The following is a 45,624-nucleotide window of genomic DNA, read 5'->3' on the forward strand; positions in this document are numbered from 1 at the left end:
GCCCGCACCGGAAGCGCCTGCTTTCGCGCCGCCTGCACCGGTCGCGCCTGCTGCTTTCGCGCCGCCCGTGCCTGTTGCCTTTGCGCCGCCGGGACCGGCCCCGCTCGCTGCTTATGCGCCGCCGGTGCCGGCCGCGCCTGTCGTGGCCGCGCCGCTTGTGCCGGTTGCGGCTGCGCCGACTGGGCTGGTTGCGGCCGATCCCGGCGTGGCTGGGCCAGCTGGGGCGTCCGGGGCGGGGCTGGCGGCTGCGGCTGGGGTGGTGGGGGAGGTTGCGGCTGCGGGGTGGGCGCTGCAGCGGATCGGGGATGTCGAGGACCCGTGGGGTACACGATGATGAGTCCGAGGGAGTGATGACGATGGATAAAACGGAGCGCTCGGATGGTGGCTCGGTGCGGATCGTGCTCGCCGAGGGGGAGCAGCGGCCGTGGCGGCTGTGGGCCCGGATCGGTGTCCTCGTCTTGACCGTGGTCCTGGCCTCGGCCGGGGTGCTGGTTGTCGGAAAGCTGTTGCTGCCCGGTCCGAAGGTCAAGGCCCCTCCGTCCACATTGGACGCCCGTGCCAACGTGGCCGGGTCCGCGGCGCCGGCGGTCCGGGTCGTGCCGGGGCAGGCCCGGCTGGTGCTGCTGGGCCCGCTGCCGCTGGTGCAGGGCGGCAACGCGCTGGCTGCCGGTGCCGAGGTTGCCGTGCCGCTGCCGACCCTGCCGCGGGGCAGTAGCGCCGTCCTGCTGGAGGTGACGCTCTCCGATGCGGCAGGGCCCGGAACGGTGACGGTCAAGTCCGGTGCGGGCCAGGTCGTGGCGCTGCGGCTCGGGCGGGTGAAGGCGCAGATGAGTTCGACGGTCGTGGCGCGCGTGGCAGCGGACGGGGTGCTGCGAGTGCGCACGGAGGGCGGCGGGAAACTCGTGGTGAATCTGGTCGGTGCCTTCGAACCGGTGGAGAAGTCGACCTCGGGCCGGGTGGTTCCGGTGCCGGCCACCCAGGTCGTCAAGTTGGTGCCGCACACCGATGGCAAATTCGCCACTGTGGACCTTTCGGCCGTCCCGGCTCTACGCGGCGGCGGATATGCGGCCGTGCTGCTCCAGTTCGCCGCGGATGTGGGAGTCAACGGCGGGTTCGTCGAGACGGGCCTGTCGGTCGACCGGCTCGACCAGAAGATCCTGTGGAACCCCACCACGGCCCAGGATCGGATCAGGGGCGGTTTTCTCGTGGTACCAGTCACCGCTGGCGGTAGCGTGCAGATCCACTACGAAGCCGGCAACGTGCTTACCGCCGACCTGGTCGGCTACGTCACCGACGGCACGGCGCCCGATTCGGACACCGGATTGGTTGTGCCGTCGCCGCCCTCGTCGGTCGCCGAGGTCCGCGTCGAGTCGGGCCAGGAGGCGCTGGTGACATTGGCGGCCGATGGTGTGCCGGCCGACCGGATGGCGGGCGCGTTCGTCGGCATCACCGCGACCGGCGACGCGCTCGGTGCGGTCACCGTGCACGCGCCGGACGCCGCGGCACCGGCGAACCCCACCCTGGTCGCTGCGGTCGGTGCTGCGCGCCAAAGCGTGACCCTGGTCGCGACGGCCAAGGGTGCCCTGCGGGTGGGCTCAGCGGCGGGCGCTTCGGTCGGTTTGTCACCCCTGGCCGTCGTCTTGGGCGGCTAGACAGGTGAGCGGTGGTCTTGGGTGGCTAGACAGGTGAGCGGTGGTCTTGGGTGGCCAGACAGATGAGCCATGGTCTTGGGCGGTGGCGGCGCAGCCGCCGGGGTGACCACGCACGGACATTCGTTGCCGCGCGGGAGCTTGCGGACAGCGACCACAACGGGCCGGCGAAATGAAAAGCTAGACAGATGAGCCGTGGTCTTGGGCGGCTTGGCCGAGGCGATGCTGGTATTTGGCGGCGAATCGGTGCATCGCAGGATCCAAACCGGACAGTGGCAGCGCTTGGATCTGGCCGGTGGTGAGCCAATGCACCGCGCTGAACTCGTTGCGGTCGAAGCCGGTGATCGAGTCACGGTCTGCCCGCACCACGTGCCAGAGGCTGACATCGGTGTGGATGCCGCCCAGGCCGTGCGGATCGCGGGTGCGGGTCACCGTCACGAACAGCGGACGCGGCCCGAACGCCGCAGCGGCGACGGCGTCGATGCCGAGCTCTTCCGGGCACTCCCGCCGCACCGTGTCCCACGGCAGTTCCCCGGCTTCGCAATGCCCTCCGGGCGGCAGCAGCAGCCCCGACTTGAGGTGATCGGCCAGCAGCATCGCGCCGGTCGAATCGGTGACGGCGAAGTAGGCCACCAGATGCATCGGTGGGACATCGGGTTTGGCCGTGCGGTGCAGCTGCGCGCCCGAGTCGATCCAGTCCAGAGCGAGCTGGCGGTCGTGTTCTTCGGAGGCGTCGTGCGGCGCGATGCCGCGGACCAGATCGGCGATGGCCTTCCTTACGGTCGCTGTCACGCAAGTCAGTAGACCGGACGGGTAAGACATAGTGGCCGGATGAGATTGAGCATCTGTATCGACACGGGCCGTCCCTGGCCAACATGGCGGCGTCGCTGGATCGGGTCAGCGGCGGGCGGGTGGTTCTGGGCCTGGGTGCCGGCTGGCAGTCCAACGAGCACCTCGCCTACGGCATCGAGCTTCCACCGGCCGGGGAGCGGCTGGACCGGTTCGATGAGGCGTGCAGCGTCATCACGAGGTGATGCCGCACCTGCGCTAGAACATCCGGTTCGTCCATGTTGGACATCGTCTCGCGCTCGGTCGGTTCGGGAAGCGACATCGGTGAATCCTATGACGGTCAGGGCTATGCTGTGCCCGTGATAGAGATCGACCATGCGTTGACGCCCGTGGGGCTGCTAAAAGGGATCGACCGGCTATGGGAGCTGTCGGCTCAGAAGATCGACGCGATCGAGAAGACCTGCCCGCCGGGTGCCGCTTCGCCGGTCTTCACGGTCGGCGGCCTATATACAGCGCGCGGCTGGACCGAGTGGACCCAGGGCTTCCAGTACGGGTCCGCGCTGCTGCAGTTCGACGCGACCGGTGAGCGGCGCTTCCTCGAGCTCGGCCGGCAGTCGACGGTGGCGGTGATGGCCAGCCATGTCAGCCATATCGGGGTACACGACCACGGCTTCAACAACGTGTCGACGTATGGAAACCTATGGCGGCTGACCCGGGAGGGCCGCGTCCAGGACGGCCAGCTTCCGTTCTACGAGCTGGCGTTGAAGATCTCTGGCGCTGTCCAGGCCGCGCGCTGGCGCACCACCGCGGACGGAACGGGCTACATCTACTCGTTCAACGGGCCGCAGTCGCTGTTCGTCGACACCATCCGCTCCTGCCGGGCGCTGGCCATCGGGCATCTGCTGGGACACGTGCTGATGGGGGAACGCGATGAGCGGATCAGTCTGCTGGGCCGGCTGATCGAGCACACCCGCAACACCGCCCGCTGGAACGTCTACTACGGCGAGGGGCGCGATTCCTACGATGTGCGAGGCCGCACCGCACACGAGTCGATCTTCAACGTCAACGACGGCTCGTACCGCTGCCCGAGCACGCAACAGGGCTACTCGCCGTTCAGCACCTGGACGCGCGGTCTGGCCTGGGCGATGGTCGGTTACGCCGAACAGCTGGAGTTCGTGGCCACGCTGCCCGATGAGGCGCTGACGCCCTACGGCGGCCGGGCGGAGATCACCGCGATGCTCCTGAAGGCGGCCACCGCCACCTGCGACTTCTATCTGGAAAACACCGCAGCCGACGGGATCCCCTACTGGGACACCGGTGCACCGGGCCTGGTCCGGCTCGGCGACGACTACCTGAGCCGTCCGGCCGATCCATACAACGCCCACGAGCCGGTCGACTCGTCCGCCGCCGCGATCGGTGCGCAAGGGCTGCTGCGGCTGGGGCGCTACTTGATCGCCGAGGGCCGGCCCGAGCAGGGGCAGCGCTATTGGCAGGCCGGGCTGACCGTGGCGAACACGCTGTTCGCCGAGCCCTATCTGAGTACCGACGCGCAGCACCAAGGCCTGATCCTGCATTCGGTCTACCACCGCCCCAACGGCTGGGACCACATCCCGGCCGGGCAGCGGGTGCCCAACGGCGAATCCAGCATGTGGGGCGACTACCACGCCCGCGAGCTGGCCCTCTACCTGCAACGAATCGCCCGAGACCAACCCCTCTACACCTTCTTCGGCCCCGCGCCCGCCGGAGGCTCGGAAAGCGCAATCCAAGACAACAACCCAGGCGGGGGTGTGGCATGAGTGGCGGGCGGAGGGTGGCGATCGTCACCGGTGGATCGCGCGGTATCGGGCGGGGCATCGTGGTCGCGCTCGCCGGCGCGGGCTATGACGTCGTGGTGAACTATGCGAGCAACGCTGATGCGGCAAAAGCGGTGTGCGACAACGTCGTCGAGCTCGGCGGCCGCGGCCTGGCCGTGCAGGCCGACATCTCGCTGACCGAAGACCGGCAGCACCTGGTCGAGGAGACGCTGGGCGCCTTCGGCCGGATCGACCTGTTGGTCAACAACGCCGGCGTCGCCCCCAACGTGCGGGCCGACATCCTCGATGCCGGTGAGGAGTCCTTCGACCGGCTCATCGGGATCAACCTCAAGGGACCGTACTTTTTGACCCAGCTGGTGGCCCGGTCGATGATCGATCAGATCGCCGCCGGCCGGATCGCTGACCCGAAAATCATCGTGATTTCCTCGATAAGCGCCTACACCGCAAGCACCAACCGCGGCGACTACTGCGTCTCCAAGGCCGGGCTCGCCATGCTGGTCAAGCTGTTCACGGCCCGCCTGGCCGAGCATGGCATCAACGTCTATGAAGTACGCCCCGGCGTTATCGAGACCGACATGACCGGCCCGGTCAAACAGAAATACGACGACCTGATCCTCAACCAGGGGCTCACCCCTATCCGCCGCTGGGGCCAGCCGTCGGACGTGGCCAAGGCGGTGGTCGCGGTGGCCACCGATCTGCTCCCCTTCAGCACGGGACAGGTTATCGATGTGGACGGCGGCTTCCACCTGCGCACACTCTAGGTGCGCAGGGGGCTCGGCGGTTCTGCAACAAACCTGCAAACGCCAGCCCTTGAGGAGAGGAAAACGCTTTCCTTAGGCTGAGGGTTCGCGATGTTTCGATCCTTGGCCGGGTCAAGGGTGACACGGAACACGAAACCGTATGCGGTGCAAGGCAACAGGGCAATGCCTTCGCCGTGCTCACCTTTGGAGAAGCTGATGAGAGTCAAACCGCTCATCGCCGCCGCCGCTGCCCTGGCAGCGGCGACCGTAGGCCTGCTGACGGCCGGCTCGGCGAGCGCCGCGCCCACCCGCTTCGAGGCGGAGAACTCGCCGGCGGTCTGCACCGGCACCATCGACACCAACTGGGCCGGGTTCTCCGGGACAGGATTCTGCAACGCCACCAACGCGGTCGGCGCCTTCGCCCAGTTCACGGTGAACGCCGCCGCGGCGGGGACGGCGACGCTGGGGTTCCGGTTCGCCAACGGCACCACCACGGCCCGGCCGGCCAGCCTGATCGTCAACGGCAGCACCGTCCAAACGCCTTCGTTCGCGGGTACAGGGGCCTGGAACACCTGGGCCACCTTGACCCTGACCGCCTCGGTGAACGCGGGCAGCAACACCATCCGCCTCAACCCGACGACCGCCAACGGCTTGGCCAACATCGACTTCCTTGACTTCGAGGTGACGAGCACGCCGCCGTCTTCGCCGCCGCCTTCCTCCCCGCCGCCGGGCAACTCGCTTTTCGCGGCGCCCAACGGCCGTGACGCCGGGACCGGTACCCAGGCCGACCCGACGACGATCACCGCGGCGATCACGCGCATCGGCGCCGGTGGCACTATCTTCCTGCGTGGCGGCACCTACAACCTGTCGCAGACGGTGACGATCGCGCCGGGCAACAACGGCACCTCGAGTGCCCGCAAGACCCTTTCCGCCTTCCAGAGCGAGCGGCCGATCCTTAACTTCTCGGCGCAGGCCGAGGCCACGACGAATCGCGGGCTCGCCCTCAACGGCAACTTCTGGCGCATTTTCGGCATCGTTGTCGAGCGGGCCGGTGACAACGGCATCTTCGTCGGCGGCAGCAACAACATCATCGAGCGGACGGTGACCCGCTTCAACCGTGACAGCGGGCTGCAGATCTCCCGGATCTCCGAGAGCACCCCGCAAAGCCAATGGCCGGCCAACAACCTTGTGCTCAGCGCGGAGTCGCACGACAACGCCGACTCGGGCGGGGAGAACGCCGACGGTTTCGCCGCGAAGCTCACCTCCGGCCCCGGCAACGTCTTCCGCTATGCCGTGTCCCACAACAACATTGACGACGGCTGGGACCTGTTCACCAAGGCGGACACCGGCCCGATCGGCGCGGTGACCATCGAGGATTCGCTGTCCTACAACAACGGCACGCTCAGCAACGGCGGCCAGGCCGGAAGCGGTGACCGTAACGGCTTCAAGCTCGGCGGCGAGGACATCTCGGTCAACCACATCATCCGGCGCAACATCGCCTTCGGCAACGGCAAGCACGGGTTCACCTACAACCGCAACCTCGGCACCGAGACGATCTCCAACAACCTGAGCATCGACAACGACTCGGGCAACCGCAACTTCAACTTCGACGGCGGCAGCTCGGTGTTCCGCAACAACACCTCGTGCCACTTCACCAACAGCGGGAGCAACGACCGGATCATCGGCAACTCCGACAGCTCCAACCAGTTCTGGGCGGGCACCAACGGATCGCGGTGCGCCAGCTTCTCCGGCGGCCTCGCTTGGTCCTTCGCCTCCGACGGCCGCCTGGTCGTCACCCTCGGCGGCAGGACTGTCACCCTCTAACGCCACCTCAACGGTGGGCCGGCCTCGCGGTCGGCCCACCGCGGATAGGGTGGCTGGATGAAGGTGTTCATCTCCGTGGACATGGAGGGTGTGGCCGGCATCGTCGACTGGGCGCAGTGCCTGGCCACCGGCGACGATTACGCGCTGGGCCGCGACCTGCTCGTCGGGGAGGTCAACGCGGCCATCGGCGGTGCGGTGGCGGCCGGGGCGACCGAGATTCTGGTCAACGACGCCCATTCGTTCATGCGTAACCTGCCGCCCGATCTGATCGGCGGCGAGGCGAGCTATCTGTCGGGCCGGTTCAAACCGCTCTACATGATGCAGGGGCTGGACGCGTCGTTTGATGCCGTGGTCTTCCTCGGCTATCACGCCGCGATCGCCACGCCGGGCGTGCTCTCCCACACCTACAACCCGCGCGCCATCGCCGATGTCCGCCTGTGCGGCACCACGACCGGTGAGGCCGGCCTCAATGCGCTTGTCGCGCAACATTTTCGGGTACCGGTAGCGGTGATCACGGGCGACCAGTATGTGGGGCCGGAGGCGGCGCCATTCTGCCCAGGCATCAAACATCTCCAGGTCAAAGAGTCGATCAGCCGGTACTCAGCGCTAAATATGCATCCGCGCAAGGCACGCGATCTGATCCGGGAGGGCGTGCGGGCGGCGCTGTGCGACCTAGCGCCGCCGCCGGCGATCGCTTCCCCGGCCACCATCGAGATCCGGTTTACCTCGCCCGACATGGCCGAGCAGGCGACCTGGGTGCGTGGGGTGAGCCGGCTCGACTCGCTGACCGTCTCGCTCACCGACGATGAGCCGCTGCGGCTCTACCAAGCTTTTATCACCTTGGTGTACCTGACCCGCTCCCTCATCGACACCTACTGAGCCGCCTTTTGGGGCACCGCCCGGCCGAGCCGGAAGGCGGGACGCCACCAGTTGACCCGGCCGAGCAACGACATGACCGCCGGCAGCAGGAGCCCTCGCACGACGGTGACGTCGAGCAGCACCGCGATGGTCATGCCTATCCCGATTTCTTTGACCGCCACGAGTTCCCCCAGCGCGAAGCCGAGGAAGACGATGCCGATCGCCAGCGCGGCGGTGGTGATGACCGGGCCGGTGGCGGTGATTCCCGCCAGCACCGCACGGTCGTTGGCTTCGTGGCTGTCGGAGGTGCGCTTGTCCCATTCCTCTTTGATGCGGGCAAGCAGGAACACCTCGTAGTCCATGGACAGCCCGAAGATGAAGACGAAAAGCAACAGCGGTGTGGTGACGTCCAGCGCGCCCCACGGTTTGAAGCCGAAAAGGCTTGCGCCCCAACCCCATTGGAAGATCGCCACCAGCACGCCGAGGGTGGCCAGCAGGGTGAGGATGTTCATGCACAGGGCCTTGAGCGGTATCACCACCGAGCGCGTCAACGCGAAAAGCAGCAGCCCGGTGGCGAGGATGATGACGGCCAGGGCGATCGGCAGGCGGTCGGCGGTGGAATCCTTGGCGTCAACCAGCTCCGCGGCCGGGCCGGCGGCTTTCACCTTGGGGTCCAGCGCGCGGATCTCGCGTACCAACTGCTGGGCTTGCTGGCCTGAAGCGGTGCCTGCCGGAGTTATCTCTATCACCGTGGATTCCGCGGTCAGCTCGGATTCCACGTCGACGTCGGTGGCGCCGTGCAGTGCGCGCATCTTCTGGATGAGGGGCTGCAACGAGTTTTGCTGAGCGTCGACGACGACCGTGATCGGCTCGACCTGTCCCGCGGAGAATTCCTTTTCCACGATTTCGTGCACGCGCCGCGCCTCGCTGCTTTCCGGCAGCGACCGGGCATCGGAGTTGGCGAGGTTGGCGCTCAGCAGCGGAGCGCTCAGCACGAGCAGCCCGGCGGTCACCGCAAGCGCCACCTTGGCCGGGCGGCGCTGCGCGAAAGTGGCCAGCCGGGTCAGCAACGCGGGCTTGCGCCGGTCCGCCGAACGCCACACCCGATTGCCCGCTGGGATACGCCGGTGCGCCACCGCGATCAGCGCCGGGACCAGAGTCAGGCCCGCCAAGGTGGCCAGGCACACCACGAGCGCGCCGCCGAGGGCCATCGCCGACAGCAGCGGATCGGCGAAGACGAACAGACCCGTGAGCGCGGTGCCCACCGCCAGACCGGAGACCAGCACCGCCCGCCCGGAGGTGGACAGGGTTCTGGCGAGCAGCTCCGGCAGCGCGGCCTGCTGGTCGGCCGCGCGTTCCTGCTGGAAGCGGGAAACGATGAGCAGGCTGTAGTCGACGGCCAGGCCGATGCCCAGGATGGTGACCACGTTGACCGCGTATTCGCTGACCGGCATGGCGCCGGCGAGCCCGGTCAGGATCAGCAGGGTGCTGGCGATGGTGGCCAGCGCGGCGGCCAGCGGCAGGCTGCCCGCGATCAGGCCGCCGAGGATGGTGATCAGCGCGAGGCAGAGCACGACAAGCGCTATCGACTCGCCGATGGCGGCGTCCTTTATGGCCTGGTCGCCGAAGGAGCGCTTGGCCAGCAGCTCACCGCCGACCAGAACCTCAGGCGCATTGATGGTGTGCAGCTTTGCCGCCACTTGGTCGGCAACGGCCAGGGCTTCGGGCTCGCTGAGTTCCGGGCGCAGCTCGACTATGACCAGGGAGCTTTTTCGGTCTGCCGAGATTTTGTACGAGCCGCTGGTGTAAGCGTCGGTGACCTCGGCGACGCCGGGGATGGCGCGAATCTCGAACATGACCCGGCTGGCGCTGTCGGCGAGGTCGACGGAGAAGAAGTCGCGGCCGGTGATGACGGCCAGCACCAGCTCACCCTCGGGGGACATCCGGTCGAGGCGCTTCTGCAGCAGGGTTGATTCGGCGTCCGGGCGCAGGCTGTCCACGGACTGGGCCCGGTCGTAGACCGAACCGCCGAACACACCGCCGAGCAGAGCGATCACCGCCCAGCCCGCAATGATCAGGTAGCGTGCGCGGACAGCCAGCCTGCCTAGCTGGGTGAGCATCGTGACCTCCCATGGCCGTCGCCGTCCGGCAGAACGCCGCCGTTATGAGACACCGTGCAAATGCTCTTGCGCAACCCTGCATTCAACAAGGTCGACCATCTTGCCCGGCCGACCTTGTGCGTTGGTATGTCCTAATTGGACTAAGCTGCCATTGGAGTCCTTGCCGGCGCTTGGGTGACAGGGCGGCGGCGGGTCGGCAGACCGAGCGTCGGATTGGCGACACCCCAGGCGGCGCCCTTGCAGACCAGCTCCTTGTAGACCGCGGCGAGCCGTCCGGTCAGGACCGCCGAGACGGCACGGTCGTCGGCGGTGACGTATTGGATCAGACCCTCCTTGCGGCCCAGCGAGATGCACTGATTGAAGTAGCGCAGCGGCGCGTTCGGGAGCTTGCCTCCGGCCAGGCGAGCCGCGATCGCGTCGGCGGCCTGCCAGGCCATGGGAGTGCCCGAGGCACAGGACATCCGCAGCGGCTTGTCCCCGGGGCCCATCGCCATGGCGGAGTCGCCGATGGCGTACACGTCGGGATGGGAGACCGAGCGCATGGTGCCGTCGACCACGATCTGGCCGGTGCCGGTCACCTCCAGGGTGGTCGCCTTCGCGATCGGGTGCACGGCGAAGCCGGTGGTCCACACGGTGACCGCGGCCGGGATGGCGGTGCCGTCGGCGGTGGTGATCCGGCCGGCTTCCACGTTGGTGACGGCGGCGTGCTCGTACACGGTGATCCCGAGCTTGCCGAAGACTTTGCGCAGGTGCTTGCGGCCCTTGCCGGAGAGCCAGTCGCCGAATCCGGCACGGGCGGCCAGCGCCACCTCGAGGTCCGGACGGGCCTCGGCGATCTCCGTCGCGGCCTCGATTCCGGTGAGGCCGCCGCCCACCACGACCACGCTCTGCCCGGCATCGAGGCGGGCCAGGCGCTCACGCAGGCGCAGGGCTCCGGGGCGGCTGGCGATCTGATCGGCGTGCTCGTCGGTTCCGGGGACGCCCTGGGCGTTCCAGCCGCTGCCGAGGGCGTAGACGAGCGTGTCGTAGGCCAGTTCGGCGGCGCCGTTCGCGTCGGTGATGGCGACAGTCCTGCGGTCGACGTCGATGCCGGTGACCTTCGCCAGCCTCAGCTCGACGCCGGTGCCCGCGAACATCTCGCGCAGCGGCCGGGGCTTCAGGTTCTGACCGGTCGCCAGCTGGTGCATGCGGACGCGTTCCACGAAGTCCGGCTCGGCATTGACGACGGTGATGGCGACTTCCTCGCGGCGCAGCCGTTTGGCGAGCCGGCCGGCGGCGATGGCCCCGGAGTATCCGGCTCCGAGGACGATGATGCGGTGCTGCATTTGCTTGCTCCTGTCTCGCGCGGATTTGCCCCTTGAACCGGGCAGCCCGCCACTTCCTGACAGGAACGCGTAGTGAAGCACCTCACATGAAGAGTCAGAAGGGGTGCCGGTAGGGCTCCCCGTGACTGGTCATCGCCCAGTGCGCGGTCGCGCGCTCGAGCTTGTCGGGGTTGACCTGGGCGTGCAGCGCGGTGATGCCTTCGGTGGTGACGTCCAGGCACATGATGCCCAAGACCCGGCCGTCCACGACGGCGACCAGGGCGGGGACGCCGTTGGCCGTCCAGGCGAACAATTCGGCGGTGTCACCGAAGAGGGCGCGCTTGGCCTCGCCGGGCTTGAACAAGCCCCGCAGGAACTTCGCCACCGCGGCGGCGCCCTCGACCACCTTGGCGCGGGCCGGGACCTTTCCGCCGCCATCGCCGATCGAGATGGCGTCGTCGGTGAGCAGGCGCACCAGCGGCTCGGTCTGTCCGCTGGCGGCGGCCATCAGGAACTCCTCCGCGATCCGCCGGGCCGTGGCCTGGTCGATCTCGGCCCGCGGCTTGCCGTCCGCGACGTGCTTCTTGGCTCGGTGGAAGATCTGCTGGCTGGCGGCCTCGGTGAGGTCGAGGATCTCGGCGATCTCCCGGTGCGGGTAGTCGAAGGCCTCCCGCAGCACGTAGACCGCGCGCTCGTTGGGGGAGAGGCGCTCCATCAGGGTGAGGACGGCGTAGGAGACCGACTCACGCTGCTCGACGGTGTCGGCGGGGCCGAGCATCGGGTCCCCGGCGAGCAGCGGCTCGGGAAGCCATTGGCCCACATAGGTCTCGCGGCGCGACCGAGCGGAGGTGAGCTGGTTGAGGCACAGGTTGGTGAGCACCTTCGTCAGCCAGGCCTCGGGGACCTCGATGCGGTCGATGTCGGCGGCCTGCCAGCGCAGGAACGTCTCCTGCACGGCGTCCTCGGCCTCTCCGGCGGAGCCGAGCAAACGGTAGGCGATGGCCTCCAGGCGCGGCCTGGCGGCCACGAACCGGTCGACGTCGTTCCCGGTCAACGGCATAGCCCGAGCCTAACCCGGGCGGCGCGGATCGGCCGCGGCGGTGGCTGTGTCCGATGTAGACCGATAGTCGCCTTGCGCGCCCTACGGATCGCTATTGACGATAGCGAGTGTTACCCGTATCTATGTGGTTATGGATAAGAAGTCGCTCAAGGACCGCCGCGCGGTCAAGGTCACCGGTGCCGTGGTCACTGTCCTCGCCCTCGTCACGACGCTCTACTCGCTTGGCGCGCCCGCCATCATCATCCACAAATGATTTCAGGTCTGTGATGGCGGTGCCGAGCCTGACCGGCACCGCCTTCTTGTTGTCACCACTCGTGTTCGCAGCCATCGCCGGGCTGCTGCTGCGCCGCAATCCGCTGCGCCTGACCGAGCTGAAGTTCCGGTGGATAGGTTTGCTTTGGGCGGCGGCCGCGCTCGCGTTCGTCCGTTACACCGATCCGGATTGGCTTCCGCATTGGTCGCGCGCCTATGACGGGCTGGCCGTCCTGGGCGCCGCGTGGACCCTGGGCGCGTGCTGGGTCGTGCTGAACCTGTCCGGCCGTGACGCCGGGATGAGGACCGGCCTGGTGACGCTATGGACGGGATTCACGCTCAACTTTCTGACGATCGCGCTGAACCGGGGCGTCATGCCCTACTCCGCGAGCGCGGCCCGGCTGGCCGGGTTCACCCAGCAGGGGCCGGCCGTGGTGGGCCACGCCGAGCTGAACCGGGGCCACCTGCTGCCGTGGCTTGCCGATATCGTCCCGGTGCCGGTCATCGCCAAGGTGGTCAGCGTCGGCGACCTGCTGATGATTGCGGGATTGGTGGTGGTCCTGGTCAGCGGGATGGCGCGAAAACAGCCGTAAACCCCGGCAACCTCGCAGGCGGGTAGTTCCGTCTGTGCGGCGAAGCGAGAGAAGGGGGAACGGGTGCGCAAGTCGGAGGAAGCGGCCTACCGCGAGCTGGTCACCACCAGACTCGACGCGTGGCGTCGCACCGCCTATCTGATCTGCCGCGACTGGCATCGCGCGGACGATCTGGTCGGCCAGACCATCGAGAAGCTTTACCTTCGCTGGCGCAAACTCTCCGAAGTACGCGACATCGATGCGTACGTGCGGGGCATGCTCGGCCGAGCCTGGCTCGACGAGCTACGCCGACCCCATCGGCGGGAGCTCACGGTGTCGCAGGTGCGCGACATCGACGCCACCGTCGAGGAGGACGCCTCGGACGAGGTGGCGGCCCGGCTCGGGCTCTCCGAGCTGCTCGACCGGCTGGCCCCGCGCAAACGGGTGATCCTCATCCTTCGCTTCTACTGTGACCTCTCGGTTGAGGAGACCGCCGACCTGCTCGGCATCACCGAGGGCACGGTGAAAAGCCAGACCGCGAAGGGGCTGCAGACGCTGCGCGAACTGGCCACTGCCGATTTTCACGAGGTAGGAGCCGAAAAATAATGGACCTCAAGGAACAGTTCGACGCCACGATCGGGCACACTCCCGCAACGTCGATCGATGTCGACGCCACCATGACCCGAATGCGCCGTCGCATGTGGACAGTGCGCGGCACCGCTGCCGCAATGACTGTGGGACTGGCCGCAGCCGGGGCGATGCTGGCCTGGCCGATGCTGGCGAATACCCAGCAGCCTTCGCCAAACTCGGGACAGCAGCGGGCAGAGCTGCCCGCCGCGGCGACGCCGGAGACCGAACAGGCCATCGCCGCGCGGCTGACCGGTGCGGTGCAAGCGAAACTGGGCGCGTTGCTGCCCGGCGCGACCCTGGTCCCCAACTGGGCCGGGCATGATGCGGCCGTGGTGTATCCGGAGCGGCCGGTCGCCGTACCCACCACCTTGCCCTGGAATCAAATGCGGGCCCAAGCCGATGTGCAGGACCAGCTGGGGACGGGATTTGTCGACGTTCTCATCGGGCGGACAACGGCCGACCCGAACGCCACTGACTACTGCCTGCCCGAGGGCGCCATCGCGCGGCAGGGCACGACACAGGCCACGACGTGGGCTGGGGAGTGCAGCGTGCGCGCGCCGATGGGATACCCGCTGGGTATCTTCGCCTCCTGCGCCGAGTACGACGAGGTGCTCGACGGCGAAGACACGTGCACCGAGCAGACGACGGCGGCCGGCGACCACGTGGTGATGCTGCGCGGCACCCATCAATTCCGCGTCGACGTGGCCCGTGCCGACGGCACCGCGGTCATCGTGATGTCGGGCTCCCGGGCCCACGCCGGTGGCACCCGGCCCACCCCATCGCTGACCATCGAACAGATGGTCGCTCTGGCCACCGATCCGGGCCTCGCCCTCTGACGTGGCTTTCAGTCCAATCGGCACGCGATCCCGGCTCCCTCACGGCCGTGGTCGCGTGCCGCTTGGCTGAAACGCGGCGTTTGCGATAGACACCTGCCCGGCCGGGGTGTTTCATACCGGTATGAGGACACCCCGTATCGTGACTGTGGCTGTGGTGGCATTGGCCGCATTGGTCAGCCCTGTTCCGGCTCAGGCGAATGCCGGCTTCAGCCCAGGAGCCCCCGGGGCGGGCGACCCCTACTTCCCGGACATGGGCAACGGCGGCTATGACGTCTCCCATTACGGGCTCGAGTTGCGCTATGACCCGGCGACCCGAGTGCTGGACGGGAAGGCGCGCATCGCTGCCCGGGCAACACAGAACCTGTCCCGGTTCAACCTTGACTTCCTTGGACCGTTGACGATCGATGCGCTGACGGTCAACGGCGCCTCGGCCAGGTACGTCCGGGAAGGCGCCCAGGAATTGGTCATCACCCCGCGTTCCGGGCTGCGCAACGGGTCGCGATTCGACGTCGAGGTGCGCTATCACGGCGTACCCCAGCAAATTGATGACCCGGAGCTGGGCACTTCCGGATGGGTGGCCACCGAGGACGGCGCGGTGGCGCTGAACCAGCCGTTCGGCGCGGCGACATTCTATCCCGTCAACGACACCCCGCTGGACAAGGCGACCTACGGATACCGGCTGACCGTCCCGAACGGATTGGTGGCGCTGGCCAACGGCGAGCCCGGCCCGAGCCGCACCAAGGACGGCTGGACCACCAGCACCTGGAGCATGACTCAGCCGATGGCCAGCGAGCTAGCGATGGTCGCGATCGGGCGGTTCACCGTGCACGCCGACGCCACCAACATCACCGCGATCGATACCGCGCTGGACCCCAACGACGAGCAGGGCGTGCCTTTCCACACCCTCACCGCCGAGGTGCAGGCCTGGGAACAGACCATTTTCGGCCGGTACCCGTTCAGCTCCACCGGCGGAATAATTGATCAGGTCGACGTGGGCTACGCGCTGGAGACCCAGGGCCGCCCGGTCTACGACCAGATCGACGCCGAGCTGGACACCTCGACGATCGTGCATGAGCTGGCGCATCAGTGGTTCGGCGACAGCCTCACCCCCAAGAAGTGGGCAGACATCTGGCTCAACGAGGGCTTCGCCACCTACGCCGAGTGGCTCTACAGCGAGCACAGCGGCGGCCGGACGGTGCAGCAGATCTTCGACCGGGTCTACGCCCAGAAGCCCGACGCGGCTGTGTGGCAGGGAATCGTCGCGGACCCGGGCCGGGACAACATCTTCAACTCACTGGTCTACAACCGGGGCGCGATGACGCTGCACGTGTTGCGGCAACGCATCGGCGAAAGCGCCTTCTACACCTTGCTCAGGCGCTGGGCGACCGAGCACCGCTACGGCAACGTGTCCACATCGGACTTCATCGCGTTCGCCGAAAAGGTGTCCGGCCAACAGCTCGACGACCTGTTCCAGGTCTGGGTCTACACCTCCGGCAAACCAGCGCTGTAACGCCTCGCCCGGCCAGTCCCCAAAGGACTGGCCGGGCGGGAACTGATTCCCCGCTACTCGATGATCCAGGATTGGACCCCCACCGGGGCTTCCTGGCCGCAGGTGAACTGCATGAGCTCGCTGCCCGGCCCGGCGACCGTGTCCAGGCACTGGTTGGTTCCGAAGTGCCGCAACCTCAGGTCTTCGCGCACCCACAGCTCAGACGGCTGTCCGTTGCAGGTGAACTCGTCGACCGGCTCGAAGGGGTTGGCCGTTCCGTTGTTGACCTCCATGCACAGCCCGGTCTGCTGGTTCACGATGAAGAAGATGTTCAGCACCCCGGTCGGCACCAGCAGCCAGTTGCGGGTCCTGGTGAAGGTGGAACACGTGGCGAGTTTCAGGTGCACGTTGAACACTCCGCCCGGCGCGTCGACGCACTGCGACCAGGCGGCGTTGCGGATCTGGCGATAGTCGGTGTTGGGTACGGCGGCCACCTCGTTCTGGGTGGAAGCGTTCGCGCTTGCCCCACCGGTTGCGGCGACCGAGCCGGCCACCGTCAGAAACAACATCGCCACCATGGTGGTCAGCCTCATCAGGCCTTGTTTCGCCACTAAATCCTCCATCTCCGCGGCACGGTCTTCCGGCCGCATTCCCTGCCCGCGTGGCGGCGGGCCGGTTAGAGAGTGCAAGGGCAGGGGGCTTGGACGCGCCGATTCCATCCACCGGGAGACGCCGCCAGACATCGAAATACATTTGTTGATCGCGGCATTTCGGACCTATCCTTGCGCTCTATGACAGGCGGGGGTTCGGCGACCGCGGCCGGTGATCCACGAGGGCAAGAAGCGGTGGATACGCTGGTGCAGGACGCCGCCCGGGTGCAGACGGCACAGGAGCTGGCGCAACTGTTGCGGGCGCTGCGCCGCCGCCACGCCCGCCGCAGCCGCGACAGCGAGCTGAGCTATCGCGAGCTGGCCACGCGCACGGGGTGGTCACACGGTGCGATCGCGGAATACCTGACCGGCCGCACCCTGCCCCCGACGGATCGGCTCGACGCTCTGCTGCGGGTGCTCGGCGCCGACGCGGCCGAGCTGGGCGCGGTGGCGACCGCACGCGACCGGGTCGAGGAGTCGCGCCGTCGCGGGCAGGCCGCCGAGGCGCCGAGCGAACCGGTCGGCGGTGGTCTGCCGCAGGTCCCGCGTCAGCTGCCCGCTGTGCCGCCCCATTTCGTCGGCCGGGCCGCCGAGCTGGCTGCGTTGTCCGAGCTGGCTCACCGGCCATCCGAAGCGGGCATGGTGGTGATCTCCGCGGTGGCGGGGATGGCCGGCATCGGCAAAACCGCGCTGGCGGTGCAGATTGGACATCGGCTGGCCGAGCGTTTCCCGGACGGGCAGCTGTTTGTCGATCTGCACGGGTTCACCGAGGGCGTGGCGCGGGTGCAGCCGGCCCAGGCTCTGGATCGCCTGCTCCGCGACGTCGGTGTGCCCGGGGAGCGGATTCCGTCCGGGTTGGAGGAGCGGGCCGCGTTGTGGCGCAGCGTGCTGGCCGGTCGGCGCATGCTGGTCGTGTTGGACAACGCCGCCACCGAAGAGCAGGTGCAGCCGTTGCTGCCCGGCGCTTCTGGATGTCTGGTACTGGTGACCAGCCGCCGTCGGCTGACCGGCCTGGAGAGCACCCATGCGGTGTCGCTGGACATGTTGCCGCAAGCCGATGCGGTCACGCTCTTTCTGCGTACCGCCGACAGGCCCGAGCTGATCGCCGATGCGCCCGAGGTGCTGGAGGCGGTGCAGCTGTGCGGGCGGCTGCCGCTGGCGATCCGGATAGCCGCCGCACGGCTCAAGCATCGTCGGGTATGGACGGTGTCAGATCTGGTGTCCCGCTTGCGCGAGATCGCGGGGCTGGCCACCCTCGATGACGGGCAGCGCAGCATCCATGCCGCGCTTCACCTTTCCTACCAACACCTTTCCGCGTCGGCCCAGCGGCTGTATCGCTTGCTGGGGTTGCCTCCCGGCCCCGATGTGGAGGCGTATGCCGCGGCGGCCCTCACTGCGGGCACCCCCGATGAGGCAAGCCGTCTGCTGGACGGGCTCGTCGATGACCACATGCTGCAGGAGCCCAGCCCCGGCCGGTTCCAGTTGCACGATCTGGTCCGGGCCCACGCCGCCGAGCTCGCCGCCGAGCGGGAAACCCCAGCGCAACGGCAGGCGGCGCTGACCCGATTGCTCGACCACTACCGCCACACGGCGGCGTCGGCGATGACCGTCGCCTACCCCTACGAAAGGCACCGCCGGCCAACGGTCGCGACCGCGCACACCCCGGCCCCTGACGTCGACGACCCGAACGGGGCACAGCATTGGCTGGACACCGAGCTGCCGAATCTGCTGGCCGCCGTCCAGCACGCCGCACAGCACGGCTGGCCGGAACACGCCTGGCATCTTGCGGCCACCCTTGACCAGCATCTGCTCACCCGTGGCCGGGTACGCGACATGCAAACCCTGCACCAGCAAACCCTCAACCTCGCCCGCGAGCTCGGAAACCACCGTGCCGAGATCGATGCGCTCAACGGCCTCGGCTTCGTCGAGCGGATGCTGGGCCACCGGGATCCCGCCGCCGACCACCACGGGCAGGCGTTGCGGATCGCCTGCGACATCGGCGACCGTCCCGGTGAAATGCAGGCGCTGAACGGCCTCGGCTACATCCATCGGATGCGGGGCCGCCACGAGCAGGCCGTGGACCACTACGGGCAGGCGTTGCGGATAGCCCGGGAGATCGGCGATCGCAGCGGTGAAATGCAGGCGCTGACCGGGCTCGGCTACACCCATTTCATGCTTGGCCACTACGAGCTGGCCGGCGATCACCACGAGCAGGCGTTGCACATCGCGCAGGACATCGGCGACCGCGTGGGCGAAAGGATTGCGCTGGACGGTCTCGGCGTCCTGCATCGCCTGGCGGGCCGTTTCGAACAGGCCGGCGACAACTACGCGCGGGCCTTGCGGATCGCCCGCGATATCGGCGACCGTGTCGGCGAGCTGCGAATGCTGAACTCTCTCGGATCCGTGCACTGGTCGCTGGGCCGCAGCGAACAGGCTGACGACCACTACACCCGCGCTTTGCGGATAGCGCAGGACATCGGAGACCACGTCGGGGCGCTGTACGCGTTGAACAGTCTCGGCGAACTTCACCTGAAGCTGGGCCGCCACAGCCAGGCGGCCGGCCTCTACCAGCAAGCACTGGACCTCGCCCGCGACCTCGACAGCAGCAACTGGCAGTTCGAAGCGGTGCAGGGCCTGGGCCGGCTGCATCACGCCACCGGCCACCACAACCTTGCGCTCGAACATCACGAACAGGCGCTACAGCTCGCCACCGACCTCGAACAGCCCGACGATCTGGCGCGTGCCCACGACGGCCTGGCCCAGGCCCACCGCGCCCTCGGCCAGCCCGACGAAGCCCGCCGGCATTGGCAGGACGCATTGGACATCCTCGCCAAGCTCGGCACCGATCACACCGAAGAACTCCAAACCAATGCCCCCAACATCCGCGCCCACCTCGCCGACCTCGACCGCCTCCTCAGCTAGTCAGCCGCTCGAGCAGCGCTTCGCCGGCAATGTCGTTGGCCCACAACGAGGTGCGAAGGTCGGACAGGTCGACAAGCCGCGCCGCCGCCTCCGCAAGCCGTGCCTCGTCGACGGCCGACAGCCACCAGTCGCATTGGTCCGTCCCCGACCACAGAAGGATTTTGACTCCGTCGCGCTGGAACCTGAACTGCGTGTGGCCGGGCCAGCCGTGGGTGCGGGGCTGCTCGTCAAAGCCCGCCCGCAGATGCGCCAGCGACGCCTCGTCGAGCGGATCGGCTTGCGCCTGCAGCAGCGGCTCACGGTCAAGGCTGCCGTAGTCCCATCGCCTGGCGGCGAGATAGCTCGCCACGTCGGGTGCGTACACGACCGTGCTGTTGATGCCCTCAAGTTCGCCGCCGACCAGGACGCGTGGCTCGGGTTCGCCGAGCGGCACACCCCAGCTGCACACCCCCTGATTCTCGTCAGCGATCACCAGCACGGCTGTGGGCCAGCCGGGGAACCGCCGATGCGGATCGTCCGGACGGTCGATGACCAGCTTCTCCGGGAAGACCACTTGATCGGTGTACGTCTTGGCGAGCTCGTGCGCCACCGGCGTCGTGATCAGCGATCTGAGCACCGCGGGGATTTCCACACCGTCCATGACCCCTCCTCCCGGCGGAGCATAGCCGCACAGACAGGATGCTTTACTGTTAGGATTCCTTATTGTACTGTCGGCTCAAGTCCGTCTATATAGGCGAACGTCCATTGAGATCAGTCCGCGATGGAAGGACTGTGGACATGATGAAACGAGCGGCACGCACCCTCATCGCGGTCAGCGCAGCGGCAATTCTCACCGCCGCAGGCGTCCTGACCGCAGCGGCACCGGCCTACGCCGCCGGCGTCACCGCCACGTTCACCCGCACCTCGAGCTGGGAGACCGGATTCGAGGGCAAGTACGTCATCACCAACGGCGGCACCACCGCACTGTCGGAGTGGACGGTCGCGTTCGACCTGCCCGCCGGCGTGACGATCAGCAGCAGCTGGGATTCGGTCCGTACCGACACCGGCAACCGTCACTCGTTCCACAACGCCGGATGGAACGGCAACCTAGCCGTAGGAGCCACCGCATCGTTCGGCTTTGTGGCCGGCGGAAGTGGCAGCGCCACCCCGGCCAACTGCGTCGTCAACAACGCCTCGTGCGGCGGCGGCCCTCCCGACACCCAGGCGCCGACGGTGCCGGGCGGCCTGCGCGTGACCGGCAGCACCGGCAACAGCATCAGCCTGGCGTGGAACGCGTCGACGGACAACGTCGGCGTCACCGGGTACGAGGTGCAGCGCGACGGTGCCACCATCATCACCTCGACCACGACCACGGTCACCGACTTCGGTCTGGCGGCCAACTCCACGCACACCTACCAGGTCCGGGCCTTGGACGCGGCCAACAACCGATCCGGGTTCTCCGCCGCGGTCTCCGGCACGACAACCAACGGCGGGGGCGGCAACGCCGGCATGGCGGCTGCGCCCTACTACTTCCCGGGCTTCGGCACGCCGCTGCCCAACCCGGCCACCGTCATCAACGCGACCGGGATCAGATGGTTCACCATCGCCTTCGTCCTGGCCAGCGGCTGTAACGCGGTTTGGGACGGGGAAGGCGGGCTCACCGGCGGGCAGCACCAGACCTCGATCAACGCGATCCGCGCCGCGGGCGGCAACATCGTCCCGTCGTTCGGCGGCTTCAACGGCTCGAAGCTGGGCGAGCAGTGCACGACGCCGGCCGCGTTGGCCGCACAGTACCTGCGGGTCGTCGACCAGTTCAACCTGCTGGCGATCGACATCGACATCGAGGCCAACGAGTTCGACAACGACGCGTCGCGCAACCGCGTGGTCGATGCCCTGAAGATCGTCAAGCAACAGCGGCCGTCGCTGATCACCATCGTGACCATGCCGACGACCATCAACGGTCTGAGCTTCGCCGGGACCCAGCTGGTCAACCGGGCCGCGTCGACCCAGGCCAACATCGACGTCTTCACCATCATGCCGTTCGACTTCGGTGGCGGGAACAACATGTTCAACTCCACCGTCAGCGCCACCAACGGCCTGAACACCGCGCTGCGCAACGCATTCGGCTGGAACCAGGCCACCGCTTACGCGCACAGCGGCATCTCGGGCATGAACGGCTTGAGCGACCAGTCGGAGCTGACCTCACCCGCGACCTGGACCCAGATTCGCGACTTCGCGGCCCAGAACCATCTGGCCCGGCTGTCATTCTGGGGCGTCAACCGCGACCGTGGCTGCCCAGGCCAGGCGGTGAACTCCAGCTGCAGCAGCATCGCGCAAAGCGACTGGCAGTTCACTTCAATCACCGCCGCGTACCGGCCGTAGCTTGCGAATCGGCTAGCTGGGGGTGGCGACCAGAGTCCTGGTCGCCACCCCCGGAGTGGTTTGCTGGTAAATCGGTGGCGTGAGGGCACCCGAGCCCGCAAACTCCTGCCCATGACGAGCAGTGATCTTTGGGATGAGGAGTCAGCGCTTCGGTACGACGACAACTCAGCCGAGATGTTTTCCCCACAGGTGCTTGATCCCACCGTGGACTTTCTTGCCCGGCTGGCCGGGTCCGGCCCGGCGCTGGAGTTGGCGATCGGCACGGGTCGGGTGGCGATTCCGTTGGCCGCCAGGGGGATTGAGGTGTCCGGGATCGAGCTGTCGCAGCCGATGGTGGACCAGTTGCGGCGCAAGGCGACAGCGGAACAGATACCGGTGGTGATCGGTGACATGGCCACCGCGGTCGTCCCGGGCCTCTTCTCGCTCGTGTACCTCGTGTACAACAGCATCGGAAACCTGCGCACCCAGGAGGAGCAGATCCAGTGCTTCGCCAACGCCGCCAGGCATCTGGCGCCCGGAGGCCGCTTCGTCATCGAGCTGTGGATACCGGGCATCAGGCGGTTTCCGCCCGGCCAGGCTGCGGTGCCGTTCGACGTGAGCGACCGGCATGTCGGCTTCGACACCTACGACATGGTCACCCAGCAGGGCACCTCTCATCACTACCGGCGCGACGAAGAGGGAAACACGAGCTACGGCTACAGCAACTTCCGCTACATCTGGCCGTCCGAATGCGACCTGATGGCACGGCTGGCCAGCCTGACGCTGGAGCAGCGTGTCGCCGGCTGGGACGGGGCGCCCTTCACCTCCGACAGCGAAAGCCACGTCTCGGTCTGGCGCAAGTAGACACCTGCTCAGGAAGGAATTTCAGCCCGGCATCAGCGCCGATTCAATCCGCCGTGCCACCGTCGCCGTCAATGAGTTCCTAAGTCTGGTTCGCTTGTCAGAGGGAGCAATTCATGATGGACCGACGAAAGTTCGTAGTGGGCGGAAGCGCCGCGGCGGTTGCCGTCACCCTGGGTGCCGTGGCCGGTGGCGGGGTCGCCGGCGCCGAGCCGACCTCCGCCGCCGAACACGCGCGGCGGGTCCTGGATCAGGTGGACGTCGATGCGGGCCTGGTCAACCCCGACGGGCTACGCCGCCAGTTCGAGCAGAGCTACGAGGCCTTCCTGGCCTCGGCACCGCGCGACCCGGAGGCGAACGACCTCGATGCCTGGATCCGGTCGCGGATGATGGGGCTGTGCGGAACGGATTCGTATGTCGCCGCCCTGACCGAAATCCCATCGACACGATCGCTGCTGGCGTTCAGCTTTCTGGTATACAGCCAAAATCAGGACACCCCGCTGCCGTCGCTGGCCCAGAGCATGCGGACCCCCACCCTGTTGCGGATCCTGGAACCCGACTTCCTGCCCGCGCTTGTGGGCCAGATAGACGAACGAAGCCTTGCCTCGCGCGAATTTGCCTCGGCGCTCGAAACCAGTGCGAATGAGCTGGATCGGATTTTCGCGGAGAAGCTGCGCGGCTCGGCAGGCCGATGGGGGCGCGCCAAAAGCGCGCCCTCAAACGGAGACACCGCCGGGTACATAGCCGGGGTGCTCATCTTCATCGCCTTCCTTTACTGGATCAAGGGAGGACTGAAGTGAGAGTCAGCCGCGCAGCGCGGCGATCAGCCACTCGAAGGGCGCCACGGCCGGCCCGAACGACGGCTTGTCGTTGAGCACGCCGATCAGCTGCCAGTAGCGTTCGACCCGCCGGTCGGTGAAGGTCTCCAGCTTCGCTGCCGTTTCCTGCCGCTGCATGACTGGCATGGCCGGGTCGATGATTCGGTGCAGAATCTCCTGTCCTTGCGCCGATCCGGGCTCAATGCCCGCGTCGAGGGCCTGCCCGGCCAGGTCGACCACGACCTGGTGGTCGAAGTTGGGTTTGCCCGGGTCCGGTGCGGTGGCCATCTGCCGCACCCGGGCCCGGAAATCCTTGTCGCCGGCCAGTTCCGCCAGCTCGATCCAGGCTTCGACCTGTTCGGCGCTGGGTTGCGGTGGCAGCCGCCGCATCTCGCCGGCGATCACCTCCCACATCCCGTTCTCGGGCAGCCCCGCGAACGTCTCGGCCACGAAGTCGTCAAGGAGCTGTTGCCTTTCGGCGGCTGACAGCTGGGCTAGTTTGTTCATAATCCTCATCTCCTCGCTGGTGCCATTGCGCTGGCTGACCGCCCACAGCACGGCACGTCGGGTCTGCAGCGTGCGGATCTCGGCATCGAGAGCACTCACGTGCGCCCGTACCACATCGCCAAGAGTCACCTGCCGCAGCAGCACCTTGCGCACAGTCGCCAGGTCCAGCCCCAGCTCGCGAAGCGTGCGCACCAGGTCGATGCGTGCCACCGATTCCGCGTCGTAACGCCGGTAACCGTTGCCGGCTCGGGCCGGCTGCGGGATCACCGCGGCGTCGGACCAGAATCGGATGGTGCGCACCGGCACCCCGGTGCGCTCAGCGAGCTCGCCGATGGTCATGAGCGGGTCAGGGCGGTCTTCCACGGCGTAAGCGTCAACCTTCCAGCTACTGGAGACTCAAATCCTTTTCTGTGTACCGGGTGAATGCTGGCGGAACAAGCCGCTCCGCCGACGCGCACTATTGTTTGGGCTATGGGTCTTACACTGCGGGCTGCCCGGCCGGGCGAAGCCGCTGAGCTAACCGAGCTGGTCATGCGGTCCAAGGCCCACTGGGGTTACGACGAGGAGTTCCTTGACCGAGTCCGTCCCGCGCTCACCGTTGGCGACCACCAATTGCCGACAACGGTCGTCGCCGAATACGACGGCCGGGAGGCCGGCGTAGCGACGCTCATCGGCGAGCCGCCCGAGGGCGAGCTCGACCTTCTCTTTGTGGATCCGTGGGCGATCGGCCTGGGCATCGGCAAAGCCCTATTTCTCGACTCGCTCGACCGCGCCCGGCTGCGAGGCTTCACTCGCCTGCTCATCGAGTCCGATCCCTACGCCGAGGAGTTCTACCTCCATATGGGAGCTGTGCGGATCGGCGAAACCGTCTCGTCGGCGACCGGCCGTTCGCTGCCCCTTCTCGCCTACGAGGTCTAGCGCTACCCTCTTGATCAAGGGCCGCTCAGAGCTGGTGGATCATCACACGGACAGGCTTCAGGTTCCAATCCACCGGAAGTCGTGGCATTTCGGGCGGATGGTGCTCGCGCGCAGGGTGTCGGATGTGGAAGGCTGCGCCCCGGAGATCCGGCTTTAGACGGGGAGGTTAGGGACAGTGGCATGGTTGGTGGGACAGTCGCTTGTCGTAATCGTGGCCGCCTTCTTGCTGGGCGTTCTCGTCGGTTACCTGATCTGGGGCGTGCGCCGTCCCAGCGCCACCGCGCCAGCTGTCGATGAGGCCGACTCCGTCTCCGCCCCGGCACCGGCCGTCACCTCCCGCGTAGCGGTTCTGGACGCGCCCACCGAAACCCACCGAACGGTGAACCCCTTCGCCGACGCGGCCCCAGTTGACACGGTGACCCCCGACCCCGACCCCGAGCCGGTCACCGAGCCCGACCCCGACTCAGAGCCCGACCCAGACTCCGAGACAGCCCCCGAGCCGGTCGTGGCCGAGTCGCCGGAACCCACCCGCGACCCTGACGCGGAAGACCCAGGGCTCCTGCCCGAAGAGCTGGACCCCCTCGCCGATCCAGACGCCCCCAGCACCTCGACCCGGGTCCTTCCGGTCGGCACCAGGATCGAGATCGTGCCGACCAAGCGGCGTGATCGGAAGCCGGCGTCAAAGCCAAAGGATCCCGCCAAGGCAAAGGAAAAGAAGCCGGCGGCCAAGCCCAAATCCGCGTCCATGCGCGACATCCTCGCCGAGGCGGCCGCGCTAACCGCCAACGACGCCGACCCAGAAGCAGCAGCCCAAGCGACCGAAGACCCAGCCGCCCAAGCGCCTTCCCCCCAAGACACCGCTCCAGCCAACCCCGACCCGACACCAGAAAACGAGCCAATAGCCAAAGAACCAGCAGCCAACACCGCCCCCGCCCCCGAGCCCCAGCCAGTGGCCACCCAGGCCGCACCCGAGCCCGAGCCAGTGGCCACGCAGGCCGCGCCCGAGCCTGAGCCCAAGCCCGAGCCAGTGGCCACGCAGGCCGAGCCCGAGCCACAGCGCGAGCCCGAGTCCCAGCCGGTCGCCGAGCCCGCGCCCGCGCCCGCGCCTCAGCCGGTGGCCGCGCAGGCCGAGCCCGAGACTCAGCCCGAGCCTCAGCCAGTGGCCGCGCCCGAGCCAGTGGCCGCGCAGGCCGAGCCCGAGCCTAAGGCCGCGCTCGAGACGGCACCTGCGGAGCCGGAATTTGAGGCGCCGGCCGAGGCAGCTGCAGCCGATGACGCGGAGATCGTTGAGCCGAAAGGCCAGGCACCATCCGAGACGGCCGCATCGGAGACGACCGAGTCGGACGTCGCGGCGACCCCTGAGAAAGAGCCGCCAGCCGAGGAGGTAGCGGTCGCCGGGCCGGGGGTTGAGGCGACGCCTGAGGGTGAGCCGGTGGCCGAGGTGGCTGCGCTGGAAGTGGCTGCCGCCGGGTCGAACGCTGATGTGGCATCTGAGGGTGAGCCGGTGGTTGAGGCGGCTGTGTTGGAGGGCGACGCTGCTGGGCCTGGGGTTGAGGCGGCGGCCGACGGTGAGCCGGTGGTTGAGGTGGCTGTGCGGGAGGGCGAGGCTGCCGGGCCTGGGGTTGAGGCGGCGGCCGACCGTGAGCTGGTGGCTGAGGTGGTTGATCCGGAGGAGGAGGTTTCTGGATCGGGTGTTGAGGCTGCGCCGGAGAGCGAGGCCATGGCCGAGCGGGCTGTGGCTGAGGGTGGGGCAGTTGCGCAGGAGCCGGCGGCTGATGGCGAGGTCCAGCCGGTGGCCACTAAGAAGGCTGCGGCTAGGAAGAGGCCGGGGCGGGCGTCGGCGGCCAAGCGTGCGGAGAGCGCGGAGAGCACGGAGAACGTGGAGAACGCGAACGAGGGGTAGGCCTCGAGAGCGCTGGTCGTCGCAATTGCCTGGACACAAAGTGCTGGTCGAAACCCAAAGCGGTGGGACGGTTGGCCCGGAAGCGGCAAAATCGATACCGATAGAATCATCGGCCTCGGGAAGGGACACGGAATGAGCCACGATGAGCTTTCGGAGCTGCGGGCGCGGGCCGCTGAGGGTGATCAGGACGCTGTTGGCCAGCTTGTCGAACTGGCGGGTGAGCGTGGTGACCTGGAGGAGTTGCGCCGTCTAGCTGACGCGGGCAGCAGGGATGCTGTTGACCAGCTTGTGGAGCTGGCGCAGGAGACGGGCAACGTTGGCGAGTTGCAGCGCCTGGCCGAAGCCGGCAACCGGGATGCGGCCGACATCTTGAGCGAGCTCGCCGAGGAAGCCGAATGACAGCGTCGTTGTAGGACAGGAGCGATCCGGTGATCGTGGACAGGTCTTGCGAGGAGCCGATAGGGTCGTAAGCGGAGTGCCGGGAAGTCTGGTCGGCGAGCACGTGTTGGTGCCGCGCCAGGTCTGTGAGGTGTTCCGATATGCGCGTAGCTCCCCACCGCATCCCGGGCGGCGACCCATGAGCGCGCTGGCGTGGGCCACGGTCGCGGTCTTCACCGTCACCTATCTTCTGATCGCCACCGAGAAGGTGCACCGGGTGGCTGCCGCGCTCGGCGGCGCCGTGCTGATGTTGCTCATCGGCGCCACCGATGCGCAGCACGCTTTCTTCGACGAGCATACCGGGATCGACTGGAACGTTCTGTTCCTCCTGTTAGGAATGATGCTGATCGTCGCCGTGCTCAAACGCACCGGCGGTTTCGAGTATGTGGCGATCTGGGCGGCGAAGAAGGCCCGAGGCAAACCCTTTAGAATCATGACTATTCTGGTACTGGTCACCGCCACCGCGTCGGCGGGTTTGGACAACGTGACCACGGTCCTGCTGATAGCTCCGGTGACGTTCCTGGTGTGCGACCGGCTCGGGGCGCCGGTGGCGCCGTTCCTGATCGCCGAGGCGATGGCCTCCAACATCGGCGGCACAGCGACCCTGGTCGGAGACCCGCCCAACCTCATCATCGGGTCGCGGGGTGGGTTGTCCTACAACGACTTTCTCGTTCACCTGACACCGATCATCGTGGTGCTCATGGTGGTGTTCGTGGTGCTGTGCCGGATCCTTTTCCGCAAGGCGTTCTCGTACCAGCCGGAGAAGGCCGCGAAGGTGATGGCGCTGAACGAGCGCGACGCGATCAAGGACCCCCGGCTGCTCATCATCTCCAGTGTGATCCTGGCGCTGGTCACGGTGGCGTTCATGCTGCATACCGTGCTGCGGCTGGATCCTGCGGTGGTGGCGATGGTGGGCGGGCTGCTGCTGCTAGCGTTGTCCAAATTGGACGCCGAGACCGTCGCCAAGGAGGTGGAGTGGCCGACGCTGGTGTTCTTCACCGGCCTGTTCATCATGGTCGGCGCGCTGGTCAACACGGGCGTCATCGGCCAGATCTCCCAGGCGGCCACGAATGCCGTCGGCGGCAAGCTGTGGCCGGCAACGATGGTGCTGTTGTGGGGGTCGGCGTTGCTGTCCGCGATCGTGGACAACATCCCTTATGTGGCAACAATGTCGCCGATCGTCGCCGATCTGGTCAACGGCTTCCCGAAGGGCGAGGGCAACGTGCTGTGGTGGGCCCTGGCCCTGGGGGCGGACCTCGGCGGCAACGCCACCGCGATCGGCGCGTCGGCGAATGTGGTGGTCATCGGGATGGCCGAACGCGCGGGTAAACGGATCTCGTTCTGGGAGTTCACCAAGTACGGGCTGATCATCATGGTGGTCACCATCGCGGTATGTGTGCCGTATCTGTGGTTGCGATACTTCGCCTTCGACTGACAGTCCGAAATACCGGTTGACGGCGGGTGGCCGGGGGACGAGTGTCGGGCCGTGGAGCGATGGCCGTTGATAGCTCGAGAGGCCGAGCGCACCTTGATCGGCGATGCGCTGGCAGATCGGGCGGACGGCTCTGGGGTGCTGGTGGTCGGCGCGTCCGGGGTGGGCAAGACGCGGCTGGTTCACGAGGCGGTGTCGCGGCTGGATCGCCGGACAGTGGTGCGCCTGGCCGGCACGGCCGCCGCGCAAGGCATTCCGCTCGCTCCCGTGCTGGCGGTGTTTCCGGACATCACCGCCGCGCCGGAGCAGGGAATCCCCCAGGCGCGGGCCCGTTTGGCGGGGCGGCGGACACGCCCGGTGCTGATGGTCGACGACGCGCACTGGCTCGATAGCGCCACGCAGACCCTGTTGCATCTGCTGGTCAGCACGCGTCAGGTGCGCGCTGTGGTGATCGCGGCGGGTGATTTCCCCATCCCGCCAACGGTTTCCGATCTATGGAAGAACGGCCATCTGGAGCGGATCGATCTGCAGCCACTGGCCCCGATCGAGTCGGCGAGGCTGGTCGAGGCCCTGGTCGGTGCCCCGGTGGTGGCGGCGGTGACGGCCGAGCTGCACGTGCGGTCCAACGGGCTGCCGCTGGCGCTGCGCGAGCTGGTGACCGAGGCCATGGCCAGCAAGGCGCTGATCGTCGAGGGCGGGCTGGGCCGTGCCGTCGCGCCGCTGCCGGCGTCGCGGCGGCTGGGCGAGGTGGTCGCCGCGAACCTGGCGGCTACCGTCCATAGTGGACGAGAGGCGCTGGACGTTGTCGTGCTCGCCGAACCCATCTCGCTGCAGATGCTGTTGCGCGTGGTGGATCAGGCTCAGGTGAGCGACGCGGAGCGAAGCGGTCTGATCCGGGTGTCCAGCTCGCGGCTGGGCCGGCTCGACCGTCACGTGGTGACCGCCGGTCATCGCCTTTACGCGCAGACCGCGCAGGCCGAGCTGGGCCCGTTGCGGCGCCGCCAGATCCTGGAACGGCTGGCGGATGTGGCGTGCGAGCAGGCTGACGGCAGCGAGGCGCTGGCGTTGCAGGCCGCCGCCTGGTGCCTGGAGATCGGCCGTCCGGTGACGGTCGACAGCCTGTTGCGGGCCACCCGGCTGACCCATCGCTCGCTCGACCCGGCACAGGCCACCCAGTTCGCCGGCCAGCTGTGGCGGCAGCGCCCCGACTTCGAGACCGGGCTGCTTTATGCGACGACGCTGGCCAGGCAGCAGCGGTACGAGTCGTCGTTGGAGGTGCTGCGCCAGCTGCTCGCCCACGCGCACTCCGACGAGGAGCGGATGACCAGAGCGTCGATGACCAACGAGATCCTGGCCCGGCTCGGCAGGCACGATGAGGCGATGGCCGAGCTGCGGCAGGCGGAGCGGACGGTGCGAAGCAGGCGGGCGCAGGCGCATCTGGTCGCGCGCCGGGCGTTCACCGCGAACCTCGCCGGGCGTACCCGGGAAGGCCTGATTCTGATCGATCCGTTGCTGCGCAGCGATGATCAGGAGGAGCGGCACGAGGCGCAGACCTTCGCGGTGGTCATGCTGGCCCTGGACGGCCGCGCCGAGGAAGCGCTGGCGCTTGCCCACGAGCTGGAGCTGCTCAGTGAAGTCGGGCCCGATGACTCCGACCGCCTCGCGCCGCACCGGCAGATGGCGGCCGTCCAGCGTGGCTACGCGCTGATGTATTCAGGCCGGCTGATCGAGGCACAGCAGTGGGCGGCGCAGGGCCTGCGCATGGCCGAGGAGCACGGCTCGGAGTTCCTGCTGGCCGCGTGGCTCAACCTGGGGGCGCGCGTCGAGCTGGAGCGCGGCGACCCGGGCCGGGCGATCCTTCCGCTCGGGCGGCTGATCGCGGAGGTGCCCGAGGTGAGCGGCGGCGCGCAGCGGGCGCTGGCCCACAGCGCGCTGGTGGAGGCGCACGCCATGCTCGGTCAGGTGAGCCCGGCGCGGGAGGCGCTGGCCGCGCTCGCCGAGAACCCGGGCAATGTGGCATGGCACCCGGCTGGTTCGGCGCAGATCGCCGCGGCCCTGCTGGCCTTCGCCGAAGGCGATCCGGCCGGGGCGATGGCCCTGTTCGAGGACGGCTATCACCGGGCCGCCCCGGCGAACGGCTCGATCGCGCTGAGCGCGGCGCACATGGTGAGCCGCTACGGCCTGCGCCGGGCCGGGCTTGACATGGCCCGCGAACTGCCTGCGGTACAAGGAAAACTGCCTGAATTGAGGTTGGCGCATCTGGAAGCGCTTGTAGCGGGCGATGTCGAGCGATTGCTCGCCGTCGCCGAGGGGTTTGCCGAGTTGGGCGCCGATCTGCTGGCCGCCGAGGCGTTTGCGGTGGCAGCGGCTCAGGCCACGGCCCGTGGCGACACCCGCAGGGCGGCCAATGCGACCATGGCCGGAAAGCAAATCGCGACCCGACTGGGCAACGTGCGGACACCGGACCTGCTCGCGCTCACCTCGCCGGCCTCGATCGGCCTGACCAAGCGGGAACGCGAGGTGGCCAGGCTGGCCGCGAACGGCATGACCAGCCAGGCGATCGCCGGCTCGCTGGTGGTTTCGGTGCGGACGGTGGAAAACCATCTGCAGAACGTCTTCCGCAAGGTCGGCGTGCGCAACCGGCAGGAGCTGCGCGACGCCCTCGGCTGACGGCGGAAGCCGGGAACCACAAGGGTTCCCGGCCTCCGGTTCGCCAGGGTCAGCGGCAGGCGGTCAGCGGCAGGTGGTCACCGCTCCGTACACCAGCTGGGAGCTCGCCATGGAGAATGACTTCACCCGCATCGTCCAGCGCCCGCCCATGGTCGAGTCGACCCGGGCCAGCTCGAACACGCTCGGGCCGCTGATGCTGCTCGCGGCCAATTGCTGCACCGGGTTGCGCACTTCCAGATCGACGTCGTTGTCCGCGTTGGTCGGTCCGCTGGCCTGCGCCGGCCACCACAGCGACGCGCTGAGACGGCAGGAGGAGGCGGCAAGGTCGATCGGCACGTCCACGAACCCGCCCGGGTTGACCGTGACCGCGAAGGTGAAGGTCTGACCGGTGTGCAGTTTGAGCTTGCCCGCGCCGTCGACACCGTCGAACGGTTGAGGGCGTGAGCCACCGGCGATCAGGGTGGCGTAAACCCTGCCCGGATCGACGGTGCTGTTGCCGCCCTTGAGGTAGGCGCGCAGCGCCGCCGCCGTTCCGCCGGCCGCCGCGGTGGCGCCGCTGGTGCCGGTGAAGACCCCGGTCGCGGTGGTCGACGTGCCCCGGCCCGCCTCGTAGTTGGTCGGCACCACCAGGTCGGGCTTGTAGCGCCCGTCCTCGGTCGGCCCTTTACCCTGCGGGAACGGTGCGACGAATGTCTTGACGTCGACCGAACCTATCCCCAGCACGTTGCGGGCGTTGGCCGGCGCCCGGACGCTGTTGACGCCGCCGCCGAAATTGCCGGCCGCCGCGACGACTACCGCACCGGACCGGAACGCGCTGTCCGCGGCCTGATCCAGAGGGCTGTCCGGCGTTTCGAGCATCTGCATTTCCGCCACGATCATCTTCATGCCGTCCTGCACCGCCCGGCCGAACGACGCCACAGCCGCGGGCAGATCCGTTCCGCAACCCGTTGTGCCGTCGGCGAGTGGGCCGAACACGCCGGTGTGGTAGACGCGCACCCTCATGTCGGTGATGCCGCGCAGCCCATCGCCGAGCGCGTTGCTGCCCGCCATCGCCGTAACCGAGCGGGTGCCGTGGTCGCAGATGTCCGCGGTGATCTTCGGGTTGCGGTTCACCATGTCCACCACGACCACGCCGGTGCTGGGCAGCAGGACGTGGGAGTTGACCCCGCTGTCGATGAGAGCGATCGTGTCGTTGCTCGAACCGAAGGAGCGGAACACGTCGGTGCCCATGAGCGATCGGGCGACCGACAGATCGTTGCCGGGATCACTGTCCACCGGGAACGGCACGACGGTGTCCGCGGAGGTGACGCTGCGCACGCCGGGTTCGGCGGCGAGCGCTTCCACGGCCGCCACTGGAACCTCGGCGACGAAGCCCTGCACCAGCCAGAATTCCTCGATGATCCGGCCGCCGGCGCGGGCAACCCTGGTGCGCCATTGGTTGTTCGCCGGTTCCCGCTGCGCCCGGATCCGGTCGACCAGGATCTGCGCCTGGTCCTGCCGGGCTGTCGCCATGGCCGCTGATTCGCCGTCAGCCTTTGCCGGGAATTCCGGGATGGTCACGGTGTCTGCGACGCCGACCACAATTTTCACGGTACCGATTGCGCCCTTGCTCTGCACGAGGGTGCGCAGCTGGGGCGAGACGATCGGGCCGCGTTGCTTGTTCTCTGGCCCGCCATCGGATTTCGAAGCGAGGCCGGCAGGCACGGTGCCGCTCGTGACACGCACCTCCTGCCTGGTCCGGCCGGTGCCGGAGCCGGGCGCTCCGATCTGGTCGATCACCACGACCTGATCGGTTCCGCCCTGGCCGGAGGCCGGCGCCGGCAGCCACGCCGCAGTCGCCGCCATGAGCGCCACGACGCCGGAATGGAACCACTTGATTTGAGACACAGCTTGCCTTCCTTGAGGGGTTTCGCTAACCCGCCAAGCAAACTGCGCGGCGACGGCGGCCACCTGAGTAACCGGTACTCAAAGTTTGACGCCGATCGATGTGATGCGCGGCACCCAAAACCTAGTCGGCTGTTGGCTCCTCCGGCCAGCGGGCCGCCCGGATGCGCCGGTCGGCGATGGTGAAGCTGAGCGCGATCGCCAGCACGGCGGACAAAGTGAGGATGGCGATCGGCGCGGACAGGTATTGCAGGAGCAGACCGGAGCTGACCATTCCCAGTGCCGCACCGGCGCCGAGTATGGTCATGAACGCGGTTACGGTCCGGCCGCGCTGCTCGTCTGGTACCTGGCGAAAAATCAGGATGTCGACGAGGACACGCATCGACGGCCCGCCCAGACCCAGCAGGAAAAGCGCGGCCGCCATCCACCACGCTCCAAAGGGGAGGGACAGCGCGCCGATCAGCACGACCGCCGTCCCGCCGAGCCAGAGCATGAGCGCGCCGGGGGACAGGTTGCGGTGCAGCGGGCGAACCAGCAGCGTGCCGGCCAGACCGCCGACCGCCAGCGCCGCCATCGTGAGCCCGACCATGGCCGGCGACACGCCTTCGCGGCCGAGGATGACGATGACGATGAGGATGAGCGGGGCCGACACGGTGTTGAGCACAGCCGCGAACAGAGTGCTGTGCCTGAGCATCGGCACCTTCCACAGCAGGGCGACGCCGGTCAGCACCCGGCTCAGCGCGCTCCCGTCCACTGTGGACTGCGCGGGTTTGGTGCGCTGCGGGGGACGCACGAACAGGGCGCAGACCAGCGATACCAGGAACGAGATGGCGGTCGCGGCGAAGGGCAGGACGACGGCGGCCGAGTAGAGCAGGCCACCGAGCGGAGGTCCGGCGAGCGCGGCCGAATGGCTGCGCACCTCCTCCTGGGTGAGGGCGGCGGTGAGCTGCTTCGGCGGCACCACGGCACGGACCAGGAGCATGCGGGCCGAACCGCCGAGCGGCTGCACCGCGCCGATCGCCACGGCCACCACCAGCAGATGCGGCAGGGTGATCCGGTCCAGGAGCGCGGCCACGAGCACGCTTCCGGCGGCCAGGGCCCGCACCGTCTCCATCGTGATCAGCAGCAGGCGCCGGTCTTTCGAGTCGGCGAGCGCACCCGCGGGCAGCCCGACCAGCAACGACACGAACATCTGCACACCGCCGAACGCGCCCGCCCAGGCCGGCGATCCGGTGACCGCGAGCACGACCAGCGGGTAGACGAGATCGGTGATCTCCTTGCCGAGGAAGGCGAAGGCCGAGCCACTCCACAACAGCTGGAAGTTGCGGTTGCGCCGCAGCGGCACCTCCGCAGGGTCGGTCTCGACAAGCGTGGCCTGGCTACCGGGGTGGTCGCTCACGGGCTTCCTCCTATGTCCGCGGGGATGGCAGATATCGTGTCATTTATCATTCTCACTGTCCCTGCCATACCGGTTCTCGGCGCTCCGCAAACGCGCGCGGACCCTCCACGGCGTCCTGGCTCACGCAGCGGCGTTCCTCCCACTCGTAGCGGGCGGCGAACGCCTCCTCCAGCGGCATGTCCAGCGACCGCGAAGCCGCCTGTTTGATGGCGCGGACGGCCAACGGCGCGCAGCGAAGCAGATCGTCGACCCACCGTGCCACAGCGTCATCGAGCTCGGGTAGCGCGACGACCTCGTTGACCAGACCGAGCTGCAGCGCCCGCTCGGCCGGGATCTGACGCCCGGTCAGCAGGTAGCCCATCGCCGTCTTCAACGGCAGCTGCCTGGTCAGCCGGAACACGCCGCCCGCGCCGGCCACCAGCCCTAGCCGCGCCTCGGGCAGGGCGAAGACCGCGTCCTGCGAGGCGACGATGACATCGCAGGCGAGAGCCAGCTCGAAACCGCCGCCCAGGGCGAAGCCGTGCACCCGGGCGATGATCGGCTTGGCCAGGTCGAACCGCTCGGTCAGCCGGGGCCAGCCGGGCAGTCCCCGGCTGCCGAAGGTGGTCTGCCGCGGCTCCTGGCGGTCCAGATCGGCCCGCTCCTTGAGGTCCTGCCCGGTGGAGAAGGCCCGGCTGCCGGCACCGGTCAGGACCGCGACCCACAACTCGTCGTCGGCGGCGAAGTCGTCCCAGACGTGGCCGAGTTCCTCGTGCATCCGCAGGTCCATGGCGTTGAGGACGTGTGGCCGGTTCAGCGTCACGTAGGCGACCCGGCCCCGCTTTTCGTACCGCACCCGTGGCTCGTCGGGATCGACCGTCACGATCTGCCCGCCCCCGCGCTGAAACGGGTGACCTTGTTCAGCACATCCTCGCTGTAGAGCCGCCGGGCCTGCTCGATGGCGAACTCGGCCAGGTAGCGGCGCAACGACTCCTGCGGCTCGTCGGCGAGGTTGAGCATGCGCCGGTTGGCGAAGACGGCCGGACTGTCCAAAAGCGCCACTTCCGCCTTGATCGCCTCATCCATCTCCTCGGGCGCGACGATCTTGTCAAACAGCAGCCCGCCTTCCGGCTCGCTGGCCGCCACCCGCCGGCCGGCGAGGATGACCTGCCGGGACAGCCGGCCACCGGTCACCCGGCCCAGGCGCAGGTTGCCCGCGCCCGGGATGATCCCCTCCTGGGCGGCGGGCAGGCTGAAGTACGCGTCCCGCTCGGCGATCACCCGGTCGCAGGCCAGCATCAGCTGCGCCCCGCCACCGATCGCGAACGAGTCCACAGCCGCCAGCCACGGCTTCTGCGCCACCACGCCATCCCAGGCCCAGTCCCGTTCTCCGGTAAGGCCATGGATCATTTTGGCGATATAGCCCATCTCCCGGCCTAGCAGGAAGCCGACGAGCGAGATCCGGCCGGCGTGCAGGCTCTTGAGGTTGATCCCGGAGCTGAACACGCGGCGGCCCGCGTACTTCGAGTGGGTCATCACGCCACCCCGGATCACCCCGACCCGCACCTGCGATGCCAGCAGAGCCAGGTCGACTGCGGTTTCCATGTCCCGAACCTGCTCGTCGTCCTCGGCGTTGAGGCAGTCCTCGCGCTGCATCGTCAGATGGGCCGCGCCGTTGTGACACTCGACCCGTACCGAATCCAAGGTCACCACACCGGTCTGCTCGAACTGCGGCAACAGGTGCAGCGCCCGCTCGGTGGGCCGGCGCATGGCTTCGAGAAGGTGCGGACCCGAGGTGGCGGAACGCAAGAAGTGGCTAAGCAGGATGCTTTGATCGATATCCAGCCCCTCCTTGTCGTCAGGGGCACGCCGTTGTTCCGCCTCCACCTGTTCCCGGGTGGGGGTCAGCCCAGGCACCAGCGTGGCAACGCGCTCGCAAACCATGTCGAGGCGTAGATAGCTTGTCCGGCCGTCGGTCACCTCGTCGTAGAGGCGCTCGGCGTGCTCACGGAGAAACGCGTCGGTCAGGTTGCGGAGCTCGCGCCGCGCCTCGGCAACGGTTTCCCGTTGCCGTGGCGAGCGTTGCGCCGGCGTGCCAGACACGGCCTGCAGCTGGAGCAGCTGTGCATTCGTGGCCGCGATCCTTGCTGTCTCAGCGGACGGCAGCGGCATCGGCCACCTCCCCGGCCGGGTCCTGACGCAGCAGGCGATCGCAGGCGGCAAGGTGACGGCCCAGCGCCTCCTCGAACGTCGTGGTCGTCGCGTCGAGCATCAGCTGGCGGCATACGGCCACGTCCTGGCCGACGGCGGTTTCGAGCAGCGCCACCGCGGCGGCGGTCGCGGCGGCCACGTCGTCCGACACCTCGTCGACGATGTTGCGGGCCAGTGCCTCGGTCACGGAAATGGTGCCACCGAACAGGATCGAGCGGCGGATGCGGGCGAAGCCGACCTGGTTCGCCAGGCGGTAAAGGCCCATCCCGGGCCAGACCCCGCGCGGTCCCGCGGGCAGGTGCAGGCAGGCGTCGGTCGCCGCCACCCGCAGATCGGTGGCCAGCAACGCCTCCACCGCGATCCCGCCATAGTCACCGCGGACCACCGCGACGGTCGGCCGGTCGAGGCGTTCCAGCCGCCGCAGCACGCGTTCCCATTTGTTGACCGTGGCGATCTCGGGCAGGTCGGGGTGGCCCGGCTCGGGAAAGCCGGTGACCTCCAGGACCGGGATGGTGTCCGCCGGCGCGTCCTCGATCTTGTCGATGAACGCGTCTAGGGCCTTGACGACGGCGGCTGAAAGTGGTCGCCTGCCATCGATGTGGTGTGGAAGCTGCATTTCAGTTTCTCCTGCTGGGCGAAAGAATTACCAACGAACCAGAGCGGTTTCGATGCTGGAGCCGGGTCCCATGGTCATGAGCACGCCGTATTCACCGGCCTGTACTGTGCCCTCCTTGAGCAGCCGCTCGTAGGAGAACAGGAACGATCCGCTCGACACGTTTCCGTAGTCGCGCAGGATTCCGATGGTGTGCCTCAGGTCGTACCGGGTCAGTCCGAGGTTCACCCCGACCGCGTCGATGACCTTCTTACCGCCCGAGTGGACCAGCCAATGCGCGATGTCGTCCTGGCGCAGACCGGAGCGGGCAAGCAGGCGGCCCACCGTTTTTCGGGCGTGTTTGCCTACCACGTAAGGGATGTCGGGGTCGAGGTAGAAACTGAAAGCGCCCTGCGCCGGATCCCAGTCGTAACGCATGGCGTGCATGGCTTCCGGGATGATGCAGCTGGTGAAGTCGATGATCCTGGGCATCGGCCGCTGCTCGGTGTGTTCGTCCGCGGTCGCCCCGGCCATCACCGCGATGGCGGCCGATCCATCGCCGAACAGGCTGTTGACCACCGATGTCCGCATCGTGCCGTCGAAGACGTAGGCGGCCGAGCAGGCTTCGATGCACACCATGACGGCGAGCTCACCCGGATGGCTCTTGGCCCAGCCGGCCGTGACGCCGAGGCTGTTGAGCCCGGCGTTGCAGCCCATCCCGACCACGTCCACGCGATTGGTGTGGCGGCTCAGTTCCAGCTCCCGGATGAGCAGCGCGCTGAAACCGGGGGTGAGGAAGCCGGTGGAGGTGACGCAGCACAGGTACCGGATGTCGGAAAGTTCGGCGCCCATCTGCTTGAGGCATTCCTGCACCGCCCGCGATCCCATGCCGACGCCCTGTTCCCGGTGCTTGGCCAGGAGCTGGCCGGTGGTTTCCAGAGCACGCCCGCCGCCCTCACCCGGCTGCGGCAGGGTCAGGAAGCGTCGTTCGATGGCGCTGTTGAGATAGATGGAACGGATCTTAGGATCGACGATGTTCAAGATGTCGATGAGTTCGCGTTGCGAGTAGGCGGTGTCAGGGACCGCGGTGCCGACCGACATGATTTGCGGCAGGCCGGTCGTGCACAGGTCGGGTGGGCTTGAGGTCCGCACCAGACCGGGATGCGCCAAAGCCAGCGTCATCGGTAAGTCCACCCCCACATGCGCCGACGGCTCCTGATCAGGATCTTGGCCGTGATTTCAGTCAACTTTGCTCACCCTCTCGCCGATGATCGGTCCGATCCCGGACATGACCTCGGCCTTGACGATGTCGAGGTGTCCACAGTCCAGGTTGTGAAATTCCGTTGTGCCGGTGAGGAATGGCCGCCATGAATCGTCGGGCCGGTAGTCGCGGGTCGCGCGGAAACCGAGCACCGTCCCGTCGAATCGGGCCGGATCGTGGTCGGCCATCGCCCGCAGGTTCGCCGCTGTCACGGCGACAAGACGGTCAAGCGTCTCGTCGTCGAACGAGGCGAGCGGGCTCTGTGCCGCGATCAGCTTTTGCCTGCGGTCGGCGGCGTCGGTGACCGCGAGACCGTCCAGTGCGGCATAGTTCGCGTGTTCTTCGGGGATTTCGGTGCGCCGGTCGCCGCCCGGGTAGGCGTCCAGCAGAACGAGCAGCGGCACCTCCGCGCCGCGGGCGCGCAGATCCGTGGCCACCTGATGGGCCAGCGTGCCACCGAACGACCAGCCGATCAGCAGGAAAGGCCCATCGGGCCACCTCGCCGTGATCTGGTCGCGGTAATAGGCGGCAAGGCTGGTGACGCTGCGGGCATCGACCGGCCCGCCGGTCAGGCGCGGATCCTGCAAGGCGTAGACCGGGTGACCGTCCGGCAGATGCTTCGGCATCGACGAGTAGCCCCAGCCGAGACCGTTGGCCGGTGGCAGCACAAAGACCGGGGGAAGGTCACCGGAACCGCGGTAGGTCAGCACAGCGCCCAGCGACGCCGACTCGCTGCTGCCGAGAAGCTGGTCGAGTTGCGCGACGGTCGGGGCCGCGAACACGTCGCGGACGCTGACCTCGACGCCGAGAACCGCGCCGATCCTGCTGACCAGACGAGTGGCCAGCAGCGAATGACCGCCCAGCTCGAAGAAGGTGTCGTCGATACTGGCCTGCGGCACGGCGAGCACCTCGGCGAACAGGTCGCAGAGGATCTGCTGGCGCGGGGTGGACGGCTGACGGCCACCGTTGCGCCGCTCCGGCTCGGGCAGTGCGCGCCGGTCCACCTTGCCGTTGTTGGTCAGCGGCAACGCATCGAGGACCACGAAGGCCGACGGGATCATGTACTCGGGCAGCCGGGCGGCAACGTGAGCCCGGACGGCGTCGACATCGGGCACCTTGTCGGCCTGGCGTACCAGGTAGGCGACAAGGGACCGCTCGCCGGGCCGCGACTCGCGAGCCACCACGACCGACCGGCTCACATCGGGATGATCGTCGAGGGCGGCCCCGATCTCACCCAGCTCGATCCGGAAACCCCGCACCTTGACCTGATCGTCGGTGCGGCCAAGGTATTCCAGGTGGCCGTCCCGGGCCCAGCGGGCCAAATCACCGGTGCGGTACATGCGCGATCCCGGCGTCCCGTAGGGATCGGCGACGAATCGCCCCGCGCTCAGGCCGGGCCGGGCCAGATAGCCGCGGGTCACCCCGGCGCCGGCTAGGTAGAGCTCGCCTACGGTTCCCTCCGGCACCACCCGCAGCGACCCGTCGAGCACGTACACCCGGGTGTTGCGGATAGGAGAGCCGATGGACGGCGGGCCGGGGCGCTCGTCGACCACCGTGGAGGTCGCGTAGACGGTGATCTCGGTGGGGCCGTAAAGGTTGATGACCTCGCCGACCTTGCGCATCTGATCGGCAAGGTGGCTGGAAAGCGCCTCGCCGCAGCTGAGCATCTTCAACCCCAGCAAGGTTTCCGGCACCGTGGCCAGCAACGCCTGCCACAGGCTCGGGGTGGCCTGCATTGCGGTGACCTGCTGGCGCTCCATCAGCCGGGCCAGCTGGGCGGGCTCGCGCGCCATGCCACTGGGCGCCAGCACCAGGGTGCCGCCGGTGACCAGCGGCGGGAAAAGCTCGTTCACCGAGGCGTCGAAGGCCGCTGTCGCCAGGGCAGCGAACCGGTCCTTCGGGCCCAGGCGCAACCGGTCTCGCATGGCGAGCTGGAAGTTCACCAGATTGGCGTGGGACACCACGACGCCCTTGGGGCGGCCCGTCGACCCGGAGGTGTAGATCGCGTAGGCGACGTTGGCGGGCGTCGCGGCCGGCCCGAGCACCGTGGCGGGCTCGGCGTCCGGCATCGTCAAGTCGTCGATAACGAGCTGGGGACAACCGGTTTCGGGCAATCCGGCAACGGACTCCCGATCGGTCAGCAGCAGCACCGGCTTTGCGTCTTCGAGCATGAACGCGATGCGATCCGCGGGATAACCCGTGTCGATGGGAAGGTAAGCGCCGCCTGCCTTCCAGACCGCCAGGATCGCCACCATCAGGTGTTCCGACCGGGTCATGGCGATGGCGACGTACCGTTCCGGCCGCACCCGGTGCTGGTGAAGAAGAACGGCCAGCCGGGTGGCCCGCTCATCGAGCTCGCGGTAGGTCAGCGCGCGGTCCCCGGCCACCACCGCGATCTGGTCAGGTGTGCTGGCCGCCTGCTCTTGGATCAGATCCAGCAGCCGGATCGCGGGCAGCGGCGCCTGCGTGTCGTTGACCGTGGTGAGCAGCCGGTGCCGGGAGTCCGCATCGAGCAGATCAAGCTGGCTGATCGGCAGGTGCGGGTCGGCGGCCACCTGTTCCAGCACCCGCACCAGCTGGCCGGCGATGGTCTGTGCGGCGGCCCGGGTGAACAGGTCGGCGGAGTATTCCACCAAACCCTGAAGCCCACCCGGCGTTCCGTCGCTGTCGCGCTGCTCGCCCAGGAAGAACGAGAGATCGAACTTTGCGACGTCGCTTGCCGAGGACCGTTGCGTGGTGCACGGCAGCCCAAGCATCTCGACGTCACGCGCCTCGCCGCTGGCCAGGATGAAGAAAACCTGGAAAAGCGGGTGCCGCGCGAGCGACCGGGTGGGCTGGACAGCCTCCACGATGCGCTCGAAGGGCAGGTCCTGGTGTTCGAAGGCGGCCAGGTCGGTGTCGCGTACCCGGCGCACCAGCTCGGTGAAGGTGGGATCGCCAGCGGTGCCGGTGCGCAGGATCAGTGAGTTCACGAAGAGCCCGACCAGATCGTCGAGCGCCTCGTCCACCCGGCCGGCGATCGCCGTCCCCAGCGGGATGTCGGTGCCGCAGCCGAGCCGGGTGAGCAGGGCCGCGACGGCCGCCTGAACCACCATGAACAGCGTCACCTGTTCGGTGTTGGCCAGATCGGACAACCGTTGGTGCACCTGGGCTTGCGCCGTGAACTCGACCGCGCCGCCCCGGTAGGACGACTGCGCGGGCCGGGGGAAGTCGGTGGGCAGCGCCAGTTCTTCGGGCAGCCCGGCCAGTGACTGTCGCCAGAACGCCAGCTGGCGGCTGACTTCGCTGTCCGGATCGTCCTCGCCGCCCAGCAACTCCCGCTGCCACAACGCGTAATCGCTGTACTGCAACGGCAACTGCTCCCACTGCGGGGCGGACCCGGCCAGGCGGGCGGTGTAGGCGGTGGTGAGGTCACGGCTCAGCGGACCCATCGACATGCCGTCGCTCGCGATGTGGTGAAGGATCACCACGAGCAGATGGTCCTTGGGGCCGACGGTGAACAGCCGCACCGACAGCGGAAGCTCGCAGGACAGATCGAAGGTACGGGCGAGGGTGGCCTCGACGCGTGCGTCGAGGCCCCCTTCGGTGACTGTCTCGTGCGTGAAGTCGAGCCGGGTCGCGTCCTGAGGCAGGACGCGCTGGACCGCCTCGCCGTCAACCTCTTGGTAGACGGTGCGCAGGATTTCGTGCCGCTGCACCACATCGGCCAACGCGGCGCGCAGCGCTTCCACCTCCACGTGTTCGTGGATGCGGGTGATCACCGGGATGTTGTACGTCGGCGACGGTCCCTCCAGCCGATGCAGGAACCAGAGCCGCCGCTGCGCGTACGACAGTGGGAAAGTAGGACTGCTCACCGCTTATGCCAGACCGTGACATGCGACTCGAAGTAGTCGTACTCGCGGGGGTTCTCCCGAAGCACACCGGCCTCGTCGGACTCGGTGACCAGATCGAAGTCCTTCTCCAGCAACGCCTTCATCGCCTGTGCACTCGGGGTGCGGGTGGCGGCGGAGCCGAGCCACTCGCTGGGGTGGCTGTACTCGGCGAACCAGGCCCACGGGCAGGCGACCATCAGCAGGCCGCCGCTTCGCAGGATGTCGTTGGATTCGCTGAGCCGGCGCAGGCATTCCACCGGCTGCCACACCCGATCGAGCACATTGGACAGAATGACGGCGTCGAACGGGTCGCCCTTGGGCCGCAACATGTTCGCGTCGCCCACCTCGAAGGTCAGCCGGGCGCGCTCGCTGGGCTCCGCGACCTGAATGCGTACCTCGCGATAGAACGGGCCTTGCTCGATGACACTGAACGTCCCGCTGCCGTGTTCGGTCAGCGACTTGGCGATGCTGATCGAACGCGGGCTGACATCGATGCCGACCACCTCGTCGGTCACCCAGCGGCTCAGCGCATGAGATAGGCCACCGACGTTGCAGCCGATGTCGAACGCACGCGCCACAGGGGTCTTGGTGCGCTGTGCGCTGTTTTGTAGTAGGTCGGAAAGGCGCTGGCAGTACCCGTGCGCGGCGGCGAGCGGGTGCTTGCGGCGGTCGAACTGGTCCTCGAGCCTGCCGTAGTGCATGAGCAGGTACTTCGAGAGGTCGCGTGAGGTGTCGTACTGAGCACCGGTGTCGTGCTCGAGCAGCTCGTCGCCCTTGAGCAGGACAGGCGGCATCGTCATGGTTTTTCCCTCTCCAGAGTTGGTGATTAGTCCTCGGACAAAGACCGGCGCCGTAGAGCGGGCCGGGCCGGCCCGGCGGTACCGAGGCGAGGTTCGAGCGTGGCGACGGTGGGGTTCTCGAAAAGCTTGCGAACTCCCACTTCGAAGCCGAGGGTGGATCGGATGCGGTTCACCAGCCGGGTGGCCAAAAGGGAGTGGCCCCCGATGTCGAAGAAGTTGTCGTTCACGCCGACCTCCGGCAGCCCTAGCACCTCCGCGAAAAGCCGGCACAGCGCCTGCTGGCGCGGTGTCTGGGGCGCTGCCTGATCGGCCGTGGTTTCGTAGACCGGTGCCGGCAGCGCGTTGCGGTCCAGTTTTCCGTTGGCGGTCAACGGAAAGGCGTCCATGGAAACGAAGGCGGACGGGACCATGTAGTCAGGCAGCCGGGAAGCCAGCTCGCGCCGCAGCAGCGCCACATCGACGGTCGCGGCGTCGGCCGGTACCACATAGGCCACCAGACGCTTGTCTCCTGGCTGATCCTCGCGAGCTATCACCAGCGCCTGCTGGACGACGGCGATCGCGGACAGCGCAGTCTCGATCTCGCCCAGCTCGATCCGGAAGCCGCGGATCTTCACCTGGTCATCGGAGCGTTGCAGGAAGACCAGGCGAGCGTCGGGCTCCCAGCGCACCACATCGCCGGTGCGATACATCAGCTCGCCCGCGGGCCCGAACGGGCACGCCACGAAGCGCGAGGCGGTCAGGCCCGGCCGGCCGACGTAGCCACGGCCCAGCCCGGCGCCGGCCAGGTACAGCTCGCCCGCGACGCCGACCGGAACCGGCTGCAGGAACTGATCCAGCACATACAGTCGGGTACCGGAAAGCGGCTGTCCAAGCGCGACAGTGGAGCCGACCTGTTGCCCGGAGCGCCACGGATACTGCGTCACGCACAGGGTCATTTCGGTTGGGCCGTAAGTGGTGCGCACCACCATTTCCGGGCAGTTGCGCAACGCGCGCTCGACCGCGCCGGCCGAGATGACGTCGCCTCCCGTGGTGACTTCGGACAGCCCCTGGAACGCGTCGACGGGACCCTCCGCGATGACCCGGAAAAGCCCGGCGGTCAGGCTCAGCCGGTTCACGCCGTGGGTCTGGATCAGGCCGCGCAGCCCGGCTGCGTCGATGTCTCCGGGTGGAGCCACGACTATCCGGCCACCGGCCAGCAGCGGACCCCAGATCTCCCAGGTGGAGGCGTCGAAGGCGTGCGGCGAGTGCATCAGCACCACGTCTTCTGGCAGCATCGCCCAGGACGGGTCGCGGGCCAGGTCGACGACGCCCTGATGGGTGATCTGGATGCCCTTGGGCTCTCCGGTGGAGCCGGAGGTGTACATGACGTAGCAGAGCTGGCCGGGCTGGACGACCGGCAGTTCGCCCGCGTCGCCGGAGGGATCCGTCTCACAGGTCAGGATGCGCCTGCCGGTGCCGGCCTGCTCGGCGACGAGGTCGTGCTCGCCGAATGTCTTGTCCACCAGCATGACCGGCGAGGTGCTGGCCGCGACGACCGCACGCATCCGGGCGAGCGGATAGGCGGTGTGGATGGGCAGGTACGCGCCCCCGGCTTTGATCGTCGCGAGGATCGCCACGATGAGATCCACCGACCGTGCCATGAGGATCGGCACCGCGGTTTCGCTGCCGACGCCCGCCGCGCGCAAGGTGTGGGCGAGCCGTTCGGCCTGGCTTCGCAGCTGCGTGTAGGTCAGCTCGGTGGTGCCGTCGGTGACGGCGATCCGATCCGGGGTGCGGGCTGTTTGCTCGTCGAAGGCCTGGACCACCGTGCACGGCACCGACCCGGCGCCGGTCTGGTTGAGCTTGGTCAGCCAGCGCCGTTCCTCATCGGTGGTGAGGTCGATCCGGCTCAGCCTGGTCTCCGGACGCTGCGCGGCCGTGGCGAGCACCATGGCGAGGCGCTTGCCGAGCAGGGCGACGGTCTCGTGGCGGAACAGGTCGGTGGCGTAACCGAGCCCGATGGCCAGCTCACCTTCCACCGGCTCGTCCGCGACGGTGATTTCGAGATCGAACTTGGCGATGCTCAGGCGGGTGGGTTCCGGCACCGTCTCCAGGCCCGCCAACGGCGTCGAGGTAGGCGCGAGGTCCGCCCTCGACAGGGCGATCTGGAAGAGGGGGTGGCGGGCCAGGGAGCGGGTGGGTCGGAGGTGTTCGACGAGTCGTTCGAAGGGGAGGTCTTGGTGGTCCAATG

General features: G+C 68.0%; 37 protein-coding genes. 21 read left to right on the forward strand and 16 right to left on the reverse strand.

The window, feature by feature from the left end; genetic code table 11:
- Both Rhe02_RS38680 and Rhe02_RS38685 read left to right on the forward strand, forming a co-directional pair.
- Window positions 1-334 (forward strand): hypothetical protein (locus tag Rhe02_RS38680; RefSeq protein WP_203913457.1); only part of this gene is annotated, 334 nt, incomplete at its 5' end.
- 22 nt (window positions 335-356) lie between these two features.
- A complete protein-coding gene (locus tag Rhe02_RS38685) occupies window positions 357-1,652 on the forward strand; it encodes a hypothetical protein (protein ID WP_203913458.1) in 1,296 nt (431 codons plus the stop codon).
- Between the two features lie 177 nt (window positions 1,653-1,829).
- On the opposite strand, the gene Rhe02_RS38690 is transcribed toward Rhe02_RS38685, so the two are convergent.
- On the reverse strand, window positions 1,830-2,441 hold the full coding sequence (locus Rhe02_RS38690; RefSeq protein WP_239124328.1) for an NUDIX domain-containing protein: 612 nt from the start codon (window positions 2,439-2,441) through the stop codon (window positions 1,830-1,832).
- A 53-nt stretch (window positions 2,442-2,494) separates the two neighbouring features.
- On the opposite strand from Rhe02_RS38690, the gene Rhe02_RS38695 reads away from it, so the two are divergent.
- From Rhe02_RS38695 to Rhe02_RS38715, 5 genes are all read left to right on the forward strand, one after another.
- Window positions 2,495-2,683: an LLM class flavin-dependent oxidoreductase gene (locus Rhe02_RS38695; RefSeq protein WP_308442051.1), complete on the forward strand. Its 189-nt coding sequence runs from the start codon at window positions 2,495-2,497 to the stop codon at window positions 2,681-2,683.
- Between the two features lie 114 nt (window positions 2,684-2,797).
- Complete coding sequence (locus Rhe02_RS38700) at window positions 2,798-4,234, forward strand: glycoside hydrolase family 88 protein (RefSeq protein ID WP_203913461.1); 1,437 nt, start codon at window positions 2,798-2,800, stop codon at window positions 4,232-4,234.
- Window positions 4,231-5,013: a 3-ketoacyl-ACP reductase gene (locus Rhe02_RS38705; RefSeq protein WP_203913462.1), complete on the forward strand. Its 783-nt coding sequence runs from the start codon at window positions 4,231-4,233 to the stop codon at window positions 5,011-5,013. The genes Rhe02_RS38700 and Rhe02_RS38705 overlap by 4 nt, the downstream gene beginning before the upstream one ends.
- Before the next feature lie 195 nt (window positions 5,014-5,208).
- Window positions 5,209-6,816, forward strand: coding sequence for a right-handed parallel beta-helix repeat-containing protein (locus Rhe02_RS38710; protein ID WP_203913463.1), 1,608 nt, complete (start codon window positions 5,209-5,211; stop codon window positions 6,814-6,816).
- Window positions 6,817-6,873: 57 nt separating this feature from the next.
- Window positions 6,874-7,695, forward strand: coding sequence for a M55 family metallopeptidase (locus Rhe02_RS38715; protein ID WP_203913464.1), 822 nt, complete (start codon window positions 6,874-6,876; stop codon window positions 7,693-7,695).
- On the opposite strand, the gene Rhe02_RS38720 is transcribed toward Rhe02_RS38715, so the two are convergent.
- From Rhe02_RS38720 to Rhe02_RS38730, 3 genes are all read right to left on the reverse strand, one after another.
- Window positions 7,689-9,794, reverse strand: coding sequence for an MMPL family transporter (locus Rhe02_RS38720; protein WP_203913465.1), 2,106 nt, complete (start codon window positions 9,792-9,794; stop codon window positions 7,689-7,691). The genes Rhe02_RS38715 and Rhe02_RS38720 overlap by 7 nt on opposite strands.
- Before the next feature lie 140 nt (window positions 9,795-9,934).
- Window positions 9,935-11,119 (reverse strand): NAD(P)/FAD-dependent oxidoreductase, encoded by a 1,185-nt coding sequence (locus tag Rhe02_RS38725; protein WP_203913466.1) that lies wholly within the window; start codon window positions 11,117-11,119, stop codon window positions 9,935-9,937.
- Between the two features lie 94 nt (window positions 11,120-11,213).
- Window positions 11,214-12,158 carry an RNA polymerase sigma-70 factor gene (locus Rhe02_RS38730; RefSeq protein WP_203913467.1) on the reverse strand — a complete coding sequence of 315 codons (945 nt, stop codon included), beginning with the start codon at window positions 12,156-12,158 and terminating at the stop codon, window positions 11,214-11,216.
- A 130-nt stretch (window positions 12,159-12,288) separates the two neighbouring features.
- On the opposite strand from Rhe02_RS38730, the gene Rhe02_RS50660 reads away from it, so the two are divergent.
- The 5 genes from Rhe02_RS50660 to Rhe02_RS38750 all read left to right on the forward strand — a co-directional run bounded on the left by Rhe02_RS50660 (window position 12,289) and on the right by Rhe02_RS38750 (window position 15,958).
- On the forward strand, window positions 12,289-12,411 hold the full coding sequence (locus Rhe02_RS50660; protein ID WP_275412676.1) for a hypothetical protein: 123 nt from the start codon (window positions 12,289-12,291) through the stop codon (window positions 12,409-12,411).
- 13 nt (window positions 12,412-12,424) lie between these two features.
- A complete protein-coding gene (locus Rhe02_RS38735) occupies window positions 12,425-13,003 on the forward strand; it encodes a DUF5317 family protein (RefSeq protein WP_203913468.1) in 579 nt (192 codons plus the stop codon).
- Window positions 13,004-13,066: 63 nt separating this feature from the next.
- Window positions 13,067-13,588: a sigma-70 family RNA polymerase sigma factor gene (locus Rhe02_RS38740; RefSeq protein WP_203913469.1), complete on the forward strand. Its 522-nt coding sequence runs from the start codon at window positions 13,067-13,069 to the stop codon at window positions 13,586-13,588.
- A complete protein-coding gene (locus Rhe02_RS38745; RefSeq protein WP_203913470.1) occupies window positions 13,588-14,448 on the forward strand; it encodes a hypothetical protein in 861 nt (286 codons plus the stop codon). Before Rhe02_RS38740 ends, Rhe02_RS38745 begins: the two co-directional genes overlap by 1 nt.
- Window positions 14,449-14,569: 121 nt before the next feature.
- The gene (locus tag Rhe02_RS38750) at window positions 14,570-15,958 is read left to right on the forward strand and encodes a M1 family metallopeptidase (protein ID WP_203913471.1); all 1,389 of its coding nucleotides are present in this window, start codon (window positions 14,570-14,572) and stop codon (window positions 15,956-15,958) included.
- Between the two features lie 53 nt (window positions 15,959-16,011).
- Here Rhe02_RS38750 and Rhe02_RS38755 read toward each other — a convergent pair whose 3' ends face one another.
- On the reverse strand, window positions 16,012-16,506 hold the full coding sequence (locus Rhe02_RS38755) for a ricin-type beta-trefoil lectin domain protein (RefSeq protein ID WP_203913472.1): 495 nt from the start codon (window positions 16,504-16,506) through the stop codon (window positions 16,012-16,014).
- Between the two features lie 222 nt (window positions 16,507-16,728).
- On the opposite strand from Rhe02_RS38755, the gene Rhe02_RS38760 reads away from it, so the two are divergent.
- Window positions 16,729-19,509, forward strand: a complete 2,781-nt coding sequence (locus Rhe02_RS38760; RefSeq protein ID WP_203913473.1) for an ATP-binding protein — start codon at window positions 16,729-16,731, stop codon at window positions 19,507-19,509.
- Here Rhe02_RS38760 and Rhe02_RS38765 read toward each other — a convergent pair.
- Window positions 19,502-20,149, reverse strand: a complete 648-nt coding sequence (locus Rhe02_RS38765; RefSeq protein ID WP_203913474.1) for a hypothetical protein — start codon at window positions 20,147-20,149, stop codon at window positions 19,502-19,504. The two genes, Rhe02_RS38760 and Rhe02_RS38765, sit on opposite strands and share 8 nt — an antisense overlap.
- 137 nt (window positions 20,150-20,286) lie before the next feature.
- On the opposite strand from Rhe02_RS38765, the gene Rhe02_RS38770 reads away from it, so the two are divergent.
- The 3 genes from Rhe02_RS38770 (at window position 20,287) to Rhe02_RS38780 (ending at window position 23,510) form a co-directional block, all read left to right on the forward strand.
- Window positions 20,287-21,870 (forward strand): cellulose binding domain-containing protein, encoded by a 1,584-nt coding sequence (locus tag Rhe02_RS38770; protein WP_239124329.1) that lies wholly within the window; start codon window positions 20,287-20,289, stop codon window positions 21,868-21,870.
- A 111-nt stretch (window positions 21,871-21,981) separates the two neighbouring features.
- Window positions 21,982-22,713, forward strand: a complete 732-nt coding sequence (locus Rhe02_RS38775; RefSeq protein WP_203913475.1) for a class I SAM-dependent DNA methyltransferase — start codon at window positions 21,982-21,984, stop codon at window positions 22,711-22,713.
- Between the two features lie 113 nt (window positions 22,714-22,826).
- Window positions 22,827-23,510, forward strand: a complete 684-nt coding sequence (locus tag Rhe02_RS38780) for a hypothetical protein (RefSeq protein WP_203913476.1) — start codon at window positions 22,827-22,829, stop codon at window positions 23,508-23,510.
- A gap of 3 nt (window positions 23,511-23,513) precedes the next feature.
- Here Rhe02_RS38780 and Rhe02_RS38785 read toward each other — a convergent pair whose 3' ends face one another.
- Complete coding sequence (locus Rhe02_RS38785; protein ID WP_239124330.1) at window positions 23,514-24,398, reverse strand: helix-turn-helix domain-containing protein; 885 nt, start codon at window positions 24,396-24,398, stop codon at window positions 23,514-23,516.
- A 108-nt stretch (window positions 24,399-24,506) separates the two neighbouring features.
- Between Rhe02_RS38785 and Rhe02_RS38790 the strand changes: the two genes are divergently transcribed.
- From Rhe02_RS38790 to Rhe02_RS38810, 5 genes are all read left to right on the forward strand, one after another.
- Complete coding sequence (locus Rhe02_RS38790; RefSeq protein WP_203913477.1) at window positions 24,507-24,953, forward strand: GNAT family N-acetyltransferase; 447 nt, start codon at window positions 24,507-24,509, stop codon at window positions 24,951-24,953.
- A gap of 175 nt (window positions 24,954-25,128) precedes the next feature.
- The gene (locus tag Rhe02_RS50665) at window positions 25,129-26,856 is read left to right on the forward strand and encodes a hypothetical protein (protein WP_203913478.1); all 1,728 of its coding nucleotides are present in this window, start codon (window positions 25,129-25,131) and stop codon (window positions 26,854-26,856) included.
- Between the two features lie 132 nt (window positions 26,857-26,988).
- Window positions 26,989-27,255: a hypothetical protein gene (locus tag Rhe02_RS38800; protein WP_203913479.1), complete on the forward strand. Its 267-nt coding sequence runs from the start codon at window positions 26,989-26,991 to the stop codon at window positions 27,253-27,255.
- A gap of 178 nt (window positions 27,256-27,433) precedes the next feature.
- Entirely contained in the window at window positions 27,434-28,729 is a 1,296-nt protein-coding gene (locus Rhe02_RS38805; RefSeq protein ID WP_203913480.1) for an ArsB/NhaD family transporter, read from the forward strand.
- A 66-nt stretch (window positions 28,730-28,795) separates the two neighbouring features.
- A complete protein-coding gene (locus Rhe02_RS38810) occupies window positions 28,796-31,396 on the forward strand; it encodes a helix-turn-helix transcriptional regulator (RefSeq protein ID WP_203913481.1) in 2,601 nt (866 codons plus the stop codon).
- A 63-nt stretch (window positions 31,397-31,459) separates the two neighbouring features.
- On the opposite strand, the gene Rhe02_RS38815 is transcribed toward Rhe02_RS38810, so the two are convergent.
- The 9 genes from Rhe02_RS38815 to Rhe02_RS38855 form a co-directional block, all read right to left on the reverse strand.
- On the reverse strand, window positions 31,460-33,283 hold the full coding sequence (locus Rhe02_RS38815) for a S8 family serine peptidase (protein ID WP_203913482.1): 1,824 nt from the start codon (window positions 33,281-33,283) through the stop codon (window positions 31,460-31,462).
- A 121-nt stretch (window positions 33,284-33,404) separates the two neighbouring features.
- Window positions 33,405-34,679 (reverse strand): MFS transporter, encoded by a 1,275-nt coding sequence (locus tag Rhe02_RS38820; RefSeq protein ID WP_203913483.1) that lies wholly within the window; start codon window positions 34,677-34,679, stop codon window positions 33,405-33,407.
- Window positions 34,680-34,731: 52 nt separating this feature from the next.
- Complete coding sequence (gene dpgD, locus Rhe02_RS38825; RefSeq protein ID WP_203913484.1) at window positions 34,732-35,541, reverse strand: enoyl-CoA-hydratase DpgD; 810 nt, start codon at window positions 35,539-35,541, stop codon at window positions 34,732-34,734.
- Window positions 35,538-36,830: a (3,5-dihydroxyphenyl)acetyl-CoA 1,2-dioxygenase DpgC gene (gene dpgC, locus Rhe02_RS38830; protein ID WP_203913485.1), complete on the reverse strand. Its 1,293-nt coding sequence runs from the start codon at window positions 36,828-36,830 to the stop codon at window positions 35,538-35,540. The genes dpgD and dpgC overlap by 4 nt, the downstream gene beginning before the upstream one ends.
- The gene (gene dpgB / locus Rhe02_RS38835) at window positions 36,811-37,485 is read right to left on the reverse strand and encodes an enoyl-CoA-hydratase DpgB (protein WP_203913486.1); all 675 of its coding nucleotides are present in this window, start codon (window positions 37,483-37,485) and stop codon (window positions 36,811-36,813) included. The genes dpgC and dpgB overlap by 20 nt, the downstream gene beginning before the upstream one ends.
- A gap of 27 nt (window positions 37,486-37,512) precedes the next feature.
- On the reverse strand, window positions 37,513-38,643 hold the full coding sequence (gene dpgA / locus Rhe02_RS38840; protein ID WP_203913487.1) for a 3,5-dihydroxyphenylacetyl-CoA synthase DpgA: 1,131 nt from the start codon (window positions 38,641-38,643) through the stop codon (window positions 37,513-37,515).
- Window positions 38,644-38,700: 57 nt separating this feature from the next.
- Window positions 38,701-42,576 (reverse strand): non-ribosomal peptide synthetase, encoded by a 3,876-nt coding sequence (locus Rhe02_RS38845; protein WP_203913488.1) that lies wholly within the window; start codon window positions 42,574-42,576, stop codon window positions 38,701-38,703.
- A complete protein-coding gene (locus Rhe02_RS38850; RefSeq protein ID WP_203913489.1) occupies window positions 42,573-43,394 on the reverse strand; it encodes a class I SAM-dependent methyltransferase in 822 nt (273 codons plus the stop codon). The genes Rhe02_RS38845 and Rhe02_RS38850 overlap by 4 nt, the downstream gene beginning before the upstream one ends.
- A gap of 26 nt (window positions 43,395-43,420) precedes the next feature.
- The coding region (locus Rhe02_RS38855) for a non-ribosomal peptide synthetase (RefSeq protein ID WP_203913490.1) at window positions 43,421-45,624 on the reverse strand (2,204 nt) is incomplete at its 5' end.

The sequence above is a fragment of the Rhizocola hellebori genome, assembly GCF_016862955.1.
Lineage (GTDB): Bacteria > Actinomycetota > Actinomycetes > Mycobacteriales > Micromonosporaceae > Rhizocola > Rhizocola hellebori.

Coding starts and splice junctions, on each gene's coding strand:
- Rhe02_RS38685 (WP_203913458.1), top strand. CDS start 357: ATGGATAAAACGGAGCGCTCGGATGGTGGCTCGGTGCGGATCGTGCTC.
- Rhe02_RS38705 (WP_203913462.1), top strand. CDS start 4,231: ATGAGTGGCGGGCGGAGGGTGGCGATCGTCACCGGTGGATCGCGCGGT.
- Rhe02_RS38710 (WP_203913463.1), top strand. CDS start 5,209: ATGAGAGTCAAACCGCTCATCGCCGCCGCCGCTGCCCTGGCAGCGGCG.
- Rhe02_RS38715 (WP_203913464.1), top strand. CDS start 6,874: ATGAAGGTGTTCATCTCCGTGGACATGGAGGGTGTGGCCGGCATCGTC.
- Rhe02_RS38720 (WP_203913465.1), bottom strand. CDS start 9,794: ATGCTCACCCAGCTAGGCAGGCTGGCTGTCCGCGCACGCTACCTGATC.
- Rhe02_RS38725 (WP_203913466.1), bottom strand. CDS start 11,119: ATGCAGCACCGCATCATCGTCCTCGGAGCCGGATACTCCGGGGCCATC.
- Rhe02_RS38730 (WP_203913467.1), bottom strand. CDS start 12,158: ATGCCGTTGACCGGGAACGACGTCGACCGGTTCGTGGCCGCCAGGCCG.
- Rhe02_RS50660 (WP_275412676.1), top strand. CDS start 12,289: ATGGATAAGAAGTCGCTCAAGGACCGCCGCGCGGTCAAGGTCACCGGT.
- Rhe02_RS38735 (WP_203913468.1), top strand. CDS start 12,425: ATGGCGGTGCCGAGCCTGACCGGCACCGCCTTCTTGTTGTCACCACTC.
- Rhe02_RS38745 (WP_203913470.1), top strand. CDS start 13,588: ATGGACCTCAAGGAACAGTTCGACGCCACGATCGGGCACACTCCCGCA.
- Rhe02_RS38750 (WP_203913471.1), top strand. CDS start 14,570: ATGAGGACACCCCGTATCGTGACTGTGGCTGTGGTGGCATTGGCCGCA.
- Rhe02_RS38755 (WP_203913472.1), bottom strand. CDS start 16,506: ATGTTGTTTCTGACGGTGGCCGGCTCGGTCGCCGCAACCGGTGGGGCA.
- Rhe02_RS38760 (WP_203913473.1), top strand. CDS start 16,729: ATGACAGGCGGGGGTTCGGCGACCGCGGCCGGTGATCCACGAGGGCAA.
- Rhe02_RS38765 (WP_203913474.1), bottom strand. CDS start 20,149: ATGGACGGTGTGGAAATCCCCGCGGTGCTCAGATCGCTGATCACGACG.
- Rhe02_RS38770 (WP_239124329.1), top strand. CDS start 20,287: ATGATGAAACGAGCGGCACGCACCCTCATCGCGGTCAGCGCAGCGGCA.
- Rhe02_RS38775 (WP_203913475.1), top strand. CDS start 21,982: ATGACGAGCAGTGATCTTTGGGATGAGGAGTCAGCGCTTCGGTACGAC.
- Rhe02_RS38780 (WP_203913476.1), top strand. CDS start 22,827: ATGATGGACCGACGAAAGTTCGTAGTGGGCGGAAGCGCCGCGGCGGTT.
- Rhe02_RS38790 (WP_203913477.1), top strand. CDS start 24,507: ATGGGTCTTACACTGCGGGCTGCCCGGCCGGGCGAAGCCGCTGAGCTA.
- Rhe02_RS38800 (WP_203913479.1), top strand. CDS start 26,989: ATGAGCCACGATGAGCTTTCGGAGCTGCGGGCGCGGGCCGCTGAGGGT.
- Rhe02_RS38805 (WP_203913480.1), top strand. CDS start 27,434: ATGAGCGCGCTGGCGTGGGCCACGGTCGCGGTCTTCACCGTCACCTAT.
- dpgC (WP_203913485.1), bottom strand. CDS start 36,830: ATGCCGCTGCCGTCCGCTGAGACAGCAAGGATCGCGGCCACGAATGCA.
- dpgB (WP_203913486.1), bottom strand. CDS start 37,485: ATGCAGCTTCCACACCACATCGATGGCAGGCGACCACTTTCAGCCGCC.
- dpgA (WP_203913487.1), bottom strand. CDS start 38,643: ATGACGCTGGCTTTGGCGCATCCCGGTCTGGTGCGGACCTCAAGCCCA.
- Rhe02_RS38850 (WP_203913489.1), bottom strand. CDS start 43,394: ATGACGATGCCGCCTGTCCTGCTCAAGGGCGACGAGCTGCTCGAGCAC.